Source organism: Arachidicoccus terrestris, from assembly GCF_020042345.1.
GTDB classification, from domain to species: Bacteria; Bacteroidota; Bacteroidia; order Chitinophagales; family Chitinophagaceae; genus Arachidicoccus; species Arachidicoccus terrestris.
In genome coordinates, this window is sequence record NZ_CP083387.1 from 3,229,604 (window position 1) to 3,287,274 (window position 57,671).

The window sequence follows — 57,671 nt, forward strand, 5'->3', positions numbered from 1 at the left end:
ATTGTGACCAATGGAAAAGTAACGACCTACCGCAAAGGCGAAATCAATAAGAAAAATATTAAAAACCTGAGAGCCGGGTTTTCCTCTACCTATAACCAGTTTCTCGAATCAATTGGCAAGGAAGCTAATCAAATGAAAATAGGGGCGGCGGAAATGTTGCTTACACGGGCGGGAAATGATCCTGGCATCCAGCGAATGGTCGCTGAACAGGTTTGTAAACATACCTATGAGCAGGTAACGCGTTTTGCCAAAGCCTCCCATGTGCTGTTGCATTATCAATGGACGACAGACCCGGTAACCAACACTAAAAAACTGGAGCCCTGCCAGATATCCAATCAGATTTTATCCATACATTTTGAACTGGTCCGACAGGAAAATAAGTTTTATGCCATCCCTTACATTAAACGTAACGGCCGGACCGCCCCGCTTTCACAGGACAGCAGATTTGAATTTATGGTCCGTGGCGGTAATGACTGGCAATTTTTGACACTAAAGGATTATAAGATCCTTAAGTGGCTGGAAGAAATGGAGGCGGAATCAGAAAATTTAACCGCGGAAAAGTTTCCCGAGAAAATTCTTCGCCGCCTGGAACTCGATTATACGGTCATTAAGAATGGGTTTTTTGAGATCCGGGAGATCCGGGAGCGGCCGCAGTGCAGCATTCAGCTCTCTGAGCTCAATGATGCTTTTTTGGTCTTTATGCCGCGTTGGAGCTACGATCATCTGATGGTGGACGGTACTTATGTGCCGTCACAGGAATTGATGCATAAGGGCATCGGCTACCGTATCTACAGAGACAAAGAACGGGAAGAGGCATTCCTGACCTATGTAAAGGGATTGCATACGGCTTTTCCGGCTCAGGCTAAAAGAGGCTTTTTTTATCTTTCATTTTCTGAAGCCAGAAAAAAACAATGGTTTGTCAAGGCCTATAAAAACCTGCTGGAAGAAAATGTGCAGATCTTAGGTCTGGATAAACTCTCTCACTTTAAGTATAGTCCACATGAACCGGCCACCAGTATGAAGCTGATCTCCAATAATGGAGCAAGCATATTGATTGAGCTGAAAGTCTGTTTCGATAAAGAGCAGGTGCCGGCAACAACGATACAGAAAATGCTGCTCGCCGGACAGAATAATGTACTGTTGAAAGACGACAGTATTGCTGTTTTTCCGGAGGAGTGGCAACTGCAGTATGGGGTGTATATAAAACATGCCCAGATAGAGAAGCATACACTCTTATTGCCTTCCTGGCTATTTTGGGAAGTACAGAATAAACAGCAGGACGCTAAACAGATCGCAGAAAACATCTTACCCGATAGCTGGCGGGCTGCCTGGAGGAAATGGCAGGAAAATAAGGAGATCGTCTACGAAGTACCGGCCGCAGTACAGGCGACTTTGAGGCCCTATCAGCAAAAAGGCTATGAGTGGATGGTGCTGTTATCGGAGATGCAAGCCGGCGCCTGCCTGGCTGATGATATGGGCCTGGGGAAAACCCTTCAGACCATCTGTTTTCTGGCCAGGCAGTGGGAACTCACTCCCGATGGCAGAAGTATTGTTATATGCCCCGCTTCGCTCTTGCACAACTGGCAGCAGGAGATGGAAAAATACCTGCCGGGTAAATCCACTTATCTCTATACGGGCCCTTCAAGGAGTTGGACCGGATTTCTGGAAGGCGATTATGACCTGCTGATCGCCAGTTATGGCACCGTCAGACAGGATATTGATAAACTCTGTTCACTTGTCTGGCAGGTGGCTGTCATCGATGAAAGTCATAATATTAAAAATACGACGGCCAGTATCACGCGCTCGGTAAGCATGATCCGGGCGGTGAGCAGGATCGCGCTCAGCGGTACGCCTGTCATGAATAATACATTTGATCTTTTTGCCCAGCTGAATTTTGTATTGCCGGGCCTGTTGGGATCTAAAAGCTTTTTTAACAATGAGTATGTCATCCCTATCGACCGGGAAGGGGATCTGGATAAGATGGAGTCATTAAGGAATCTGACCAGTCCTTTTATCCTGAGACGCACCAAGGCTCAGGTGGCTAAAGATCTGCCCGAGCGGACAGAATCAACGCTCTGGTGCGAGATGGGTGAAGGGCAACGGTTGTATTATGAGGAAGCCAAAACCCAGATACGCGACAGCCTTTTTCTGGATATCAAAAACGAGGGTTTAAATAAAGCCAGATTTAATATCATCCAGGGCCTGCAACGGCTCCGGCAGATCTGCAATGCGCCGCAGTTAATCAAAGATGCGGGAAACGCTGTCTGCACCGACTCTATTAAAATTGAATACCTTCTTGAGCGACTGAGCGATATTAAAGATGAAGGGGCTAAAGCACTGGTCTTCTCTCAGTTTACCGGAATGCTGAACCTGATCGCAGAGGCCTGCCAGGGGCGGGGAATTGACTTTTATCATTTTGACGGCAGCACACCTACGGCCCAGCGCCATGAAATGGTTCGCAATTTTCAGTCAGAAGGGGATGATAAGACGGCGTTTTTAATCAGTCTTAAAGCCGGTAATGCTGGTTTAAACCTGACGGCAGCACAATATGTTTTTCTGGTCGATCCCTGGTGGAACAGTGCGGTGGAGCAGCAGGCCATTGACCGGACCCACCGTATCGGCCAGCACTCACACGTATTTGCTTACCGGATGATCTGTAAGGATACGGTAGAGGAGAAGATCCTGGCTATTCAGCAGAAAAAGAAGAGGCTTTCTGATGAGTTGATCAGTGCTGAGGAAGGATTTGTCAAACAGATCACTGAAGACGAGCTACAGTATTTATTTAGTTAGTTTGCCCGTTCTGCAATGATTATAGGGCCTAGGAGTTTCTTCTTTTACCGCGGTTATGCCGGCTAATAGGATTGAAATCACTGCCTGCGTTATCATGGTCTTTACCACCTAGGTGCAAATTTCGCAGATTGTAGGAAAATGTCAACAGAAAATATCTTTTAAAGACATCTGTCTGGGACTGCTGGATATAATTATCGGAGCGCGTAAAAGACAGGCCATTACTCTGGTTAAGCAGATCCGTAACGGATAAGGTCAATTTAGCCGCTTTATCGAAAAAGAATTTAGCCACCGCCAGGTTTAAAATGGTGCTGTTATTTTGTTGTTCCTCAGGAAGGCCCGCATACAATGTATAATCGAATCCAGCTGAAGACTCCCATCCCGACTCGGTGTACCAGGTGCCGTCAAATGAAAATTTCTGGTCAAAATAGTTGCCATTGGTACGGTCGCTTACAGAATAATGAATGATGTTATAAGTCGGCCTGGTGGAGAAATTAATATCAAAAGCTTTTTCCAGATTGGTCCGCCATCTGAAGGTTTCTGAAAGCTCAATTTTCGTCGTATAATTTTTAACCTGATCGATCAGGCTGACTTGGTGCCGATGATTGATCCTTGTCTGAAGATCCAGATTGGATGGGATAAACCGGATAGGAATACCAAACCCCAGATAAGCGTTGATCTGATAGTTACCGTTGATATTAACCGGTTTGGAAAATTGTCCGCCATTGTCCAGCCTTTTAATTGAATTGACGACGCTATTTGTGGCAACCTCCATATTGACCCTGGCATTGACTGACCTGCTGGTCACACTGTCTCTGTTTCTATATTCGAGAGAAACCTGGTGATTAAAGCGCTGCTTCAGGTCCGGGTTGCCGGCCCTGATATATAAAGGGTTCGAATTATCCACAATGGGCTGCATCTGGCTCACCTCCGGCTGACTGGTGCGCCCGCGATATCTGAACCTCAGACGCCGCCATTTGCTGAACCGGTAGGTCAGACTCGCAGTGGGATACAGGTTTACATAGTTCTGATGAATATCTGTGTGTTTGGTATAATTGAGGCTGTTGACTTTTCCCCATTGAACACCAGAGCCCACACTTAACCGGATATAATCCGTATGATATCGATAGCTGAGGGTTGAGCGTGTCGATTGATAGGTATTTCCATAAAAATTGGTCAGTGTTGTATCGATCGTGGTATAGTCTCCCGTCAGCTCATCGTAATTATAGGTCCGCTGATCTGACTTGCTTTTAGAATAGGCCGCATTTAACTCGAGCTGAACCATATGGTGTACGCCAAAAGGTTCTGTGTAATCTAAATTCGCACGGTATGACTGGTTATCAGACGTGTTGAGAAATTGCCGCCTGGTCAGATCCAGACTATCCGCGATAAAGTCATATAGATCTGTCTGGCTAAGGCGGGTACGGTCATTATTGTTTTGGTGGATATTCACGTCCAGGGAAATGGAACGCCCCCTCTTTTTAAACCGGTGATTATACGTTGTTGATAGCGAAAAATTCTCCTGGTGACTATCGGAGCTGGAGGTATTGGTCGTTTTGTTCTTATGGACAACGTTATCCAGATAGGCGCTGTCGATACTGGTATTGGATGCATTTGTGCTTTCACTGTGGCCCAGGCTATATCGGGGCCGTATGTATAGCTCGTTTGTCGAATCAAATTTTGTTTCCCAGTCGAGAGAAAAATTATGTTTGATTTCGCTGCTCCAGGCAGACCTGGTGGTATGTTTATTGAAAACAGTATCATTGGTGTATAAATCCTGCCGCCAGGATTCAGATGCCTGATTGTTGGTGTTTTTGTCATAGGTATAGCTTCCGGAAACCTTTGTTTTCTGGCCGATCATATTGCGATAATTGCCGCCCAGTTTGGTGCGGTGGTTTTTTCCGACTTGCGCCCCACTGACATTGTCCGTTTTAGCAATAAAGGATAGTTGTTTTTCCGGGCCATAGAGGAACGCTTTCCCATCTATGCGGTATAGTGGCGTCTTAAGGTTTAGCCCCCTGCTACCGCCAGCGATAGAGGGCTTGCCGAAAAGTCCTTTAAATTTACGACGGGTCACGATATTGATGGTCCGGATTCGTTCACCGTCATCAAAACCGGTAAACTTGCTTTGATCAGTCTGGGCATCGTAAACCTGAATTTTTTTGATCGCATCAGCCGGCAGGTTTTTAATGGCCATGGCCGGGTTGTCCCCGAAAAAGGGTTTACCATTTACATAAATCTTAGGAACCGCCTCTCCGTCAGATTGGACATTTCCATCTTTATCAACTTCCAGACCGTCCATTTTATTTATGAGATCCCCGGCGGTGGCGTCAGGTTTCAGGGAATAGGCGTCGGCGTTGAATTCCGTCGTGTCACCGTTCATGGTAACAGGCCGAACGGCGGTGACAGAGACTGTTTCCATATCGTTGACATGATCGGCCAGCAAAATGGTGCCTATATCCAGGGTGTCTTTGGCGGGATCGATGGATAGGTATTTGAGTACGGATGAGAAGCCCTGGCACTGGATATCTATTACATAGGTGTCGGGTGTCAGCCTGGTAAATTGAAAACGCCCTATGCTATCCGAGATCAGATATTTTGCCTGAGCGGTGTCACTTGCCTTCATAAGCTTGAGGGTCGCATTGGGGATTGGTTTCAGGTTGGAGTCCTTAAGGCGGCCCATCAATACCGTTGGAGATGCGGTTTTTTTTTGTTGTGCTTTCAGTTTTCCAAAAGAACATATCAGAACAAGACAAATTAAAGCAGAATAATGGTGCATAAACAACAAGATGTTTTCGAGATTTCACTTTATGGAATACAGCACTTTTACTATCTGTACCTCATGCAACGCTGGTTGGGCAGCCTGGCTGTATTCAACTTGATAATCATTTTTTATTTTGAATAATTTATTTACTGTAGCAGGATGATCCATCTGCGCTTGAACATTCTTTCTCCGGTATTCGAAATGCACTTTTCAGTTGCCCGGTGTCTTCACTTTCTGCCTGCTGACCCGCGAACCTGTCTAAGCGGGCATACCCCTATAGCCGGGAAATACGCAGTAATGCGCTTTATTACAATCTGAAAATATTTTGGAACTTGTTATGAATGCGACAACGCCTTTCAAGCCGGATGTTAGATGATTAAAGCCGGGAAAAGTTTAAAAGCAGGCTTTATTTGGATAGTTTGCTGCCAGACATATATCCGCCACCAGAAGAATGCCCGCTACAGCGGGCATTAGAGAGGATAGACCGCAAATAGGCGGGAGGCTATTATAGGAGAATAGGGAGTCTCATATATTAGCGTAATTATGTCCGATATTATCCTATTCAAGCATTTCAGCGGATAGCACTTATTGTTTATCTAGTTTCCAGACACAGAAGGGCTGTAATGCATTTGTACATTACAGCCCTTCTGTGCTGATGCGGATAGGTCGTAGTTTTGGTTGGGCACGCGAAAGTTGATAACGGACCTTAAAGTCAGAATATGCGCGCTGCCGGAACCTTTGCGATATTGCCTGTAAGCGCCTATTTAGAGATCAGTATTTTGTTGGCGGATGCTGATCAGGTTTAGGCATTTTTCATCTTCTCCAGGTCCAGTTTTACCATCTGCATCATCGCCTTCATGACACGGTCTGGCTTACCGGGTTCTTTACTGTGCAACCACTGGCTAAACGCAGCCGGCACTATTTGCCAGGAGATCCCAAATCTATCGGTCAGCCAGCCGCATTCCATTTCCTGGCCGCCTTCGGACAAGTGTGACCAGTAATAGTCAATTTCTTCCTGCGTATCACAATTGACCATAATGGAAGTAGCCGGAGAGAATTTAAATGAAGGTCCGCCATTCAGGGCCATATACCTGATTCCGGCCATTTCAAACTCGATGGTCAGCGGGGTTTCCTTTCCCTGCCTGGGCGGCGCAATATCTGTGTAGAACTTGCTATGAACCTTGCCATCCTTGAATATCTCCATATAGTAGTTGATCGCCTCTTCGGCATTGCCGTCAAACCAAAGGCAGATAACAGACTGTTGCATGATTGTGAATTTTTATTGATGAATTATTTGATCTATTCATTTGGAGTGCCTTCCTTTTTTTCTAAGGCGCTGTTGATCATCCACTGGACGCCAAACTGATCGGCGAGTTGCCCAAACAGGTCTCCCCAGAATGTTGGTTGCATATCGACCTGGATGGTTGCGCCCTGAGACAACTTTTCAAAAAGCCGCCGCGCCTCAGCTTCATTATCGGCTCTGATGTTGATAAACTGATTATTGCCCTGGATCATCGCCTGGGCGTCACCAGAACAAACGGAATGGATCATGTCAGATGCCATTAACATTTGGCCGTTGGCCAGCGGGAGACAAATGTGCATTAATTTATCAGCTTCTGCAGGGTCCAGTTTTTTACCCTCCTCAGGCGGTGTATCTGAAGCTTTCATTTTAAAACTGAACTCGCCGCCAAAAACGGATTTGTAAAAGTCAAAGGCGGCCGCGGCGTTGCCATCAAAAATTAAATAAGGACTAAGCGTTTGCATAAAGAATTATTTTAGAAATGAGTAAATGCGTGTATCAAGATTCTCCCTCAAAGTTAGTGCCTTGAATTGTGTTCTCTGCTATCATAAAACGGCAAAGCAAGGGGGTAATTGCGTCAGTTTTCGTATCTTTAATATATGAAACACATTTCCATCATCGTCCCGGAGCGGGCCATTCTCGCCAGTCTCGAAGGGTCCAGGCAGCTGTTTACTCAGGTAAATAGCTTTTGCCTGCAAAACGGGCAACCGCCATTATTTGATGTTCAATTGGTTGGACTTCAGCGGGATACCAAGGCTAGTGGCGGCTTGTTTACCATTAATGCCTCTCAGTTGATAGGTGAAGTGGTCCGAACCGACCTTATCATTATTCCCGCTATTGATGGTGATCTACAGCAGACCGTTCAGGCAAATGCGGCATTTGTTCCCTGGATCAAAAAGCATTATGCAGCAGGAGCAGAGGTGGCGAGCCTATGTCTGGGGGCTTTTCTGCTTGCTGAAACCGGACTGTTAGCCGGCAGGAAATGCGCCACTCATTGGCTCGCGACAGATGAATTTAAACAGCTATATCCCAATGCAGATTTAGTGACAGAGAAGATCATTACGGAAGACAAAGGGATTTATTGCAGTGGCGGTGCTTTCTCTTATCTGAATCTTATTTTGTATCTGATTGAGAAATATGCCGGCAGACAAATGGCGCTCTTATGTGCGAAAGTGTTCGCTATCGAGATAGATCGCCGTACCCAGTTACCCTTTACGATGTTTCGGGGACAAAAAGCCCATGAAGACCAGCCTATCAAGGAAGCTCAGGACTATATTGAAGAAAATTTCCGCGATAAGATATCTATTGATCAATTATGCGATCTGGTCGCACTGGGCCGCCGGAGCTTTGAGCGTCGTTTTAAGAAAGCAACCCATAATACGGTTTTGGAATACATCCAACGCGTAAAAATCGAAGCCGCCAAACAGCAATTGGAATTGGAAGAAAAAAATGTAAGCGAGGTCATGTTTGACGTGGGGTATATTGACCAGAAGACCTTCCGGCAGATGTTTAAGAAAGTGACCGGCCTCTCGCCCGCTGCCTATAAAAATAAGTTTCGAAATTTTAATCTGTTAGCAGCGGTCAACTGACTTAGGCTGATTTTAAAGCAAAAAAAAATCCCACTAAGCTGGAAAGCTGTGGGATGTTCTTCTCATTGGTTGTTTTAAGAAGCATTAAACAAAGTTTATTTTTGTCTCAATTACGGATAATTAGAGAATCTCAATGGATTTAGGCGTGATCTTCACTTCTTCTTTCTTGGGAAGCGTTACACTAAGAATACCATTTTCATATTTGGCGACAATTTTATCTGCATCGATTTTTTCATCCAGTGTGAATGTTCTCTTGAAGCTTCTGTTGGTGAATTCCTGGCGATGGATCTTGGTGTCTTCACCGCTCTGTTCTTTAGAAGCTTGCTTGTCATAAGAGATGGTTAGTAAATTGTCGTCCACATTTAATTTGAAGTCTTGTTTCTGAAGGCCGGGAGCTGCTACTTCCAGTTCAAAGGCTTCTTTTGTTTCTTTAATATTAACCGCAGGCACATGCAGTTCCTTTGCGAAGTTGCCGGCAGGAAAACCGCCAAATACTTCTTCAAACAGATTGTTCAGGGTGCCATAATTTCTCTTTACTAAAGTTGACATATTGTATAAGTTTTAAAGTGAATAATTGAATTTGACTTAATCAGTTTTTAATTTTCAATTTCACATAACAGGTTTCAAATGCCGTACCATCTCGATAAACAGGTTTTTTAAGGCCAAACAGACAGTTTATTTTTAATTAAAGTGACATAATGGCATTATATTGGCAAGGTAGGTGTCATAATGGCGCTATCTGTGCTGAATAATCCATGCTGCTCCTTTACCCACGGAAACGGGGCCGTTTTTACAGGCTGATAGATAATTTGTATCTTTGTGGTTCATAAAAACAAAAATATTTACTATGTATCCTGAAGAAATAGTAATGCCGATGAAGGCGGAGTTGACTGATTACGGTTTTGAAGATTTAATCACTCCGCAGTCTGTGGACGCAGCTATACAGCGCCCCGGTACTACATTGATCGTCATTAATTCTGTATGTGGCTGCTCCGCAGGAAGTGCACGCCCGGGCGTATTGATGGCAGTACAGAATTCTGAAAAGAAGCCCGATTATCTGGCGACGTCGTTTGCCGGTTTTGACGGGGCTGCAGTCAGCAGATTAAGAGAATTCCTTTTACCTTATCCTCCATCGTCACCTTCTATTGCCCTGTTTAAAGATGGCAAACTGGTGAATTTTATTGAAAGACATATGATCGAAGGCAGATCTGCACAGTTGATTGCAGGTGCTTTAATGCAGGCATTTGAAGAATTCTGCTAGACAGGCATAAACTTAGTTAGTGAGCTAAACAGGAAAACGGGCCGACGGAATGTATCCTTTGTCGACCCGTTTTTGATTTCAGGTATTTCAGTTTTGAAAACTAGTTATAATGTGGATTGGCTCCTAACGCGTCCAGGTCTTCATTGCTGTAATCTTTGATCGTATTATATAGCGTGTCTCTTTCTATGGGATGACGTCCGGCCTGACGGATGAGTGCGACCAGTTCCGTGGTTGAAAGCGCAGGCTTTTGTTCTTCGCTACCTGCCATTGTATAGATTTTGGTGGTGTCATCTATTGTGCCATCCAGGTCATCTACGCCAAAACTTAATGTTAACTGAGCATTCTGTCTGCCCAGCATCGGCCAATAAGCTTTCATATGTGGAAAATTGTCCAGATAAAGCCTCGAGATCGCATAAAGGCGCATATCTTCCACTACAGAACTTTCCGGTACGTCGGACATATCATTATTCTTATTTCGGAATTTCAACGGAATAAACGTGTTGAAACCTCCGGTCTCATCCTGAAGCGTCCTGAGTTTATCCATATGATCGATACGATGTTCATAATTCTCTATATGGCCAAACAGCATGGTTGCATTGGAGTGCATGCCAAGGTTATGAGCTGCCTTATGAATACGTAACCAGCCCTCTGTGTCCACCTTATCATGACATATTTTGCTCCGCACTTCCGGATGGAAAATTTCCGCACCACCACCAGGCAATGATTGCAGACCAGCCTCTTTGAGCAGCTGCATACCTTCTTCCGGGCTTACTTTGGCCTTACGGAACATATAGTCCAGCTCTACAGCCGTATAACCTTTGATATGCAGGTCCGGACGGTGTTCCTTAATGCGTTTCATGACATCTATAAAAAACTGCATCGTTAACTTAGGGTGAACCCCCCCCACAATGTGTACTTCTGTTACCGGTTTGCCATCATAGCTTTTTACGATATGCATCATTTGATCAGCGGATAATTCCCAGCCTTCTTCCCTGTTTTTATAAAGTCTGGAATACGAACAGAAAGCGCAGGTAAATACACAGACGTTTGTGGGCTCAATATGAAAATTGCGGTTGAAGTAGGTTTTGTTGCCATGTCTTTTCTCTCTTACATAATTGGCCAGACCGCCCGCGAAGCCCAGAGAAGCCTTCTCAAATAAGGTGATTCCTTCCTGAAAGCTCAACCTTTTTTCTGCTAATACCTTTTCACCGATTTTTCTTAGTTCTGTATCTTGTTCACTGGAAATCAATTGCTCGACTCCGGTAGCCAATTCCACCATAATCACAAATTTTGATCACAAATTTAAGGGTTATTAGCTAAAGAGAATCACAATGTATGAGGGGGTGCTTCTTTAAAGCATAAACCGTTGTTATAAAAAGAGGTGTTGTATTGAAGTTCGGAATGAGTTGAATCTTTTATAAAACAATGCAATATAAGTTAATAAATTTAACTATTTGTATGTCTTTATGCGTAGTTGTGTAGACGTTTAAAAAGACAGGTTATATGAATTCTGTAATCAACAACTTCGGTTTTGTAAAATGAAACGCTCTAATTTTGTAAAGTGATTGTCTCTAATTTTGTAAAATGATCTATAAATGTAATATATATTACATTTATAGACTATCAGATACGATTAGCGGATAATGAATTGGAGAGAAAACTTCATGCCGCGGGAGCAGTCTTATTCGTGGAATGAAAGCTTTATGAGCAAGGTTTCTGATACCAACCGCGATCCAATAAAAGTAAGGAGTTTACTTCGCTCTCTTGCCAGAAATACAGCGACTCTTGTGGAAGTCTCCACATTGGAAAGAGATATACGCCAGATCGAGAATGGCAGTATATCGCGGCCGACTATTTACGATTATCTTGGTGCATTATATCAATTGATGATTCTGGAGAATCAGCCCGCATGGAATACCTATATACGCTCCTCTGCCCTCTTAAGAAATTCACCTAAAAGGCATTTTACAGATGTCTGTCTTGCCGTATCTGCGTTAGGCTTAGACAAAGAGGCTTTGTTGAAGGATTTGAACTTTCTAGGGTTTCTGTTTGAGTCGTTAGTTACACATGATTTCCGGGTGTATGGACAGGTAGATGATGCTAAAGTCTATCATTATCGGGGTTCGAGCGGACTAGAGGTAGATGCCATTGTACAAAAACATAATGGAGATGGGTATGCATTTGAAATAAAGTTGGGAGTCGGCCAGATTGAAGACGCTGCTGCGAGCCTTAATAAATTTGTTTCAGTTCTGGATGGAAAAAAATACAGCCTCCAAAATCACTTAACATAATTACGGGTACGGGAATCAGTTATACCAGGAAAGACGGGATAAATGTGATTTCGCTTGCATCATTAGGTGCATAGATGTAAAAGTGCGGGAATTCCGCAACTTAATGTACTGTTTTCATTGTCAAATTAAACAGACCAGAGGATATCGCAGTTGAGCATTATCTTAGCTGCCAAGTGGCCCAACCCCCGACGAGATTTTCTCTTAATCCAACAGGTGCTGCTCTATGGCCAGCCTGATTAATCCGGCAGTATTATGTACATCCAGTTTTGTCAACAGGTTCTTTCGATGGCTGTCTACCGTCAGTGGGCTGATAAACAGTTCCTGTGCGATCTGGGCATTGGTTTTGCCGTCGGCAATTAACTGCAAGACTTCTTTTTCTCTTCTGGTCAGCGCGGGCAATGCTCCAACCTGTAAACCGGTTGACGGCTTAAGCATGTGCTCCATGGAAAGGCTGAGATACAGGTTGCCATCCAATACAGTTCTTAATGCTTTTTCTATTTCTTCCACAGATGCGCTTTTAATCAAATAACCCGAAGCGCCATTATCTATCATACGGAGAATATAACTCCGTTCACTGAAAGTGCTCAGGCCGACAATTTTAATGTCAGGGAAAGTTGTTTTTATTTTTTTACACAGGTCGATGCCATTAATGTCCGGTAGATTGATGTCCAGCAGTACAATATCAGTAGGTATGGCTTTTAATTGAGCCATGGCGTCAATGGCACTCGTAGCAGTCGCCGTTACAGTAACAAAATCGATACCGGATAACAACTGTTGCAGACCGGCGATTACCATGGGGTGATCGTCTACAATTAAAAGTGAAGCGATGGTGTCTGCGCTCATAATTTGTGCATTTAAAGAGTTTGCTATACGAAACTCGGTCTCGCAAGCGCTTGCTACGCTAAATTTCCATATTTTTTTTGAGCTGACCAAGCGCCGTTACCAGAATCCCCTGTTTCAGGGAGGAGAAGGAAATACCGTTTTGAGGGGTATTGCTTTTATCTTACCAGACCAAGCAGTTTTACTGCCAGGCATCACTTCCGCTTCAATCCGATTGATGGCTAAAATTGAAAAACGGTAATCTATGGTGCCACTGATCGCTTCTGTGACCAGTCCTTGATTCCAGTAGGGAGGCCTGAGGTCATAACCGATATTGACGCGATATTTTTTTTGTGTAAGTATTGAATCCTGCTGATCCGATAAGCCGGGTTTCACCTTTTAGTGGAATGCCCCAACGAATCCCCAATCCGTTCATATAGTGTACACGCAATTTTTCTATGATGGCAGCAGCCTGGGCTTTCTCAGGGAACGCTGTAAGATTATAATAGGTCAACAACCTTCGGATCGGAGAACAGGTCAAAGATATCGCGGTCATATTCCATTGTAATGTCAATAGGCTCAAGCCGTTTCGTTAACAGTACAGGAAAAGCTGTGAGTGCCATTTTATAAAATGCTGGTATCTATTGGTTAAATATGCGTTCGTTATGTAATATGGGCACAATGGATTTCTTCTCATTACTGCGAAGCTTGACCGGTATACTTTCAAGGACCGCGTGTTTGATCGCTCCGACTAATTTTCGCTTAACAAAATCCCGGTGCGTGACAATACCAACTTCTCTGACAGGTGCCGGTGATTTAAAAAGGCGTAGTCTCTCTTTTTGATCCGAGCTCAGGCCATAGGTCGCCAGCTCGGGAAGGATGGTGATCCCTTCCCCGGCATCCACCATTCTTCTGAGGGTTTCCAGACTGCCTGCTTCATATTCAAAATGCGGGCCGCCGTTGCTACGTTTTCTGAGTTCACATAGATTTATAATCTGTGACCGAAAACAATGTCCTTCTTCTAACAGCAGGAGATCATTGGGATCGATATCACCGGAGAGGATAAAATGTTTACGCAGTAATTTATTTTTCCCGGACGAATAGACCATAAGTTCTTCGTAGAAAAGAGGATCTTCCTTAATGCCCTTTTCATGCAAAGGTGTGACCAGGATGCCCATGTCGATCTGTCCTTCCCGCAGTTTTTTGATCAGATGATCAGTAGTCAATTCAATAATAGTGAGCTTTACCTGTGGATATTTCTTTGTAAATACCGGAACGAAAAGTGGTAGGAGATAGGGCGCGAGTGTAGGGATGACGGCCACTTTAATCTCACCGGTGACCAGGTCTTTTTTCTCCTGGATCATTTCTGTCAGCACTGATTTCTCGGCCAGGATCCTTCTTGCCTGCTCTATGATTTCTTCACCGGCCGCCGTTGGCACTACAGGTTGTTTGCTGCGGTCAAAGATCTTGACCGCGAGTTCTTCCTCCAGTTTCTGAATCTGCATACTGAGTGTCGGCTGTGTAATATGACAACTCTGGGCGGCATCTGCAAAATGCCGGTAAGCATTGACGGCGACTATATACTCCAATTGCGTAAATGTCATGATTGTTAATATCTATTAGGTGAACAAAGTTATTCAATTTTATTGATACATGATCTACTGAAGCCTGCTCTGTGCATCTTCGCTGGAGCTCTCTATCTTTTTGGTTTTAAATGATTTACCTTTTCTGAAGTTATAAGTTAACGATACTTTGAACATTCTGGATTGACGTTCCTGCGTAATATGAATCAGGCGGTCGTCATACTTGATATCGGCCGAAATCTTTCTGCCGAGAAACAGGTCGGTAACGCCGGCCCTGATTTTCAGGTTGCCGTCCATCAGTTTCTTTTCTATTCCGATATCTACTTTAGAGATGCTGCTGACAAAAATATTTCCCTCAATTGCATGGTTAAGATAGAAGGCGCTGAGGTTCGCCGACCAGGTCTTTCCCAACTTAAAATCCTGTGCTGTCTGTAAATAATATAGAGGTTGCTTGATGGCAAATCCGGCGGTTTGTAGGTTTTCATAACGCCATTGCAGTGTGTTATTGGTATTCCACCATTTGGTAATCTTGACCGGTATGCTAAGTGTTGCAGAATACCGCTTGGTGGATCCTGTATTGCCTCGCGTAATCTCTACCAGTGCGGTGTCCGCATTAATATGAGTGATCTGTGTGATCTCGTCTCTGAACTGGCTATATCCGACAGAAAAATTATATTTATTGGCCAGGGTAAAGCCGATCTCATAGTTATCTGCAAACTGAGGCTTCAGATAGGGGTTCCCCGTTTCGATCGTGTAGTTATCCAGATAGGATACATAAGGATTCAGATCATTATAATAGGGGCGCTCGATCCTTTTATTATAAGACAGACTAAAATAATTGCTGCCGTTTTCGTTGAGATCTCTTTTAACGAAAACTGTAGGGAAGAGGTTAAAATAGTCATTTTCATTGACGCTGCTGGTAACGGCATCTAAGCTGCCTTTGGTCTTTGTGTATTCCCCCCTTAATCCGAGCTGAATTTCTGTATTAAGAACTTTACCTTCCAGTGTCATAAAGCCTGCCAGTATATGTTCTCTATAATGAAACTGATAGTACATCGCCGGATCTTCTGTCCAGTTATTATCCACTATACGTGAAAACTGATTGACATGGTCTATACGCGTGCCGGTGTACTTGCCACCGAAATGCAATTTCGTAGTCGGAGAAAACACCTGCATGTATTTAATATCCGCTGTCAGTATCCTGGCCTTATTGGGCATACCATACCGGAAACTTGTATCTCTGAGGGGCATCCCTTCCGCATCCAGGTCCTGACTGACAGACAGGTTGGTACTGTTGTTGTTGGTCTGGGTATAATCGGCTTTGATTTCCAGGTTGGATCCTGAAGTGTCGGTATCCAGATGATAATTAAAAGTAAAGTTGTTCAGGTTTCGGGCATTATGATCAGTAAAGTGCCCGTCTGAACTAAAATTATTTTGTGGCAGTGCCGGGTAATGGATATTACTGATCGAATGTGTCACACTGCCTGAATGGTTATAGGAGCCATTATAGCCAAGGGCCAGGTATTGGCCCTGAGAGATGTCATAGGTCATGCCCAGTCGCGCGCTATGTCCGTTATAACGATTAATAATGCTATTAGTGGCATCATATATACCGTCTTCCGGAAAGTCCCGTTGCTGGGTGATATCATTATACCCTTTATTTTGGTAATGACTGTAGTTGCCTGTAAACGTGAGCTTGTTTTGGTGGTAATTGAGCTGAAGTCCCTGATCATTGCCCGGATATCTGCCAATCGAATAACCTGCACTTATATTCCCGGTAAGTCCGGCCGTTCTTTTTTTCTTTAAAATAATATTAATGATGCCGCCGGTACCCTGGGCATCATATTCGGCAGAAGGGTGGGCGATAATCTCTATGGATTTAATGTCAGACGCCCTCAGGTTATTCAGGTAGGCAGTCAGGTCATCACCGCTTAACTGTAACATAACACCATTGACCATGACCCGTACACCGGCATTTCCATTGATGGAGATCCCGCCATTACGATCCACAAACATACCGGGAGCCATTTCCATAATCTCCATGGAATTCTTACCGGCAACAAGCGCGTTGTCATCTACATTCATGACCACGCGGTCTATTTTTCTGCTGATCAACGGTACGGTACTTTTAACGGTGACCGCTTCCAGGTCATTTGTTTTTTTGATCAGCACGATATGCATGGCGGAATCGCCGATCTCTATCCACTTTTTTGTCGGATTATAACTGGTACCGGTAGCGATCAGAAAATACCGGTTGCCGACCGGTAAGTCGATAATAAAAGAGCCATCTTCCCCGGCTATTTTTTCGGCGACCGCTTTAGCTGAGGTATCAGATACCATAAAACGAAGGGTGGCAAAAGCAATGCCCTGCCCATTTTCATCTTCCACATGTCCCATAAGTACGGCGGCAGATTTTTGGGCGAATCCGCTAATCACGGTTACAGTCATTATCAGAAGGATCAAAAACTTTTTCATTGTAGTTTATTTAGTACTATTAATACCACAAAACTATGCATATATTGGTACTATGTAATACATAGTATTGGGTGTATGTTTATAATTTTTAAATATATATTTGTATTCTTCTAATTATTAATTTTTTGTATTAAATTAATAAAATGTTAAATCAAATAAGGAAAATTGGTTTGATAGATTTTTTAAATACTGAAATAAAAAAAGGCCAACTGAGATGCATCCCTTTCGATTTTAATAGGATAGCAGGCCTCTATAGATTTCGTCTATATGACATCGAAGCTATCAATGGTTAGTATAGGGCAAAGGCGGTATATTTGCTTTATAAATCGTTGAAGAACAGATATTTTCACTTTTCAAACAGAACAACCATGAGCGAGAAGAAATTAACCAGTGCTTCCGGCATCCCCTATGTAGACCATGAGGATACCAAAGGGGTTGGACCACGGGGCCCTTTATTATTAGAAGATTTTATTTTACACGAAAAATTAGCGCATTTTAACCGGGAGCGCATACCTGAAAGGATTGTACATGCAAAGGGATCGGGCGCTTTCGGCACTTTTACGGTGACAGGTGATATTACCCGGTACACCAAAGCAAAAATTTTCAGTGAAATCGGTAAGAAAACCAGGATACTGTTCCGGTTCTCTACAGTAGCCGGTGAGCGCGGCAGCGCTGATACGGAAAGAGATCCCAGGGGATTTGCCATGAAGTATTATACAGAGGACGGGAATTGGGACCTGGTAGGTAACAATACCCCCATTTTCTTTATTAAGGATGCCAAGAAATTCCCTGATTTTATCCATACCCAGAAGCGAGATCCCTATACAAATTGTAAGAGTGCCACAGCTGTTTGGGATTTCTGGAGTCTTTGCCCGGAGAGTCTCCATCAGGTATTGTTTGTGATGTCCGACAGAGGGACACCTTATGGCTATCGCCATATGCACGGATACGGGAGTCATACATTTAGTATGATCAATAAAGAGAATAAAAGGGTATGGGTGAAGTTTCATATGCGTTGTGAGCAGGGTATCAAGAATTTTACCAGCGATCAGGCCGCTGAAATGAAAAGCATAGATGCGGATTTTGCACAAAGAGACCTGTTGGAGTCCATTGACAAGGGTGCATTTCCCCGATGGAAAATGTGTATTCAGGTAATGACAGAAGCGCAGGCAAAAACACACAAGTTTAATCCTTTCGATGTCACCAAGACCTGGTCGCAGCAGGAGTTTCCGTTGATTGAAGTAGGTATTGCTGAGCTGAATGAGAATGCGCAGAATTATTTTGCTGAGATCGAACAGGCCGCTTTTGCTCCGGCACATATTGTGGATGGCATTGGCTTCTCTCCTGATAAAATGCTGCAGGGGCGCATCCTTGGATACACGGATGCGCAACGCTACCGGCTGGGTGCGAACTATGAGCAGATCCCGGTTAACCGTTGCCCTTTTGCGGTTAATAATTATCAGCGGGACGGCTATATGCGTGTAGATGGCAATGGGGGTAAAGAGGTTAATTATTATCCGAATAGTTTTAGTGATGTTCGTCCGGATATGTCCTACAGCCGGCCGGCGGAGCCATTAGAGGACAATGTAGCGGACTGGTTTGACCGCAACGGGCCGGGAGAGGATGATCATTACACCCAACCCGGTATCTTTTTCAGGGAGGTGCTGGACGAGGCCGGCAGACAAAACCTCATTGAAAATATCGTAGGCGCGATGACCGGTATCAGTGGCCCCAAAAGAGAAGAAATCATCAACAGACAACTCTGTCATTTCTTCAGAGCCGATACGGGCCTGGGGATGGGTATTGCTCAGGGACTCGGCGTAGATCTGTCCCGGGTCATGGATAAAATGCCCAGAACAGAGATCTGATGCCGGTTCTTTATTTTCAGGCTTTTAGACCTGCTGTTCATATCCTGCTTTACCTCGGTAGAAGAAAAGCAGGATATTTTTGGCTGCAGCGGCAGGTAATTTCCACTTTTTATACACAATTTTTGAAGGCAATTTTAATTTCCTTTGGTGACGCCTATCTTTGTCCCTATGGCAAAATCAAAAGGTGAAACACCGCTGATGCAGCAACATCGGGAAATCAAGCAGAGATATCCCGATGCGATCCTGCTTTTCAGGGTGGGGGATTTTTATGAAACCTTCGGGCAGGACGCGGTGGATGCCGCAAGGGTGCTGGGTATTACACTGACCAAGCGTAATAGCGGTAATCCGGATGCCATGGAACTGGCCGGATTCCCGCATCATGCATTGGATGCTTATTTGCATAAACTGGTTAAAGGCGGATATCGGGTGGCGGTCGTAGACCAGCTGGAAGATCCAAAAGCGGCAAAAGGAATTGTAAAAAGAGGCGTTACGGAGCTTGTCACCCCTGGACTGGCGATAGATGATAAACTGCTGGAAAACGGGAGTAACAATTTCCTGGCTGCCATTCATTATACGGATCAGCAAATGGGTGCCGCTTTCCTGGATATCTCTACCGGCGAATTTTTTGTGGCTGAGGGTACAGGTGAATATATTGAAAAACTGGTACAGTCCCTGCGCCCGGCCGAAATCATTTATCAACGCAGTCACCAGAAAAAATTAAAAGAACATTTTGGCTCCGATATATTTACCTATACACTGGAGGCCTGGATCTTTGATCTGGCTTTCGCGACAGAGGCATTACTGAAGCATTTTCAGGTACATAGCCTCAAAGGCTTTGGTATTGATCAGCTTCAGATGGGGATTATCGCTGCCGGTGCGGTATTGCATTACCTGAAAGAGACCCAGCATCCGGACCTGGACCATATTACGCAGATCCAGCGGATTGAGAAAGACGATTTCCTCTGGATGGACCGGTTTACTATCCGCAATCTTGAATTGCTACCTACCGGTCGCCAGGCCGGAGAACAGAGCTTATTGCAAGTGCTGGATACCACGCGTACGGCCATGGGAGCCAGGCTGTTGAAAAGATGGCTCATCATGCCACTGATTGATGAAGTAAAAATACAGCAGCGGTTGACGAGCGTGGAGTCCCTGGTGCTCAGCCCTGAAACGCTTCAGTCGCTGCAAGGGTTCCTGGCCCAGTCCGGTGATCTGGAACGGCTGGCCAGTAAGGTGGCGATGAAAAGAGTGGGGCCCAGGGAGGTTGTCCAGCTGGCAGACAGTCTTGGTGTTTGTCAGGACGTTAAAGTGCTGATGGAAAACCAAAACGAAGCCTATCTGGGCAGTCTGGGCGCAAAATTAGAACCCTGCACAGAGATCAGGGAAAAGATCACCAGAGAGCTGGTGACGGAACCGCCGGCGCAGGCTTCTAAAGGGGGCATCATCGCCGCCGGTGTATCTACAGAGCTGGATGAGTTAAGAGAGATTTCTGCCAATGGTAAAAGCTACCTGGAAGCTCTGCAGAAAAGAGAAGCAGAAATCACGGGCATCTCATCTTTAAAGGTGGGTTTTAATAATGTATTCGGATATTATCTGGAAGTGACCAACCTGCATAAGGACAAAGTTCCCGAGAGCTGGATACGCAAGCAGACACTGGCCTCTGCTGAAAGGTACATCACAGAGGAACTGAAGATCTATGAAGAAAAGATCACCGGCGCGCAGGATAAGATAGCTGTTCTGGAGAGCCGCATTTACAACCAGCTGTTGGATAGCCTGGCTACCTTTACCCGAAGTCTGCAGCGTAATGCTCAGCTACTGGCCACGCTGGACCTGTTGGGCAGCTTTGCCGCGAATGCCCTGAAATATAATTATCATAAACCGGCATTGCATCGGGGAACTGCATTATCGTTAAAAGAAAGCCGTCATCCGGTGATAGAGCGATACCTTCCACCTGGTGAACCCTATGTAGCTAATGACATAGAACTAGACAGTGAAAATCAGCAGATCATTATCCTGACCGGTCCTAACATGAGCGGTAAAAGTGCCTTGCTCCGGCAGACGGCACTCATCACGCTGATGGCACATATGGGTAGCTTCGTGCCGGCTAAAGAGGCACAGGTGCCTTTAACAGATAAAATATTTACCCGGGTCGGCGCCAGTGACAATCTCAGCGGGGGAGAAAGTACATTTATGGTGGAGATGAATGAGACGGCCAGCATTATCAATAATATCTCGCCCCGAAGCCTGATCCTGCTCGATGAGATCGGAAGAGGCACCTCTACTTATGACGGTATTTCCATAGCCTGGAGTATCGTTGAGTTCCTGCATGGATCCGCCGGCAGACCTAAGACGCTATTTGCGACCCATTATCATGAACTCAATGATCTGGAATCCTATCTTTCACGGGTAAAGAATTATCATATTACTAATAAGGAAATCGGCCATAAGATCATATTCTTGCGCAAACTGGCGCCGGGAGGCAGTACCCATAGCTTCGGTATTCATGTGGCGAAAATGGCGGGCATGCCTCCCTCCCTGACAGACAGGGCAACGCAGATATTAGAACAGTTGGAGCTGAAAAGGGACGAAGAGGGGCTGGGAGCCGGTGCACCGGAAGAGGCCCCCGCTGCAATACCCAAGGTGGATTCGGCCGGCCAGGGGCTCAAAAAGGCCAATGCACCCCATTTGCAGCTTAGCATCTTTGATACCCATACGGAGGTGTTCGACCAGATCCGCAGTGCCCTCAATGAGATCAATATTAATGAGCTGACGCCCGTTGAAGCGCTATTAAAACTCAACCAGATCAAGGGTCTGCTCAAATAAATTAATTGGAATATATTCACGTAAACAAGCGAAGATGATAAAATATACCACGGGTTTTGTTGATAAATTGGAAGATATATTACAGGAATCCAAATATACGGTTCGCTATGAAAGAGGAAATTTTCAGAGTGGATGGTGTCTGTTGGATCATAAAAGAGTGGTTGTCTTAAACAAATTCCTGAATACAGAAGGCCGTGTCAACACGTTGGTTGATCTTATTCCGCAACTGAAGATTGATTACGATAAACTGACGCTGAGCTCGCAGAAACTCTATGAATTTCTGACGGAAAACAGACTGGAACAGTCAGGCGGGGAAAGCCAGATCAACGATGAGCCGGCAGTGGTAGAGGGGAGTGAAAATGAGAATCCGGAAATAGTGACGGATGCCCCAGATGATGCGCAAAAGCAGCTGGATGATCAGGTACAGGAACAGGATATTGATCATGAAGCGGATGAACAGAGCAATAATGAACCGACAGAGAATTAATGAATTTTTTTTAATAGATAAACCGGCACCATATGAATTTAATAGGAAATATTATCTGGCTGATCTTCGGCGGTCTGATCGTTGCGTTGGAGTATATGATCGGTGGAATTATTCTATGCCTGACTGTGATCGGGATCCCTTTTGGTATCCAGAATTTTAAAATCGGTATGGCGACACTCGCCCCATTTGGTCTGAAGATTGTAGACCGGGCTGCACAAAAAGGCCAGGCCCCCGGTTGTCTGACCACTGCCCTGAATATTCTCTGGATTTTCTGTGGAGGTATCTGGATCGCGTTAACGCATCTGGTTTTTGGGTTGGTCCTGTGTATAACAATTATTGGCATACCCTTTGGTAAACAGCATTTTAAGTTAATGGGACTATGTCTGATGCCTTTTGGAAAGGCGCTTGTCTAGTTACGCTGCCTGCTCTGCTCATACAATTGTCAACCTTACTTTTTTTATGAAGCGAACACCTCCCGGTACGCTTTATTAGTTTATTTGCTATTTTTGAAGGGGTAAAGGCCGCTGATGCATTGCGCCCGGCCCAATCAATATTCACCACAGATCCCTCTGCAAAAAACAACGGTCTATCCTGAATAGCTGTTGATGATACGCCAGAGGTATCTGAACTAATGACAAGATTTAAGATTATATATCCATGAAAAAAAGTCTACAGATGCTATCCGGCATCGGCCTTCTGCTGGCAACTGCCATCACGTCCCAGGCTCAAAGTACACGTGTCTCTTTTGACAATGATTGGCAGATTCAGCTGGATACAGCGAATGTCTATGATCCGGTTAAACTTGCCGGACAACCCTGGAAGACGGTACAGTTACCTCATGACTGGAGCATCGAACAACCCTTTGACCCGTATAGCCCCAGCGGAAACGGCGGTGCGGCGCTAAGAGGAGGTACCGCTATGTATAAGAAAGAATTTACTGTGCCTGCTTCAGATAAAGGGAAACATCTTTTTATTGATTTTGATGGCGTCTATATGAATAGCACCGTTTGGATCAATGGCCATGAGCTGGGTACGCGCCCCAACGGCTATATATCATTTCAGTATGAGCTCACACCCTATCTGAAATTTGGGGCCAAAAATGAAATAAAGGTGTTGGTCCATAACCACCAGCCCAACTCCCGGTGGTACAGCGGGAGTGGCATATACCGGAATGTGTGGCTGGAGAAAAAGGGTAATGTCTATGTAGATCAATACGGGACCTATATTACGACACCACAGGTCTCTGCAAGGCAGGCCACGCTGAATGTACAGGTCAAAGTGAAGAATACTTTGAATAGAACCGTTCCGGTGGAAGTCAAGACTGTGATATTCGATGATGAGAAAAGAGTGGTGAAAATACTGACAGATCAGTTTTCGCTAAAGGCGGATCAGATGCTGGAGAGGAGCAAAGAGACGGCCATCGCTGCTCCAAAATTATGGAACCTGGCATTTCCGCATCTCTATAAAGCGGTGACCGAGATATATCTGAAGGGCAGGAAGGAAGATACTTATACTACTACTTTTGGTATCAGAAGTTTCCATTTTGACAGGGAGAAAGGTTTTTATCTGAATGGCAAATCTGTTAAGATCATAGGTGTTTGCATGCACCATGATCTGGGTGCTTTGGGAACCGCGGTGAATTACCGCGCCATGGAGCGACAGTTGCAGATTCTGAAAGATATGGGGATAAACGGGATCAGGACCTCTCATAATCCGCCTGCTCCGGAATGGCTGGAACTTTGTGATAAGATGGGATTCATTGTGATGGATGAGGCCTTTGACATGTGGAAGTGGAAAAAGAATGTCTATGACTACCATTTATATTGGGATCAATGGCATCACAAAGATCTGGTAGATCAGGTACTCCGGGACCGTAATCATCCCAGCGTTTTTATGTGGAGCATCGGTAATGAAATTCCCGAACAGGGAGGAGGAGACAAAGACACTTTGGGCCGGGCCATTACCAGGGAACTGACGGCTATTGTGGACAGCCTGGATCATCACCCCACGACCTCGGCGATGAATGATCCTCGCCATGATAATAATATAGCGGGTACGGGCGCTTTAGGGCTGATTGGGGTTAACTACCATCATCAGGGCTGGGCTAAATTGCCTGAGGAGTTCCCCGGACAGAAATTTATTCTAACGGAAACCGTGTCTTCCCTGCAATCCAGGGGAGAGTATCTGATGCCCTCTGATTCTATCAGGCGTTGGTCCGGCTTTAGCAAAGAAAAAAATGGTGGAACACCTGAGTATACTTGCTCCGCCTATGATAACAGCTCGGCGCCCTGGGGCTCGACTCATGAAGAAACTTTGAAACCCTTGCTTAAATATCCTTATTTAAGCGGCATGTATATCTGGACAGGATTTGACTATCTGGGAGAACCAACACCTTATCCTTTCCCGGCCAGAAGCTCCTATTTTGGAATCGTGGATCTGGCCGGATTCCCGAAAGATGTTTACTATCTGTACCAGAGTCTTTTTACGGATAAAGATGTATTACATATCTTCCCACACTGGAACTGGCAACCGGGGCAGAAGATTGATATCTGGGCGTACTATAATCATGCTGATGAAGTTGAATTATTGCTCAATGGAAAATCCCTGGGTACTCGTAAAAAGACGGGAGATGCGCTACATGTTCAGTGGGATAGCATTGCCTATGTGCCCGGTACATTAAAGGCGATTTCCAGAAAGAACGGTAAGGTTGTAAAAGTAACAGAGGTCCATACTGCGGGTGCCGCGTATAAGCTGATCGCAACTGCGGACCGGTCCCGTATCGATGCAGATGGTCATGACCTGTCTTTTGTAAAAATACAGGTCGTCGATCAGAAGGGTAATCTGGTGCCCGATGCGGATCATCTGCTGCATTTCACCTTAAACGGTGACGGTGAGATTGCCGCTTTGGATAATGGCAATGAAACCGATCTGACACCCTTCTCCGATAAAGAAGCCCGTAAAGCCTATAACGGCCTTGCCCTTGCTATCGTTAAGGCACATACCCATAAAAGCAAATTAACACTTACGGTTACTGGGGAAGGGTTACAGCCGGCTACCGTTGAAATAGATGTACAATAATAGATACGCTTTGGAATAAACAGCGATAAAGACGCCCTTTGGAAAAATGCATGTGTCACTGCAAATTTTTAAAGGGTGTCTTTATTTATCGATATGGCATCTATATTTATTGAATAGATCAGTGCAGCTAAATAATTGTTCTAATCCAACCGATATATGAATTCCTGTATTTCAGCTTGCCGGGCATTGGCATATCCCGTGTCACTCCCTATCTGTTTGAAGCCGTTATGCTGTAATACTTTCTGTGAACCGATATTGTCAAAAGCGGTTCTGCCATAGATGGGGCGTATTTTTTCAAGCGCCAAAAACCGTTCGAGTGCCCGGGTCGCGATACCTTTGCCCCAATATTTTCTATCGATCCAGTAAGTGATTTCTGCATGGCCTTCCATTTCAAATTTGGAGATGCTGCCAATAATATTGTCGTCAATAAAGATCGTCTGCATATTAATGGTTGGGTCAATCAATAATTTTGTATACTTTTCCATATAAGCAGCCTTATCCGTATGGTCTTTGGGCATAAATGCCGCCATTTTGCCGGCCGCGTCATCTAACTGGAAAACAAAAAAGCGGTTCAGGTCTTCCTGCCTGGAAGGGTGTAATTGTATAGAAGGGATTATCATAGCCGCTTAATTTGAATAGGTTAATCTGGATAGCCAGATTCAAATGTAATCTTTTTACCGGATCTTTTCAAGCAGAGGGATTCAAAGGCAAAGCCGATCCATGACAGGAATGTGGAGGATTGGTGCAGCCGCTGCCAGGTTTCCAATCCTAAATCTTTATTTGGGAGATGAATTCGAGATAAAATTTTGTGTATTCACCAGACAGCCTATACGTTTTTTATTGTTCTCATAATAGCGATAGGAACTGACAAAGCCTGATTCTGTTTCGTGATATCTTCCCATCATTTTAGCCGTATTTCTGTTTTATAATTCGCTAAAACTGTATAAAAAAATGAATTTTGGCGGGATTATTAGGAGGGTCGCTTTCTATTGAAATTTGGGCTGTTATGCAAAAGGTTAGACCGTACTGGCTACAGTCTTCTTTTCCAGTGCCTGGTCCAAAAATGCGGGTAATATTATTTTTTGCGTCAGCAGGATTTTATCCGGATCGTCGAGTTTATCCAGCATGTCCCAGTATTTTGCTTCTCCGTGTTCTTCAATAACACGGGCTTTATTGATGTCTTTCAGTAAATGATCCCGCATACTGATGGCATCGGCTTCCGGATGGAATTGGGTGCCGATCATTTCAGGAGAGAAACGCACGGCCATGATGGCTCTTTCCAGAGGTATATGCGGTCTTTCCTTTTCTAGGGCGAGCACTGTAGCGCCCATGGAGTTTAACTGGTTAAAATCGGGTTGTATTACCTGATAGTCTCTACTGTCAACCGCGTAAAAAGGTTCGGGTAACAGCTCGAAGAGGGGCTCATGTAAACCACCCCAGATTTTGTGCATCGGAAAGACGCCGAAAGAGGTGGATTTCCTTTTGCAGACTTTGCCAATCTTGAAGAAGCGACAGGCCAGCTGGAATGAATGGCAAATAAAAAAGACATGTTTTTTCTGCTCCTCTGCCGCCTGGGTATTAAAATAATAGAGCTGGTTGATCAGGTCAAAGTATTTATGCTCCCACTGCCAGCCTTCTTCGTCAAAAGGAGATCCCGGACCGCCACTGGAGATGTAAATATCAAAGGAGCTATCTGGCACCTCATCTTTTTGACGAACATCAAATACCGTTATATCAAAGGGTAGCTGATGTTCATTCTGGTATTGCTGCAGGATATTTAATATACAGCGAAGTCCCTGGTTGGGGACGCCGTTATTTAAATCCAGCACTGCAATATTGATTTTAGTGGTCTGAGTTGCCTGCATTAACATCCCGCAAAGGTACGAAAATTAAATTTTTCAGGTGTTCAGCTGCGCCAGTTGAGCAAACGTTGTTTTACAACTTTCTTTTTACCAGTAGGGTATAAATTATTTCAAAAACTCATCCGTTACAAATTTAACGACATCTTCTAAGCGGCCGGTCTGTTGAAAAATGTTGAGTTGTTTATCGGCTCCGGTTCCTTCTCTCAGTATTTTTTCCACGTCTGCTATGGCCTTGCGGCTGCCCAGTTCATCTACTACATCGTCAATGAATTCCAGGAGCTCGCCGATCAGCAGTCTTACAGGGACTTCTACTTCCTTTCCAAAATCGATTAAGAGACCGTCCAATCCGTACCTGGAGGCACGCCATTTATTCTCATTGATCAAAAAGCGTTTATAGATCATGTAATTCATGTTCTGGGTACGCAACTTATAGAGCTTGGCACAAACGGCCTGAAACAGTGCGGCCAGAGATATGCACTCATCAGTGGTCAGTGCGACATCACATACCCTGAACTCAATGGTATTGTAGACAGGGTGTACCCTCAAATCCCACCAGATCTTTTTGGCATTATCAATACAATTGGTTTTGACCAACACTTTGATATAATTGTCGTACTCCTCAATGGACTCAAAGAAATCCGGGATCCCTGTTCTGGGAAACTTATCAAAGACTTTCGACCGGTAAGATTTGAAACCGGTATTTCTGCCTTCCCAGAATGGTGAGTTGGTTGAAAGAGCATAGATATGTGGTAAAAAATAACGTACGGAGTTAGCGATATGGATCGCCATTTCCCGGGATTCTATACCGATATGTACATGCATCCCGAAAATGAGATTAGATCTGGCGGCGTCCTGCATCTCATTGACGATTTCGTGGTAGCGTGGATTCTCTGTAATAGACTGTTTGTGCCATAAAGAGAAGGGGTGGGTGCCGGATGCGCCGGCCAGCAGCTGCTCTGAGGCTGCGATGCCTGCAATAGTGGTTCTTAGCTGGCGGATATCCTGTCTGGCTTCTTCAACATTTTTACAGATAGAGGTGCCGACCTCGACCACGGCCTGGTGCATCTCAGCTTTTACTTTGCCTTCCAGTGCCAGTTCTGTCTTTTCAACAATCCTGTTCTGATGACTTTTGAGTTCAAAAGTCTGAGGGTCTATGATCATATACTCCTCTTCAATCCCGATGGTAAATTGCGCTAAGTTCATGTTTGGGTTGATTGAAAAACGGCTTTTAAGATATCAAAGGTTCTTTGCTGATAACCCGACGAAGGTACTTACCCCAGGTGAGATTATCTATACCCTCTTTAAAGTCTTCGGCTTTTTCAATGGCAAAGCGTGCCATGTGCGCGACGACCCATTCAAAATTTTCTTCCCCTACTGAGTTTTTATCGGCGTCTGGTGCGGGGTTACAGAAGTCAATCGCATAGGGTATGCCGTCCCTTACTGCAAATTCTACAGTATTAAAATCATAGCCTAAATACTGATTGATCTTGAGGACATCGTTTTCCATTCGCCGCAGTAATTCCGGGCTGGGGTCAAAATCCGCCTGATAGCGCAAGTGGGCCGGATTTCTAGGATCGTAGCCCATGGTCTTTACATACTTGCCGCCAACGCAGTAGCAACGATAATACTCTTCAAATAAGATCTCTTCCTGTAGAAGCATGACCAGCCGGCTGGTATCTTTATGTACTTCAAAAAAGTGATCCGTATTTTCTACACGATAGACGGACTTCCAGCCGCCACCGGCAAAGGGCTTCATATAGGCCGGAAAGCCTACATAACCGAATATACTGTCCCAATCCAGCGGGTAGGCCAGATTCCGGAAAGATTCTTTTGTGGTATCCTCCGGCAACTCAAAGGAGGGAAGTATGGCCGTTCTGGGCAGGGCAATGTCAATTTTCTCTGCCAGACAGTTATTAAAGAACTTCTCGTCAGCGCTCCACCAGAACGGATTATTGATCACTGCAGTTCCCTGTAAGGCTGCATTCTTGACAAATGCCCGGTAGAAGGGGACATCATGAGAGATCCGGTCCACAATAACATGATAGGTTGTGGGCATTCCCTGGAATACTTTGTCGATCAGTACCGCTTCCGCCTGATAGGCTCCTTGTCCGATATCATTGATCCGCTGAATAAAGGCCTGGGGAAAGCTATTCTCCTGACCAAAGAGGATACCGATTTTTTTTGTGTCATTCATGTAGTCGTTTTTAGGATAGAAGAGCGGTTAAAGTGTTATGGATATATAATGGGGAAACATCTGCTTCCAAACAGGCCAGTCATGTGGTTGATCACCCCGGATATCCAGCCAGTGAAGCATTTTTTTGTTTTCTAATATACCGGCCATTCGCTGGTTTTGTTCCAGACAGATATCTGACCAGGTGGTTCCCAGAATCACCCGCTGTGCCCATAATTCGGGCCGGTTGTCATCCCTTAAGAAGGCCATGGGATTATTATAATAGATCGTGTCATTTTCAAATCCATCGGTATGACTGGCGATGTCGAAAATACCGCTCATGCTGATCACGGTGTCGGTGATATCAGGATGCCTGAACCCGAAGTTGGCAGCATGATAACCACCAAAGCTGCATCCTGCGGTGATCACCTGTTTTCTGCCTGTCTCTGCTGTTGCTCTGCTGTAGACTTCCTCCAGGATAAATTGATCGTATTTTTGTTGTTCTATTGCTCTGTCTGCCGGGTGAAGGTCCTTGTCATACCATGATCGGTGATCGATATTACCAGGACAATACACAGTTATGTCGCCATTATCGATAAACCACTGAACGCTTCCGATCAGACCCCGGTCCTTGGCCTCATAATACCTGCCCATGGAAGTGGCAAATAATATCACAGGCCGCCCTGCGTAGCCAAATACAAGCAGTTCAGCCTCCTCCTGCAAGTTGGGAGAGTACCATTTATGATAGGCTTCTTTCACGTTTTTGTTTTTCTGACGGGCTTGTTTTTGATGCGCCAAGTCCTCCCTACTAAGATACGAAAAGTTCAAACCCAACAATCAAAAGTGGTACGTCTAAGCCAATATTTTCCCGATACAAATAAAATAGGACAACTGGTACAGATCTCTGTCAGGTGTCCTTTTTTATTTGTATCGGGATGTAACAACCCGCTTAATGTGGCTGCTACTTTCCTTTTTCGTCACTATTTTCTTTGTCGTACTCGGTATTTAAGGCAGACAGCAATTCCCCTGTGATATCCAGGGTAGAATCCTTATAGTAAAAATTATCATTTTCATTGGTACCTACAATATAACTATAACCTTTTTCCTGGGCAAATTGCTTCAGGTATTGCTGAATCTTATTTCTGACCTTTTGTAGTTGGACGTCTCTTTCCATACTTAGGGATTGTCCCAGCCGTTGGATCTTATCTCTGTTTTTTCTGGAAAGCTCATCTATTTCTTTAGAGTAAGATATTTGCTCCGCCTGAGACATAGATGGGCCTTTTTGATTCGCTTCCTGGATTTTGGCATTCACTTCTTTTTGCAGGTCGTTGATCTGATCTTCTACTTGCTTGTTCTTTTTGATCAATGCCTCTTTGGCATCTTTCATATACTTGTAACTGTCATCAATAGAATCCATTTCGAAATAAGCGATGCGTTGTGCCTGTTGTGCGCCCCTTGCGGAATCTCTATGAGAGGCAGGACGGTCGCCGGCCGCCTTCGACTTTTTGCCAAAGTGCAGGAAAAACAAAATAATGACGGCAACGATCAGGACAATGTTAGATACAATAAAAAATTTCTTCATGCTGTTCAAATTTCTATGCTGATTTTCGGGCTTTGAGGTTTTCAAAACTTTCAGGTGTGAAAATACCAATTTCTGTATTAAAAAATGTTAAGCTGCCCCTTTTATTCTGGGAATGTTTACCCAAAATTAGATTTTCTCAGACGTGCATAAAATAAAAAAGCAGGAAACCGGCGAACCAGGGCTTCCTGCTTTTTAAAATTTATGAAGTGATTTATTCTTCTTCGTCGAAACTCATGGCTTCCCTGGCGGTAGCCAGTAGCTCATATTCTTCCTTGCTGCCAACGATCAGGTTCTCAAATTCATGTAAACCAGTACCGGCGGAAATCAAATGGCCGGTAATGACATTTTCTTTCAGACCGATCATCTCGTCAGATTTACCCTGAATGGCAGCAGAACTCAACACTTTGGTGGTTTCCTGGAAGGAGGCCGCTGAAATCCAGCTAGGCACACCCAGGGAAGCTTTTGTGATACCCAGCAGCACCGGATGAGCGGTGGCAGGCTGTGCATCTCTTACTTCTACCAGTTTCTTGTCTTCTCTGCGCAATAAAGAGTTTTCCTCTCTGAGTTCACGGACTCCCACGATCTGACCCGCTCTGAAGTTTTGGCTGTCACCGGCTTCAGTGACCACTTTTTTATCGAAGATCTTATCGTTTTCGTCATTGAATTCGAAGCGGTCCACCAGGTCATTATCCAGGAAGCGGGTATCTCCGGCATCCACAATTTCTACTTTTTTCATCATCTGCCGAACGATCACTTCAATGTGTTTATCGTTGATTTTAACCCCCTGCAGGCGATATACCTCCTGAATCTCGTTTACAACGTATTCCTGGACAGCATATGGTCCCTTGATAGACAGGATGTCAATCGGAGCAGTCTGGCCATCAGAAAGCGGCGTACCGGCTTTCACGAAATCACCATCCTGCACCAGGATCTGGCGGGTCAGCGGAACCAGGTATTTTTTCACGATACCGTCTTTAGCTTCAACCACGATCTCTCTGTTACCACGTTTGATATTACCGAAGGCTACCACACCGTCAATGGCAGAAACCACTGCCGGGTTACTTGGGTTACGTGCTTCGAAGAGCTCGGTAACACGGGGAAGACCCCCGGTGATATCCCCGCCCTTACGCATCGTACGTGGGATTTTAACGATAACCTGGCCGGCTCTGACTGTATCGCCTTCTTCTGCGGCCAGACGGCTGCCGGTAGGTAAGTTATATTCTTTCTGATCCTTTCCGTCGATGATGATGGAAGGCAGTTTTGTCTTATCCTTAGATTCGATGATGACTTTTTCACGGTGGCCGGTCTGGTCATCCGCTTCTTCACGGTAGGTGATACCGTCAATGATATTCTCAAACCCGATAGTACCTGCCTGTTCAGCAATGATTACGTTGTTGAATGGATCCCATGTACAAATTACATCACCTTTTTTAATCTTCTGGCCGTTTTTCACGTTCAGGGTAGAACCATAAGGGATATTATGTGTATTGAGCAGACGGTCATTTTCGACGTCAGAGATACGGATTTCACCGGTACGGCCGATAACGATCTCTACCTTGTCACCTTCATTGTTTTCTGTATGTACGGTACGCAGACCATCAAACTGCACGGTACCATCAAACTTCGCTAACAAAGAAGATTCAACGGAAGAAGATCCCGCGATACCACCCACGTGGAAGGTACGCAGTGTTAACTGGGTACCGGGCTCACCGATGGACTGTGCGGCGATAATACCAACGGCATCACCTTTTTGCGCCATATAGCCGGTGGCCAGGTTCTTTCCATAACATTTAACACAAACGCCGCGTTTAGCCTCGCAAGTCAGTACGGAACGGATCTCAACCGTGTCAACTCCGACTTCTTCGATCTCAATCGCCTTATTATGTGTAATCTCTTCACCAGCTTTAATGATCAACTCTCCTGTCAGCGGGTTATAGATATCATGCAAAGAGGTTCTGCCTTCAATTCTGTCAGACAGCGGTGAAATGATCTCTTCATTGTCTTTCAGGGCAGAAGTTGCAATGCCACGTAATGTACCGCAATCTTCTTCTGTAATAACCACATCCTGGGACACGTCTACCAGACGGCGGGTCAGATAACCGGCATCCGCTGTTTTCAGGGCCGTATCCGCCAGACCTTTACGGGCACCGTGCGTAGAGATGAAGTAATCCAATACATTCAGGCCTCCTTTAAAGTTAGACAGGATCGGATTTTCAATGATCTCAGAACCAGTGCTGCCGGATTTTCTGGGCTTGGCCATCAATCCACGGATACCCGCCAGCTGTTTAACCTGCTGTTTACTACCACGGGCACCGGAATCCAGCATCATGTATACAGAGTTGAAACCTTGTTTATCAGTTCTCATTTCATGGATCAGGGTTTCTGTCAGACGTGTATCCACACGGCTCCAGATGTCGATCACCTGATTGTATCTTTCATTGTTCGTGATCAGCCCCATGTTATAGTTGTCCCATACTTCTTCTACTTCCTGCTTCGCATTGTTCAGCAGTTCATCTCTGGTATCAGGAACGATCAGGTCATTGATGGAGAAGGACAATCCGCCTTCAAAGGCCATACGGAAGCCTAATTGTTTGATATCATCCAGGAATTTAGCGGTTGCGGGAACGTCAGTGATCTTGATGATGTCACCCACGATCTCACGAAGGCTCTTTTTGGTCAACAGCGCATTAACGTAACCCACTTCCTTGGGAACGAACTGATTGAACAGTACGCGGCCTACAGAGGTCTCGATGAGCTTAGTAACCAGATCACCGTTCTTTTCACGTACAGTGGCACGCAGTTTAATAACCGCATGCAGGTCTACGCGTTCTTCGTTACGGGCGATCAGAACTTCTTCTGCACTGTAGAAAATCTTGCCTTCACCTCTTACAGGTTCTTCAGGCGTGCTTTTCTTTTGTTTGGTAATATAGTAAAGTCCCAGTACCATGTCCTGAGAAGGAAGGGTAATAGGGGTACCGTTTTGCGGATTCAGGATATTGTGGGAAGACAGCATCAGCAGCTGCGCTTCAAGGATCGCTGCATTGCTGAGTGGTACGTGTACCGCCATCTGGTCCCCATCAAAGTCGGCGTTGAAGGACGCCGTTACAAGCGGGTGCAACTGAATCGCCTTACCTTCTACCATCTTCGGCTGGAAGGCCTGGATAGAAAGCCGGTGCAGCGTAGGGGCACGGTTAAGGAGTACAGGGTGTCCCTTCATAATGTTTTCCAGGATATCCCAGACGATTGCTTCTTTCTTATCAACCAGTTTCTTGGCAGATTTAACGGTCTTTACAATACCTCTTTCGATCAGTTTTCTGATGATAAATGGCTTAAAGAGCTCAGCGGCCATATCTTTTGGCAAGCCACACTCGTGCATTTTCATTTCGGGGCCGACCACAATAACGGAACGACCAGAGTAATCCACACGTTTACCGAGCAGGTTCTGACGGAAACGGCCTTGTTTACCCTTTAAGACGTCGCTTAAGGATTTTAAGGCCCGTCCACCCTCTGCTTTAACAGCGTTGGACTTACGGGAGTTATCGAACAGGCTATCCACCGCTTCCTGCAACATACGTTTTTCATTACGCAGGATCACCTCAGGGGCTTTGATCTCCATCAGTCTTTTCAGACGGTTATTACGGATGATCACTCTGCGGTACAGGTCATTAAGGTCAGAGGACGCGAAGCGGCCACCGTCTAATGGAACCAGAGGACGAAGTTCCGGTGGAATAACAGGGATATATTGCATTACCATCCACTCGGGGCGGTTGGTGATACGGGTAGACGCGTCACGGAAAGATTCCACGACACTCAGTCTTTTTAGTGCATCAGCTCTACGCTGTTGGCTGGTTTCATTGGCGGCTGCATTGCGCAGGTCAAAGCTCAACTGATCCAGATCCAGCAGGTTCAATAAATCGGCAACAGCCTCAGCGCCCATTTTGGCGATAAACTTCTGCGGATCATCGTTTGGCAGGAACTGATTGTCTTTTGGAAGAGTTTCCAACAAATCCAGATATTCTTCTTCAGTCAACAGATCTCCGACCTTCATGCCCTTTTCTTCCAGGACACCAGGCTGAATAACTGCATATCTTTCATAATACACGATGGTTTCCAGCTTCTTAGAGCTAGTACCCAGTAAATAACCGATCTTATTGGGAAGGGATTTAAAATACCAGATATGTACAATGGGAACTACCAGTTTAATATGGCCCATACGCTCGCGACGGACCTTTTTTTCAGTTACTTCCACACCGCAACGGTCGCAGACAATACCCTTATAGCGAATACGCTTGTATTTTCCGCAGGCACATTCATAATCTTTAACCGGCCCAAATATTCTTTCGCAGAACAGACCATCACGTTCTGGTTTGTAAGTACGGTAGTTGATGGTCTCAGGCTTTAAAACTTCACCAAAACTGCGTTCTAAGATTGTGTCCGGGGAAGCCAGACCAATCGTAATCTTAGAAAAGGTGGATCTTGGGCGATTGTCTTTCTTGATTGCCATATATGATTTCAAATTTGAAAATGAAAATTTCTGCTGTTTTCCGGCCTTTGGAAGGGTACAAATAAAAAACTGTAACTACATTTTTAATCAATGTGTTACAGACTATTTGACACAGGTTACCCTGTAGTATACCCTACTAAAAACCGAGAAAAACGCAAAAAGTCAATGTACATAGACCCGCAAAGGTAATATTAATCCCGCAAAACAAAAATTAAAATTTACCCTAAATCTGACCGGTCAAAGCCTGATTATCCTTGAAGCTTTACTAATAAGCAACTGTGAACCTTTTTCGGATAAACGCGGGATTTTCCAGTTCATCTACAATAGCCATGGAAAGGTCCTCTACCGAAATCGCTGACCTGCCTTTTTCATCCAATACCGGCGTATCCAGACCGGTTCTGTAATGGCCACGGCGGACACCGGCGGTAGTTTTATTCATTTCAATGGCCGGACTGATAAATGTCCAGTCCAGCGTTTTATTTTGCCGGATAATGTTCAGGTAATCCCTGGCTGCGGCAGCGCCGGCAAAAAAGGCTTTTGGAAAATCAGGGCTATCAACGAATTGCTGGCCTTTATTATCCAATAAGCTCCCTGCACCGCCTATGATAATCAATCTCTTAATTCCGGCAGCCTCAACTGCGTTCTGAATATTGATCGCTCCTTCCATAAAGGTCTCATAAAGATCAGGGTTCATCCATCCTCCATTAAAGGCACTGATGACCGCATCCTGATGAGACAGCAAGGGGGCCAGTTGTCCCGGAACAGTGGCATCCGCCTGCTGAATATGTACTTGGGAATTGGACCGGACTGTTTGCGCGACGGCATCCGGATGACGGGCAATGGACGTGACCTTATGGCCCCTGGACAAGAGTTCCTGCAGTACATGACTTCCGACGAAACCGCTGGCTCCGATCAGCGCTACATCCATTCCTGTGTTTTAAGGCTATTGGGTAAAATAATAAAGCTCTACCTAGAATAAGCTTATTACAACGCTATAAAGTTAGCGGCTTTGCCTGGTTGTAAAAGCTAGCAATGATCAAATTTTATCGCTACCGGCGTCAAATTGTATTTCTTTTAACAATTTAGGGAAGGCCAACTGGTTAATCTGTTTTTTGGACAGCCAATGTGTCTTTGGCAGGTTGGCTGGCCTTGGAGCTACTTTTACCTGGTAAAAGTAGCCATAGATTTTCTGGTGGGTCAATTGCTGGCTGGCGTCAGGAAGCTTTTGAATACGGAGAGCTTTTACACCAAGTTGATTTAAGATCAGCTCCTGCAAAACTTCGACGGTCCATTCTGGCTTAGCGGGTGTTTCAACGGGGTAGTATTCATGAAGATTTTCCCAGATATCACCGGCTTTTCTTTTTTGCACGTAAAAAAGGCTTTCTGTTTTCAGTTCCAGTATCAGCCAACTGATATGCCGGGTTTTCTTCTGAAGGATTTTCTCTTTTTTAGGTAAACTATTAACCTGCGCTGTGCGGCTGGCTACACAAATATCCACCATTGGGCAGGTACTGCAAAGGGGTGCTGCCGGTTTACAGACAGTCGCGCCGAAATCCATGATAGCCTGGTTATAGGCGGCAGGATGTGTTTTACTGAGTGCTGCTTCTGCCAGGGCCCGGAACTGTTCTTTCCCCTTTGTGCTGTCAATAGGCGTCTCTACACCATAGATACGGGCCAGTACCCTGAAGACATTTCCGTCGAGTACGGCATAGGGCTGGTTAAAGGCAAAGGCACAGATAGCGGCGGCGGTATAGGGTCCAATCCCTTTCAGACTAAGGATGATATCGTGACTGTCCGGAAATATGCCGTTAAATTCCCGGGCAATTACTTCAGCGGTATGCAGCAGGTTTTTACATCTGCTGTAATATCCCAGACCTTCCCAGTCTTTAAATACCCGGTCTGAAGGAGCGGCAGCCAGATCCGCAATGCTGGGATAATGCCGGACGAATTTTTCGTAATAAGCCAGGCCTTGTTCGACCCGCGTTTGTTGAAGAATGATTTCGCTGAGCCAGATTTTATAAGGGTCCTTTTCACCCTTCCAGGGCATTTCTCTTTTGTTGATATGATGATGCCAGTGAAGCAGCCTGTCTGTAAAAGAGGTTGTCTTTGTCTGTTTTGTCTTTTTGGGTGCTGTTGCCATAATGATGGCAACAAAGCTACTATTTTTGTTGCTTCAATTTGAACTGCCACCATTTTGGTAATGGCGCAGTAGCTGTGGCCGGCCGCTTTTTAGCGAGCGACATGGTTTGCAGAAATACGGCAAACAGGATGAACAGAAACCCGATATAGAAGGTATTAGAAAGGTCTTTGTTTTCATGGTAGATCACAAAGGCCAACACTATGCCATAGACGGGTTCCAGGGTGAGCGTCAGGTTCATGGTAAAGGCACTGAGTTTTTTCAAAGACTGTGTATAGAGAATAAAAGTAAATATAGTACAGAGCCAGGCCAATACGATAAGCCAGACCCATTCCATTTTTGCGGGTATCCATGTTATAGCTGGAAATGCATGATTGTAAAAAAGCATAAGGGCGCTCAGGCCGATAAAGCCTCCCGTTAACTGATAGAGGGTAAAGGACTCGGGCTGATAACGGTCAACGATCTTTTTATTCAGGATGGATACGGTAACGGTTAACAGACAGGCCAGGATGCCTATATAAAAACCGGTTGAAAAGTGCAGATTGGTCTGATAGATCATAAAGATCCCGACGATGGTCAGCAGCCCAAAAAAGAGTTCTTTTATATTAATGCGCCGGCCGAAAAAAAGCGGCTCCAGAATGGCGGAGACAAACCCCGACCCGGAAAGACAGATGAGCGCGATAGAGACATTGGCATATTTTATACTACCGTAAAAGCAGAGCCAGTGCATGGCCAGCAGTACACCAATACCGCCGATCGTCAAAAATTCTTTGAGAGAGACCTTTTTGATCTTACCGGTACTGCCAAACAGAATCCACATAGTGACGACGGTCAGCAGCATACGCCACCAGACAAGCCACCCTTCATTCAGGCTGATGCTTCTGCCCAGCACGCCGGTAAAACCCCAGAGAAAAACTGCAATGTGCAGCTTGATAAGCGCCTGTTTCATGCCTGATAATTGACTTTAATGTTCGTAATGCCTGGTTGCCATCGATATGGCCAGTCTGAAAACAGGTGCAAAATTACCATATTAGAATGGAGTTCATTGATTTTTTTGGAATTTAGGGATTCCTCAACGAACGAAGGTTTGTAAAAACCTTCTAACCTGTGTTTTAGCCGAATTTTATCTATCTTTGAATCAATTGAAATTTTGAAAATCTATGGACTTTATAGATTTGACCCCTGCGGCGAAAGAGAAGATTGAGATGTTAAGGTCCGCAGCTGCTAAACAGGGTAATCCTTATCTTCGGTTAGGGGCCAGAGGCGGGGGATGCGGTATAGCGGTAACCTATTTTTTAGGATTTGATAAGGCTGAAAAGTCGGATCAGTTATTTACTATAGGCGGCATTGACTGTATTGTCAATAAGGGGCAACTCATGCAACTCCAGGGAATTAAACTGGATTATCTGGAAACGGAAACAGAACAAGGCTTCCGTTTTTTGTCCGCAGCTGATTAGGTTTGGCGGCAGATAGCTTGCAAAAGAGATAATTCTCCATAAAATGGTTGGCTTATGTATCAGTATTGGTTTTTACAGTTCGTCATCATAATGGGCGTGGTGAGTAAAGTCCGCTCAAAGACTAAAGCAGAGGTGCCGAGGCAAAAGAGACTTAAAGACAGGGCCATACTCTTTATGATAGAAGGGGTGCTGCTATTGATAATTGCCTGGATATGGAAGAATGAGCCAGAACTCGGACCGGCGTATTATCTGGTGGGAGGCATTACATGGTTGCTGGCAGGTATAGTCACTTTTTGGTATGTTGCCAGACAGTACAAACATCCTGTATGGGGCCATGAAACCGGGGATACATAAGTAATCCGTTGATGGCATTTTGGAAGAGGTCGGCTAACACTAGCTCTTTTTCTCTGCTACCGGCTCGTGGTCCAGATCGGTGATACTGGACTTGGAGGCGAGGCTGGACATCACTTCTTTTTTAGCCGTGCCGATCGGATTTTTGACGGCATTGATAGGCTTTTTGATATTATCCATTTCTTCCATCACAGAGTTCTTGCTGTCATTAAAAGTCTTTACACCCTTGCCGAGCCCACGCATGAGCTCAGGTAGTTTTTTGGTGCCAAATAATAACAATATTACGATAGCGATCAGTAAGAGCTCTTTTATGCCGATTTCACCCATGACTTTTTAATTTTACCGCTGCTGTTTTGCTGATAAAGTGAACAGAAAGCCAGACAAAGATAGGAGAATAAAAACGGTATTTATTCATCGCCCCTTAATTTATCCTCTGTTTAAAGCCGGGGTAGTTTATTTGCGGCGTCTTTTGCCGCTTTCGGGAAGTGTTTCAGAGATCATATGATATTTGTCTTTGCCATAGCTATCAATGAGTTCCCAGATTTTACCGGCCGTTGCTCTTTGTTCATCCAGATCAGGTATCAGCGTATTCCAAGATATTTCTCCCGGATTCTGATAGTCGGATTTGACCATTTTGCCATCGAACTGCCGAAGGTCAAAAAGCTCATTAAAAGGGATTTTCGTTCCGGTCGCTCCATTATCATATGCCTTGTATTTGGTCAGAATGGAACGCAGGTCGGGGAAGTATAACCAGAATAGGGCGTGTTCGCTATTGGGGATTGTCTCACCGGTGGATAATTTATACGGGACAATGGGGGCGATGCCCAGCACCCGAACCATCATTTTTCCATAACCTTTGTCATAGAACCAGTCTTCTTTCAAACAATACGTGAATACCGAATCCAGGTCGATGGTTTTAGATCTTACCTGGTAGCCGGTAATATTGCCGTCCAGGTCATAAACAGCGGAGGTATCCAGACCGTTACCCATCGATTCTTTAACCTGCTGAGGAGTCATAGGGGTGGTAAATCTGTCATCTTCGGCGCTGAATGCCGTAATCTTGCCTTCATTGATCGCAGAAAGCATGAGGGTGATCAGTTGATGGGCCCCGAAATCGTCCAGCGCATACATTAGATGTCGGTTGCCAGGTTTGCGGGTATCAATATTTTCCCAGATACGGACGTTGAAGGTGATATTCTCCTGACGCACACTGGGGTAGGGCAGGGCACTACTTTGCTGATAAGGAGCCTGTTGGTAAGGAAAATCATTGCGCAGCGGCATTTTGCCCTGAGGCAATGCCGGGCCATTATTGATAATTTGTACCGGTAAGCTGTCGCCTGCTCCCTGGGAAAAGAAATTCGGTGGCGTTGCGGCAGTATCGATGTTGCGAGCGTCATACCCGCTATTATTGGAAGGCTGCGCTATGAGCGGACCTGTGGCGAGCAGCAGACAGCTGAAGATTCCTAGATAAATGTCCTTATTTGTTGAAAATCGTTTCATGTGCTTTGATTGATCATAAGTGGCAGGCTCACTGCCATCAAATACGACAATTATTTTTATTTTTTGGGTGTGCCTGGAGGGATATCGATAACACATCTAAAACCGATGTAAGATCTGCTGGAGTCCATATATTCGTAACTTCTGGAGCTGACCCGGATACCTACGGCAGGATCCTTCCAGCTGCCCCCCCTGACGGTCTTTCTTTTTTTATCCTGACTGTCACTGTCCGTTGCATTGATATAAATATTAGGGTTAAAGTCATTATCGTAGGCCTGATAGCCGTTTATATAACTGGTGGCTGTCCATTCCGCTACATTCCCGGCGATATTAAACAAGCCAAAATCATTGGGTAGGTAGGAATCTACGCGGGCCGGATAGAGCGCCCCGTCGTCGGTATAATTTCCTTTGCCGTTTTTAAAATTTGCCATCATGCACCCTTCAGCGTTTTTCAGGTAATTGCCCCAGGGATATAAAAAATTATTGTGGCCACCCCGGGCAGCATATTCCCATTCTGCTTCTGTCGGCAGCCGATAGGCATTTTGTACCGCCAGTTTCTTTCTGCCTAAGTACTGGTTCAAATAATAAGTCCGCCAGTGAGCAAATGCGGTCGCCTGGCGCCAATTGACGCCTACAACGGGGTATTGGGCATAGGCGGGATTCTCAAAATAGTCCCTTGCCATAGAAACGTTATATGAGTAGTCAAAATCTTTGATCCATGCCAGTGTGTCCGGATAAATAGGCACATCATAACTATAAATAAAATTCTTTCTGGGCTGGTCTGGATGATGGGCTGCCGCATTAAAATCATACCCTTTAGCTCTGTAGATTAATTTGGAAGGGTCCAGTTCAGGTTGGTTATTCAATAAATCCTGGGAAGGCAGCATCAGTCTGCTGAGCCTTTCCTGGATATCTTCATCGGCGTAATTGATCTTTTTAGCTTTGGACCAATCTACAGATGTATCACCTTCCTGAGAAACATGGACATAGCCCAGTATGGTAGCAGCAGTAGAATCCCTCACCCAATTTACGAATTGGTGGTATTGTGCGTTGGTGACCTCGTACTTATCCATCCAGAAACCATTGACGGATACGCTTGCTGTTCCTGCTCCTGCTGTTTCATTACTTCCAAGCGTAAATGAACCAGTGGGTACATAGACCATATTAGAAGGAAGATCCATCCCTTTTGGGCCTTTTTCATATTTAATGCCATGCACGACGCCGTCATCAGAAGCAGAGGCCCCGATGTTTTTTGTTTTACAGCTCCCCAAGCCAATCAGTATCAATAGGAAAGGTAATAATAAATGCGTTTTATGTCCAGTCATATAAGAGGGTCTACTGCATTGAAGCAGCTGTGATTTTGTTTAATTGTTGAATGCTGCAATACCTTATTTGCCCAGAAATACCGCCATTCAGTGGTATTTGTTGTTTAAAAACGCTTATTGTAATTTGTTTATTGTGTTGGACAGACGTGAAGATCCCGAAGAAAAATAGAATAGAACGAGACGGACGGGCCGGGACAATTTCTCGATCGGCAAGATAGAAAAAGGGCTGTCCTTAAATTTCTTCAGAACAGCCCTTCGATATTAGTGTTTTTTGAAATTAGTAGCCCATACCCATGGATGGATCAGGCATAGCCGGTGCCGCGGCTTTAGGCTCTGGCTTGTCGGCAATAACACATTCTGTGGTCAGGAGCATACCGGCAATAGATGCGGCATTTTCCAGAGCGATGCGTGTTACTTTGGTCGGATCGATCACCCCTGCCTTCAGTAAAGGCTCGAATACTTCAGTACGCGCGTTAAAACCGAAATCGGCTTTGCCTTCTTTAATGGTCTGTACGACGATAGATCCTTCTACGCCGGAGTTCTTAACAATCTGGCGGATAGGTTCTTCGATGGCACGTTTAATGATGGCGATACCGGTTGTTTCGTCAGCGTTGAGGCCTTTGAATTTTTCCAGAGCGGCAGTAGCACGGATATAGGCGACACCACCACCGGGTACGATACCTTCTTCCACAGCCGCACGGGTTGCGTGCAGGGCATCGTCAACGCGGTCTTTCTTTTCTTTCATTTCTACTTCAGTAGCAGCGCCTACATAAAGAACAGCTACACCACCGGCCAATTTAGCCAGGCGTTCCTGTAATTTTTCCTTATCATAGTCAGAAGTAGAGCTAGCCAGCTGAGATTTGATCTGAGCCACTCTGGCCTGGATATCTGCTTTTTTGCCTTTACCGTTAACGATAGTGGTATTATCTTTATTTATGGTAACGGAAGCAGCGCGGCCCATAGCAGGCAGGTCAGCGTTTTCCAGCGTGAAGCCCTGTTCTTCGCTGATTACGGTACCGCCGGTTAATACAGCGATATCCTGCAACATTTCTTTTCTGCGGTCACCGAATCCCGGAGCTTTTACAGCAGCCACTTTCAGCTGACCCCGTAATTTATTTACCACCAGTGTAGAAAGCGCTTCACCTTCCAGATCTTCTGCGATGATCAGCAGAGAAGCGGAAGACTGAACGATTTTTTCCAGCAAAGGCAGGATCTCTTTCAGATTAGAGATTTTCTTGTCAAAGATCAGGATGTAAGGGTTTTCTAACTCTACTTCCATTTTCTCTGTATTGGTCACAAAATAAGCAGAGATATAACCACGGTCAAACTGCATACCTTCTACCACATCTACAGTGGTCTCTGTACCTTTTGCTTCTTCAACAGTGATCACACCTTCTTTTCCTACTTTAGAAAAGGCCTGAGCGATCAGTTTGCCGATTTCATTGTCATTATTGGCAGAAATAGCCGCAACCTGTTCTATTTTTTTACTGTCGTTGCCTACTGTCTGGGATTGAGAACGCAGGTTTTCTACGATTTTACCTACGGCTTTGTCAATACCGCGTTTCAGGTCCATTGGGTTAGCGCCGGCAGCAACGTTTTTGAGGCCTTCTCCAATAATGGCTTGTGCCAGAACGGTAGCGGTAGTCGTACCATCACCTGCGATATCCGCAGTTTTGGAAGCTACTTCTTTTACCATCTGTGCACCCATATTTTCGATAGCGTCTTCTAATTCCACTTCTTTTGCAACGGTAACACCGTCTTTAGTAACGGAAGGAGCACCGAATTTCTTTTCAATAACCACGTTACGGCCTTTGGGGCCCAGGGTTACTTTTACTGCGTTGGCCAGGGTATCAACGCCTTTTTTCATCTTATTTCTGGCGTCTATATCAAAAAAGATCTGTTTTGCCATAATACTATATTAAACTTTATTGTTTACGAATTATTTTTAAAGAAGATTAAACGATCGCAACGATATCGCTCTCACGCATGATCAGGTACTGCTTGCCTTCGAATTCAATTTCCTGGCCAGCATATTTGCCATATAAAACTGCATCGCCGGCTTTAACTGTCAAAGGCTCATCTTTTTTGCCTGTTCCGACAGCGACTACTGTTCCACGCTGAGGTTTTTCTTTTGCTGTATCAGGAATAATGATTCCGCCGGCACTTTTGGTTTCGGCCGCTGCTGGCTGAATGATAACCCTGTCATGCAGTGGGGTTATGTTTAATTTTTTTGCCATAGAAAAAGTATTTAATGGTTTATGGTTAGAATATTTTTTCAAACAACTACTGGTTAGCAATTTTATTGCCATGGCAGGAGAATGGGTCAAAATTTCATTTAATGGCGGTCAAAAACTGACAAGAGGCTCATTTTGACGGGTAAAACTTGTCACTTTGCAAGTTTCAGGGCGAGAAGTGTGACAAAATTGCATATTTGGCATATCGATGAACAGGCCCGCTGTCCCATAATTGGGGGAAGCGTATATAGACATCGGCATTTTCGACCAGCAAAAAGGCTTGATTATAAAGATTATTCTATTGTGACCGGATGGCCATAATAAGACCGGAGGCTGTCTTTCAGGCGGATAGTATCTGTCGGTTTTACATTTTCCATAGCAACATAGAGCCGGTAGTGTTTTGCCCCGGCCACGTCACTGGAATCCAGTAAAACGATATTACCGTAGCTTTTTAACTGGTCCATGCGTTTTTGTGCCTGCGTAATCGACGTGTATGTCTGGAAGATAAAATGATAACTGCCTTCTTTACGTACCGGGTTAGAGGCGGCAGGCGTAGATGTGACGGCAGCCTTTGCGACAGTATCGGCGACAGCGGCCGTATCTGGTGTACTGTCTTTTAGAAAATTAAAAGAGGATTTTGGGATATAGTAAGCGCCATAGACGATGATACCGATAATGAGCAAGATCAGTATCCAGCGACCAATGACTCTTTTATTGGCTCGACGGTTGGCATAATTTGTAGCAGAGGTTAACGGTGAATTGCTGTAGCTGTCCTCAAAATGTTTTTTCTCTTTCTCTTTTGTGTCTTCTAACTTTTCTGTGCTGAGCTGATAGGTGCCACTCTTATCGGCATATATATACCCAATGCCATCAATAATGAAAGGATTGGATCCGATATTCATCAGCTGCCGGGTCTGATCGAGAAAGTATTCCAGGTCAGAGGCCGCGATTGTACGAGATTTTTGAATCGCTTCTGACAGATAATCAATGAATTCCGGGGAGGTTACCGCTTTTTTGTCATAGATAAACTGGGGACTGCTGATAATATTACCTTCTTCGTCTTTCGTAATGGCATCGGGCAGGGTTAGCGTGCCGATTTTCTCGAGGGTAACAGTTTTGTTCAGTTCCAGAAATTCTCTGATATAGCGGGTAGATAAGCTCAAAATTTGCCTATTTTTAGTTTCCTGTAATTCAAATGGATAATAGTGGTCTGCAAGTTTAGTTCATTTTTCAGTAGAAAAGTAAATTTCTACTAAATTTTTTTGCGTAATATTTTAATAACATTCCGACATCCGCAACAAAACTTTGGATAACTTTGCGGCATGTTAACGGCAGAACAGGAGAAATTTTTGCGTTATTGGGCGGCCAACAGGGAAAAAGAAAGCAAGCTTTTGCGCCAGGCCAGGGCGGGCTTACCAATTGGTCTTTCTGTAGGAGCCGGAATCCTGATCTGTGTATTCAGCGGCTGGTATAAAAGGGCCATGATGGAGTTGTCAACGGATGTAAATCCGATACTCCTTATTATTGCCGTTCTGATTATAGCCATGATGTTTGCTGTTTTTTCCCAGAAACAGAAGTGGGAAATGAATGAGCAGAGCTATAAAGAATTACTGGCCAAGCTTAAAAAGGAACAGCAAGAGACGGCGCAGATGGATACTGACACAGAGGCGGTTAAGGGTGCTTAAGCTTTCTTCAAAAATTTTATACATTTCTGCATGAATATTGTAGCGTTTATTTAACAGTACACGTTTTACGTGTTAAATTCAAAAATATCTTCAATGAAAAAATTCCTAATGTCGGTCAGCATGGTGGCCGCGATGTGTGTGGTAATGAGTTCTTGTCTGAAAAGTGACACACCTGATTATATTCCGCCGGTAGACCCTGCTGATGAAGCTCCTTCTTTACAGGCATTTATAGACTCTACAGGCTATAATTTGGAAACACAATCCAGCGATTATTCCTATTTTTCTTATAATCGATCAACAGGAGAAATAAAGGAATCTACGATTGCTGCTCCTTATTTATATTACGAGATTGTGGATCCAGGTGATATGTCTGCCGGGAGTGTTCAAGTACCGATTACAGATTTGGGTGGTACAGGTGACAAGGATGTAACTGTCCATAATACATATTCTGATTCTACATTAGGGGTATGGGCCACCTATAAAGGGACTTTATTAGACGGTACAACTTTTGATGAAACTGAATCTGGAAAATCAGCCACGTTCTTCCTGCCGGTTACTATTGCTGCTTGGCAATTGCTAATAGGTAAGGTCGGAAAAGGTGGACATATCAGGATACTGACCCCGTCAGCCTATGGCTACGCTAATCAGAAAATGCAAGGAATACCTGCAAATTCTCCACTTTATTTTGATATTACTGTTAAAGGTTTTATTGAAAACAAAGAATTTGGGGTAAATAACTAATTACACCGATGTAAATTTAAATATTGATTAAAGATGGCCGGCTCAGCAATCTGAACCGGCCATTTTATGTCTGGTCCCGGTCCTTAATACAATTATATTTTCGATATTTTGTGGATTTAACCCAATCCTTTGACGTAAAACCCTTAGCTTAGCATCCGGAAAAAACTAACCGCTGAAAGCATCTTTCGGACTTCCTGCGGTTAAGTGGTTGAGTGTTCAGGGTAAGGGACTGATGCTAAAAGCCTCTAAACAAGGCATTTTCCTGCTAAAAACGGCTTATAATTTTTATTTAACACAATTCAATCGCAAACCCTATCTTTGCGCAAATTTAGTAAAACAAATTACCCTACGAATTTTATGCAATTAAAAGGATTAGTACGTTTCTTTACCGTGGCTCTGGTGCTGATTTGTATCTATCAGCTCTCCTTCACCTGGATGGTGCACAGCCATGAAAACAAAATGGAAAAGAAGGCAAGTGCCTGGGTAAAAGCAAATTATGCCACACCTGAACAAAAATATGCCGGCAATCTGGAGCAGCAGAAGTTGTATGCAGATTCTCTGGAGGTGATTCAAAAAGCGCAGACAAGGCACCTGCTGGACAGCACCCGCAACGCTAAGATCGGTCCGTTTGGCATGACTACCTACCAAAAGGCGAAAAACAGTGAGCTCATGCTGGGACTGGACTTGCAGGGTGGTATGAGTGTGACTATGGAGGTCGGGCTTGACGGACTTGTGCATGCATTGTCCAATTATTCTAAAGACCCCTCCATCAATAAAGCCATTGATCAGGCAAAGGCAATCAAAGCCAATGATAATACAGATTACATTTCACTTTTCGCCGAACAGTGGAAAAAAGTAAGTAACGGTAAGAAACTGGCCCCTTTCTTTGCACAGAAAAGTAATAAAGAACTGACCTATGAGTCAACCGACGATCAGGTCATCCTTTATCTGCGTAAACAAGCGAAAGCAGCCTTTACCAATACCTATAAAATTTTAAGAACCCGTATTGACCGTTTTGGACTGTCCTCTCCAACCATTAACCCGGATGAGGCAAAAGGTATTATTACGATTGAACTGGCAGGTGTCAATGATGCAGAGCGTGTTCGTCATTACTTGCAATCTACTGCCAACTTACAGTTCTTTGAAGTCTATAATATTCAGGATATCGGTGCCGACTTCCAGAAAGTGGATGGCTTACTGGCAAAAGCCGGTGCCGGCGAAAAAACGGAAAGTGGTGATACTGCGTCAGCTGCACCTGCGGCTTCTGCTACCACAGCTCCCGCTGCGGCGAAAGCTGATACAGCGAAAGGTGGCAATACATCGCTGTCCGCGCTGGAAAAGACCAATACGGATACCAATGCCACATTTGCAGATTCAGATAAAACAGCCAGCGGAGCAGTTGACAGTGCAAAGCTGATCCGTCAGAAATATCCATTCAGTTCTTTATTCCTGGATATAGCCCGTCCTTATCAGGACGAGCAGGGGCATGTCGGTTACCCTTCCTATATCGGTATGGTGAGCAAATCGGACACCGCTAAGCTGAACAAATTGCTCAACAGTGAGATCGTTAAATCCGCATTTCCTTCTAATCTGGTCTTTATGTATGGAAAACCAGATGAGAAAAATGAGCAGATGCGTGGCGTATTGCAGTTATATGCTATCAAAACCCTGGATAATGGACAGGCAAGACTGGAAGGGGATCATATTACAGATGCCAGCCAGGGCAATAACCAAATGGGTCAGGTAACTGTAAATATGAAGATGGATGAATCCGGTTCGCGCATTTGGGCAGATATGACCAAAAAGAACGTCGGTAAACCCATTGCCATCGTGTTGGACAACATTGTTTACAGTGCACCCAATGTTAGTAATGAAATCACCGGTGGTAATTCAGAGATCACCGGTAGCTATACGGTCGCTGAGGCACAGGATATGGCCAACATTCTGGAATCCGGTAAACTGCCCGCACCCGCGAAAATCGTTCAGGAGCAAATCGTTGGACCCACTTTGGGGCAGGCAGCAGTCACGGGTGGTATGATTTCCTTTGGTTTATCCTTTGTCGTGATCTTTGCCTTGATGTTATTGTATTTTAATACAGCTGGCTGGATCGCTAATATTGCCCTTACGCTGAATCTACTCTTTACAATCGGCGTGCTTTGTTCGTTAGGGTTTACGCTGACGGCGCCGGGTATTGCGGCCTTAGTATTAACTGTAGGTATGGCCGTGGATACAAACGTAATTATTTTTGAACGTATTAAAGAGGAGTTGGTTCGAGGGAAAGGATATTTACATGCGGTGGAAGATGGATACAAACGTTCCTATGCACCGGTACTGGATGCTCACGTAACTACTTTGCTGACAGCTATTATCCTGTTTTATTTCGGGCTTGGCCCAGTACTGGGATTTGCAACCACGCAGATCATCGGTATTCTGCTGTCGTTATTCTGCGGAATCCTGGTATCCCGTCTGGTATCCGATATCTATACCAATAAACAGAGACACTTCGAATATTTCACCAAAATATCCAAAAAAGTATTTGCACACCGTGCGATTCCTTTTGTAAAGTATCGTAAGGTAGCCTACGTTATCTCTGTGTTTGTGGTGGTTTTAGGGGCAGCTTCATTCTATAATGGTTTCAACGAGGGGGTAGAGTTCTCCGGCGGCCGTAGCTATACCGTTAAGTTTGAAAAAGCGCCGGATCAGGATAAGGTAAGAGATGACCTGAAAGCGATCTTCAAGGATGCCCCGATCATTAAAACAGTTAATGTTCCTGAGCAGTTAAATATCACGACTTCCTACCTGATCCATGAGACGGGTAAAGATGTGGATGCCAAGGTAGAACAAGAGTTGTATAAGGGCCTTCAGCCTTACCTGCCTCAGGCAACTACTTTTAATAGCTTTAAGAATAATTATATCCAGAGTTCGCAAACCGTATTGCCTACGATCTCCAAAGATCTGAAGGCGGGGGCGACAAAGGCAACGATATTTGCCATCATTGCCATCTGTGCCTATATCTTCATCAGATTCAGGGACTGGCGGTTCTCTCTGGGTACTATTGTGTCCCTGTTACATGACGTACTCGTAACACTGATCGTCTTTAGTTTCTTCAGAAACATCGTACCGTTCCCGCTGGAAATCGACCAGCACTTTATCGCTGCGGTATTGACGGTTATTGGTTTCTCCATGAATGATACCGTGATTGTATATGACCGTATCCGTGAAGACGCAGGTATCCTTCATACGCTCGATAAAGAGACCATCATTAATAAGGCGATCAATGAGACCCTGAGCCGTACGATCATGACGTCTCTAACAGTATTTTTAACGATTTTGATCCTGTTTATCTTTGGCGGGGAAGTCGTTAGAGGCTTTTCTTTTGCGATGCTGATCGGTGTGATCACCGGTACCTATTCCTCAATCTTTGTTGCGGCACCGATTTTGATTGATTTTGCTAAGGGCAAACCTTTAGGAAAAGTGAAGGATCACTCGGTAATGGAGCGTAAACATCACGAAAAGTTACATCCTTCTAAATAGGAATTAGTCTAATAAATACTAAAATCCCGTTCAGTCCGTCTAAACTGAACGGGATTTTAATTTGGTACCTACATGGAAAAACTGAAAAAGTGATGCAGGGCATCCAGGCCCTTTTTGGCCTGTTTGATTTATGTAAGCATGTAAGCTGGCGTATTTCTTAGGGTAGCATTTACCGTAAAATAAAATCCGGTGCAAAAATGGTATAAGGGCCATTTGCACCGGATTTTATTTAATTATAACTGATATAAAATTAGAGTTCAAGCAATGCTTTGACCGGATTTTTACTGTAGAGTAAGAGCTCCGGATTTTCCAGTAACTCTTTCACCCTTACCAAAAAGCTTACTGATTCCTTTCCGTCTATGATGCGATGGTCATAGCTTAGTGCAACATACATCATCGGACGGATAACCACCTGTCCGGCAATAGCCATTGGCCTTTCCTGGATTTTATGCATACCCAGGATCGCGCTCTGGGGTAAGTTGATGATAGGGGTACTTAGCAGGCTACCAAAAGTACCACCGTTGGTGATGGTAAAGGTACCACCTGTCAATTCGTCCATGCCCAGTTTCCCGTTACGCGCTTTGGTTGCCAGGTCAACAACAGACTTTTCAATCTCTGCCATACTCATGGATTCTACATTGCGCATAACCGGTACGGTGAGTCCTTTGGGAGTGCTTACCGCAATGCTGATGTCAGCGTAATCATGGTAGACCAGTTCATTGCCGTCGATATAAGCATTAACGGCAGGCCATTCACTAAGCGCAATGGCACAGGCCTTACTAAAGAAGCTCATGAAGCCAAGGCCTACACCGTGCTGTTCTTTAAACTTATCTTTATATTGTTTGCGGATCTCCATGATACGCGTCATGTCCACTTCATTGAAAGTGGTGAGCATCGCGGTTGTGTTTTTGGATTCCACGAGTCTGCGACTAATGGTTTTACGCAGGTTACTCATTTTTTCCCTGCGCTCGTTACGGGCGTTCAACGGCTGTCCGGGGAAGGTTTGTCTGCCTGGACTGGCCAGCGCAGCCAGGACGTCACCTTTCATGATTCTACCGCCGCTACCGGTGGCTGTAATTGTCGTCGGATCAATTTTTTTATCGGCAATCATGGCAGAGGCCACGGGACTTGCCTTAAGGTCATTGGGTATGGTGGTAACGGGCGCTTCTGCAGCAGGCTGAGCCTGAGCTGGAGTACTGGTATTTTGGGCTGCCGGTGCGCTGGCCGCAGGTGCTTCATTCGGGACCGCAACATCCGTATCGATTTTAGCCACCAGATCTCCGATCTGTAACACATCATCTATTTTGGCTACCAGGGACAGTTTCCCCGATTCCTCTGCGTTAAGTTCAAAGGTGGCCTTTTCACTTTCGAGCTCAGCGATAGGCTCATCTCTTTTAACTAAATCCCCTTCTTGCTTGAGATAATTTACCAGCGTTACTTCCGTAATGGATTCCCCGATGGTAGGGACGGTCATTTCGATAACACCTTTGCCGACAGCTACGGCTTCGGCCAGAGCTGCTGACGGAGCGGTGCTATCAGCAGGTGCAGCAGCAGCGGGCTGCTCTGACTGGGTGGGTGCCTGACTTGCAGCTGCCGGAGCTGTGGCTGTTTCATCGATTTTGGCAAGCACGTCACCAATCTGAAGTGTTTGCTCTTCTTCTGCTACAGTTTCCAGGATACCTGCCTGTTCGGCATTGACTTCAAAGGTTGCTTTTTCACTTTCCAGTTCAGCAATAACTTCATCACGGTTAACGTAATCTCCGGTCTTTCTGACCCATTTGATTAAGGTCACCTCACTAATGGATTCCCCCACTGTGGGGACTTTGATATCTATCATACTCTTATAAAATTTGCAGGGCACTTAAAGGTAAACCGTTTGTTAGATTTTACCATCTAAATGGCCTTTCTGTTTTTTTATTTCTTCTGTGTAATCAGACGTTAAAAGCCGTATCGAGAATCTCCTCCTGCTCCACCTTATGAACTTTGGCATAACCGGTCGCAGTAGAGGCGCTGGCATTTCTGCTGATAATACCATAAGGGAATGCTTTGAAGTTGGTCTGCAGGAAGGTCGCTGCTCCCATGTTCTGAGGTTCTTCCTGTACCCAGAACCAGACTGCATTGCTATATTTTTCATGCAGGGCAATAAGTTGTTCTTCGGGTGTAGGATAGATCTGTTCCAGGCGTATCAACGCAATGTCGGTTCTGTTTTCTTTTTGTCTTTTTTCTTCCAGATCAAAATACAGTTTACCGGAACAAAGCAATACTTTTTTAATCTGTGCCGGATCTGCCTGGTAGTCATCGATCACTTCCTGGAAACGGTGTTCACCGGCAAAGTCTGCGGCTTTGCTATACGAGCCCGGGTGTCTGAGGTTGGCCTTTGGCGACATATTGATCAGCGGCTTTCTGAAAGGCCATTTCATCTGACGCCTTAAAGCATGGAAGAAATTCGCGGCAGTCGTAATATTGGTGACAACGATATTCTGTTCTGCACAACTCTGTAAGAATCTTTCCAGCCGGGCACTGGAGTGGTCTGGCCCGCTGCCTTCATATCCGTGGGGTAGTAATAAAACAACACCGCTCATTAAGCCCCATTTGGATTCGGCACTGGTAATATATTGGTCGATGACCATTTGGGCACCGTTGACAAAATCGCCATATTGCGCTTCCCACACCGCCAGGTTATTTGGATTGGCTAGTGCATATCCATATTCAAAGCCTAGTACGGCGTATTCGCTCAGCAGGGAGTTATATACCCTGAATTTTGTATTGGAATTATTGGATAAGTGATCCAGCCGGTTATATTCCTGATTGGTATGCTCATCGAATAAGACGGCATGACGTTGGGCAAAGGTGCCGCGTTTAACGTCTTCTCCGCTGAGGCGGACCGTCTGTTCTTCAACCAACAGGCTGGCGTAAGCTAAAAGCTCGGCTGTGCCCCAGTCGATCAGGCCATCCTTGTCAAAGAGTGCCTTTTTGTCCAGCAAAAGTTTTTTAATCTTGCGCAGTGGCTGAAAGTCCTCCGGCCAGGTCAGAATCTTGTCCATTAGATCAGCTACGCTTGTCTGGTCAATACCTGTAACCGGTGAATCTTTAAAGTCCCCCGATTCTGAATAGCGCAGCTTTTGCCACCACTCTTCCGGCGCCTGTAATTTGTAGGGGAGAGGCTTTTGATGGACTTCATCAAAACGCTCCTGCAAATCGTTCCAGAATTTGGTCTCCATTTCCTTGGCCAGTAACTGTGCGTCCTTTTCACCGTTTTTGGTGAGAAATTCCATATACACTTCCCTGGGATTGGGGTGTTTATCAATCAGGGAATACAGATGTGGCTGCGTAAATTTAGGCTCATCGCCTTCGTTATGCCCATGACGGCGATAACAGAGAATGTCAATGTAGATATCCTGATGGAATTTCTGTCTGAATGTGGTCGCAATCTCGGCGGCTTTTACAACAGCTTCGATATCATCTCCGTTCACATGAAATACGGGAGATTTAGTAATGCCGGCAATAGCCGTACAGTAATCAGAGCTGCGGGCGTCTTTGTAGTCGGTGGTGAAACCAATCTGATTATTGATGACCAGATGTACGGTCCCTCCAACATTATAGCCCTCCAGCTCGCTCATCTGAGCGACTTCGTAGATCACGCCCTGCCCGGCAAGGGCAGCGTCTCCATGGATGAGAATGGGGAGGATCTTATTGTATTCAAAATTATAGAGCACATTGGCCTTCGCCCGGGCAAACCCAAGGGCCACCGGGTCGACTACTTCCAGATGGGAGGGATTAGGACAGAGCTGTAGATTGATCTTTTTACCACTGGCGGTAATAAAATCACTTCTGAACCCTAAATGGTATTTTACATCACCGCTGCCCTGCGTCTTATCAGCTGGTATAACACCTTCAAACTCACTGAAAATTTGTTCATAGGTCTTACCCAGTGTATTGGCCAGGACGTTCAGGCGGCCACGGTGCGCCATGCCGATGACAGCCTCTTCCACTTCATTACCGGCTGCCTCATGGATAATTGCATCCAGCGCCGGAATTAACGCCTCGCCACCCTCTAATGAAAACCTTTTCTGACCTATGTATTTGGTATGTAGGAACTTCTCGAAAATGACCCCCTGGTTGATCTTTTCCAGGTTTCTTTTACGCTTTTCCAGGGAAGGTACTTCCAGGAATTTCTTTTCGACCGCGTCTATGATCCAGTTATATGTATCAGGATCAGTTACATAGGTGCATTCTACGCCTACCGATCCGCAATAGAGCTTATTTAGTTTGTCAATGATTTGTTGCAAGGTGCCACCAGGAAGGCCGATAAACTGCCCGGCCTGGAATTTTTCGTTTAAGTCTTTGTCTGTCAGGCCAAAGTATTTGATGTCCAGGTTCGCATGCCGGTCTTTACGTGAACGGATCGGATTGGTCTGCGCGATTAAATGGCCTTTCTGACGGTAATCATGAATCAGTTTATATACGGAGAACTCTTTGGAAAGCTGGTTGGTATTTACGCTTCCAGTCCCTGCACTGGGTATGTCACCGGCTACGGCGTAGTCAAATCCTTCGAAAAATTTTCTAAAATCAGGGTCTACTTTTTGTGGGTCTTCTGTAAAGTCTTTGTACAATCCTTCAATAAATGAAGGGTGGGAATTGGTTATATACGAGAAATCTTTCATATCTCCCCAGGGGTATTTGTGAGATGAGTTATAATTGAATGCAAATATCAAATATTCCCTTCTAATAAAAGCCTAATGTTAGGTTTTTTTTTCAATAAGCGGCTCGCCGTATAACGGCAGTATCAGCGGCCTTTTTAAAAAAAATTTTTCCTTTCAGAAATTTGCTCTACATTTGCAGTCCGAAAAAACAGTTACTCAAAAAAGAAATTTTTAATGGCAAATCATAAAGCTACCAAAAAAGACGTACGTCAAGCAGCTAAGCGCAGGGACAGAAACCGTTACTACGGTAAAACAACCCGTAACAATATCCGTAACCTTAAAGCGTCTGCCGATGATGCAGCTTATGATGCTGCATTGCCTTTAACTTTCTCTATGATCGATAAATTGGCAAAACGCGGTGTTATTCATAAAAATAAAGCTAATAACCTGAAAAGCAAATTAGCCAGAAAAACTGAATTTAAAAAACCCGCCTAAGGAGGGTGATTTGAGTTAGTTTTTTCATATATCTTATTTAAAGCCAGATAGTTGAGTTGAAAAACAAGACATCTGGTTTTTTTTGTGCCTATCCCTTTCCAAAGGTGTGCCTGTTTTACGTAGTATTGCTTAGCCGTGGTGCCATTTTTGTACTAAAGTTCAATGTTCCTGCAACACTGTAGCGTTTTTTATTATATATCGTTTTAGATAAGAACGCCCCTTCATTGATTATATCCAACTGAAGGAGCGATTAATGTAATATTAAAAATATATCCATATGAACCATTTTTTTGCTTATTCGCTTTTTCTGGGGGTTTTGACCCTTACCGGCTGCAGCAAAGGCTTACATTCCGGTGGATCAGAAAAGCAGGCTCCGGTTAAACAGATCAGTATCAGCCCCATGGTTGCCACACATGTCAATGACTTTTCATTTAACCTGCTGCATCATGTTCAGGCCGATCAGCCCAAGGATGACAATTTCTTCATTTCCCCGCTCAGCCTGCATATGGATTTAGGTATGGTATTGAACGGCGCATCGGGTACGACCTACGATGAAATGCTCCAGGTGCTGAATTTGAATGGCCAAAGCCTGGATGAGGTAAATCAGGCTTATAAAACGCTGCTGAACGAGTTACCGGAGGCGGATCCAAAGGTTCAGTTAGGCCTGTATAATTCTGTCTGGTACAGAAAAACGTTTCCTTTTGATACAGAATACACAAAAGGTCTTGAGAAGCACTTCGACGCTACCGTGACACCATTGGATTTTAAACCGACCGATGTGTCTTTTATTAATGATTGGGCCAGCAAGAAAACCAATGGCAAAATAACCAGAGTATTGGATTCGATTCGAAGTGAAGACGTTATGTTTTTACTGAACGCTTTGTATTTTAAGGGTGACTGGGCTTCTAAATTTGATAAGGCCATGACAGCTCCGGCAGATTTTCATCTGGAGGATGGCAGTTCCAAACAGGTACAGATGATGCATCAGCAGGAAACGTTTGAGAATTATACTGCTGACGATTATATGGCCGTCAGGCTTCCCTATGGCAATGGACAGTTTGCGATGACGGTCATATTGCCTAGAGCGGGTAAAAAGCTGGATGAGGTACTCTCTGGTATAGATGGTGCCCAGTGGGAAACACTTAAAGCCAATATGGCAAAAAGGGAAGTCAATGTCGGCCTGCCCCGTTTTACCATTCCTGCCTTTTCGATCAAGTTGAATGATGTGTTACAGTCGATGGGTATGAAATCGGCTTTTAATAGTACTTTAGCAGATTTGTCTAAAATGGCAGCCCCCAGGAACGGAAATCTCTTTGTTAGCTTTGTGAAACAGGATACTTACTTGAAAGTGGATGAAGAGGGGACTGAGGCTGCAGCCGTTACGACTACCGGAATAGGCGTAACTTCGGTCCCGATAGTATCGCAGTTTATCTGTGATCATCCCTTTGGTATCATAATCAGTGAGAAAACCTCCAATACGATTTTATTTATGGGTAAGATCATGAACCCAGACGCTGAATAAGCACACGGGTTAATTTTAAATATTCAAAAAGCCGGTTTTAATAAGACCGGCTTTTTGTTTAGCTTTGCGGCAAATTCCCGGTAACCATTTCCTAATATTCAAATTTTATGACTGAAAAGATTATCATTTTAGATTTTGGCAGCCAATACACTCAATTGATTGCCAGAGCGGTAAGAGAAGCGAATGTGTATTGCGACATTGTTCCTTTCCATAGTACGCTGGATTTTAATGAGAATATTAAAGGAGTGATACTGAGTGGCTCGCCTTGCAGTGTGAATGAACAGGATGCGCCGATGATAGATATTCAGGCTATTTTGGACAGCGTGCCGGTTCTGGGTGTTTGTTACGGGGCACAGCTGGCGGCCAAGGTGTTTGGCGGCCGGGTGGAAAAATCTGATAAACGTGAGTATGGCCGGGCGCAGATGCTTCGTCAGTTAGATGATGTGTTATTGCAAGGATTATCTGCTAAAAGTCAGGTTTGGATGAGCCACAGTGACACGATCAAACAATTGCCTGAAGGTTTTGAAGTTTTAGCGACCACCGAAAGCATACCGGTAGCGGCATTTAAGAAAACATCTGCTGAACCCCATTCGTTATATGGCTTGCAGTTTCATCCGGAGGTATATCATTCAACTGAAGGTAAAAAGATTCTGTTCAATTTTCTGGTGGGTATCTGCGGGTGCGCGCAAGACTGGACGCCGGCGTCTTTCGTAGAGGAAACCGTAGCTTCTCTGAAGGAGAAGATCGGAGATAAACATGTTATTATGGCTCTTAGTGGCGGCGTCGACAGCACGGTTGCCGCTACCC

At 44.8% G+C, this 57,671-nt stretch carries 44 protein-coding genes (2 of these 44 running past the window's edge); 17 read left to right on the forward strand and 27 right to left on the reverse strand.

Annotated features, from left to right (window positions below; translation table 11 throughout):
• Positions 1 to 2,790, forward strand: partial view of a DEAD/DEAH box helicase gene (locus tag K9M52_RS12585; RefSeq protein WP_224068778.1) — the 3' portion only. 81 nt of this gene lie to the left of the window's left edge; the window shows 2,790 of its 2,871 coding nt (coding positions 82-2,871); its start codon lies beyond the left edge, outside the window; it ends in the stop codon at positions 2,788 to 2,790.
• A gap of 28 nt (positions 2,791 to 2,818) precedes the next feature.
• Here the strand turns inward: K9M52_RS12585 and K9M52_RS12590 are convergent, their stop codons facing one another.
• The 3 genes from K9M52_RS12590 to K9M52_RS12600 all read right to left on the reverse strand — a co-directional run bounded on the left by K9M52_RS12590 (position 2,819) and on the right by K9M52_RS12600 (position 7,315).
• The gene (locus K9M52_RS12590; RefSeq protein WP_224068779.1) at positions 2,819 to 5,470 is read right to left on the reverse strand and encodes a TonB-dependent receptor; all 2,652 of its coding nucleotides are present in this window, start codon (positions 5,468 to 5,470) and stop codon (positions 2,819 to 2,821) included.
• An 883-nt stretch (positions 5,471 to 6,353) separates the two neighbouring features.
• Positions 6,354 to 6,818, reverse strand: a complete 465-nt coding sequence (locus tag K9M52_RS12595; RefSeq protein ID WP_224068780.1) for a VOC family protein — start codon at positions 6,816 to 6,818, stop codon at positions 6,354 to 6,356.
• A 32-nt stretch (positions 6,819 to 6,850) separates the two neighbouring features.
• Positions 6,851 to 7,315, reverse strand: a complete 465-nt coding sequence (locus K9M52_RS12600) for a VOC family protein (protein ID WP_224068781.1) — start codon at positions 7,313 to 7,315, stop codon at positions 6,851 to 6,853.
• Positions 7,316 to 7,450: 135 nt separating this feature from the next.
• On the opposite strand from K9M52_RS12600, the gene K9M52_RS12605 reads away from it, so the two are divergent.
• Positions 7,451 to 8,440 (forward strand): GlxA family transcriptional regulator, encoded by a 990-nt coding sequence (locus K9M52_RS12605; protein WP_224068782.1) that lies wholly within the window; start codon positions 7,451 to 7,453, stop codon positions 8,438 to 8,440.
• Positions 8,441 to 8,560: 120 nt separating this feature from the next.
• Here K9M52_RS12605 and K9M52_RS12610 read toward each other — a convergent pair whose 3' ends face one another.
• Positions 8,561 to 8,989 carry an Hsp20/alpha crystallin family protein gene (locus K9M52_RS12610; protein ID WP_224068783.1) on the reverse strand — a complete coding sequence of 143 codons (429 nt, stop codon included), beginning with the start codon at positions 8,987 to 8,989 and terminating at the stop codon, positions 8,561 to 8,563.
• A 298-nt stretch (positions 8,990 to 9,287) separates the two neighbouring features.
• On the opposite strand from K9M52_RS12610, the gene K9M52_RS12615 reads away from it, so the two are divergent.
• Positions 9,288 to 9,701, forward strand: a complete 414-nt coding sequence (locus tag K9M52_RS12615; protein ID WP_224068784.1) for a BrxA/BrxB family bacilliredoxin — start codon at positions 9,288 to 9,290, stop codon at positions 9,699 to 9,701.
• Positions 9,702 to 9,801: 100 nt separating this feature from the next.
• On the opposite strand, the gene mqnE is transcribed toward K9M52_RS12615, so the two are convergent.
• Positions 9,802 to 10,980: an aminofutalosine synthase MqnE gene (gene mqnE, locus K9M52_RS12620; protein ID WP_224068785.1), complete on the reverse strand. Its 1,179-nt coding sequence runs from the start codon at positions 10,978 to 10,980 to the stop codon at positions 9,802 to 9,804.
• 424 nt (positions 10,981 to 11,404) lie between these two features.
• On the opposite strand from mqnE, the gene K9M52_RS12625 reads away from it, so the two are divergent.
• On the forward strand, positions 11,405 to 11,992 hold the full coding sequence (locus K9M52_RS12625; protein ID WP_224068786.1) for a DUF4143 domain-containing protein: 588 nt from the start codon (positions 11,405 to 11,407) through the stop codon (positions 11,990 to 11,992).
• 201 nt (positions 11,993 to 12,193) lie between these two features.
• Here the strand turns inward: K9M52_RS12625 and K9M52_RS12630 are convergent, their stop codons facing one another.
• The 4 genes from K9M52_RS12630 to K9M52_RS12645 form a co-directional block, all read right to left on the reverse strand.
• Positions 12,194 to 12,835, reverse strand: a complete 642-nt coding sequence (locus K9M52_RS12630) for a response regulator (protein ID WP_224068787.1) — start codon at positions 12,833 to 12,835, stop codon at positions 12,194 to 12,196.
• 114 nt (positions 12,836 to 12,949) lie between these two features.
• Positions 12,950 to 13,207: a GNAT family N-acetyltransferase gene (locus K9M52_RS12635; RefSeq protein WP_224068788.1), complete on the reverse strand. Its 258-nt coding sequence runs from the start codon at positions 13,205 to 13,207 to the stop codon at positions 12,950 to 12,952.
• Positions 13,208 to 13,452: 245 nt separating this feature from the next.
• Positions 13,453 to 14,415, reverse strand: coding sequence for a hydrogen peroxide-inducible genes activator (locus tag K9M52_RS12640; protein WP_224068789.1), 963 nt, complete (start codon positions 14,413 to 14,415; stop codon positions 13,453 to 13,455).
• Between the two features lie 54 nt (positions 14,416 to 14,469).
• On the reverse strand, positions 14,470 to 16,869 hold the full coding sequence (locus K9M52_RS12645) for a TonB-dependent receptor domain-containing protein (protein WP_224068790.1): 2,400 nt from the start codon (positions 16,867 to 16,869) through the stop codon (positions 14,470 to 14,472).
• A gap of 368 nt (positions 16,870 to 17,237) precedes the next feature.
• Between K9M52_RS12645 and K9M52_RS12650 the strand changes: the two genes are divergently transcribed.
• The 5 genes from K9M52_RS12650 (at position 17,238) to K9M52_RS12670 (ending at position 25,125) form a co-directional block, all read left to right on the forward strand.
• Complete coding sequence (locus K9M52_RS12650; protein ID WP_224068791.1) at positions 17,238 to 18,737, forward strand: catalase; 1,500 nt, start codon at positions 17,238 to 17,240, stop codon at positions 18,735 to 18,737.
• A gap of 168 nt (positions 18,738 to 18,905) precedes the next feature.
• Complete coding sequence (gene mutS, locus K9M52_RS12655) at positions 18,906 to 21,560, forward strand: DNA mismatch repair protein MutS (RefSeq protein ID WP_224068792.1); 2,655 nt, start codon at positions 18,906 to 18,908, stop codon at positions 21,558 to 21,560.
• Between the two features lie 34 nt (positions 21,561 to 21,594).
• Positions 21,595 to 22,047 carry a hypothetical protein gene (locus K9M52_RS12660; RefSeq protein ID WP_224068793.1) on the forward strand — a complete coding sequence of 151 codons (453 nt, stop codon included), beginning with the start codon at positions 21,595 to 21,597 and terminating at the stop codon, positions 22,045 to 22,047.
• 32 nt (positions 22,048 to 22,079) lie between these two features.
• Positions 22,080 to 22,460, forward strand: a complete 381-nt coding sequence (locus K9M52_RS12665; protein ID WP_224068794.1) for a YccF domain-containing protein — start codon at positions 22,080 to 22,082, stop codon at positions 22,458 to 22,460.
• A gap of 244 nt (positions 22,461 to 22,704) precedes the next feature.
• A complete protein-coding gene (locus K9M52_RS12670; RefSeq protein ID WP_224068795.1) occupies positions 22,705 to 25,125 on the forward strand; it encodes a glycoside hydrolase family 2 TIM barrel-domain containing protein in 2,421 nt (806 codons plus the stop codon).
• A 140-nt stretch (positions 25,126 to 25,265) separates the two neighbouring features.
• Here the strand turns inward: K9M52_RS12670 and K9M52_RS12675 are convergent, their stop codons facing one another.
• The 10 genes from K9M52_RS12675 to K9M52_RS12720 all read right to left on the reverse strand — a co-directional run bounded on the left by K9M52_RS12675 (position 25,266) and on the right by K9M52_RS12720 (position 38,329).
• A complete protein-coding gene (locus K9M52_RS12675) occupies positions 25,266 to 25,745 on the reverse strand; it encodes a GNAT family N-acetyltransferase (RefSeq protein ID WP_224068796.1) in 480 nt (159 codons plus the stop codon).
• Between the two features lie 396 nt (positions 25,746 to 26,141).
• Positions 26,142 to 26,996, reverse strand: coding sequence for a type 1 glutamine amidotransferase (locus tag K9M52_RS12680; protein ID WP_224068797.1), 855 nt, complete (start codon positions 26,994 to 26,996; stop codon positions 26,142 to 26,144).
• Positions 26,997 to 27,092: 96 nt separating this feature from the next.
• Positions 27,093 to 28,190, reverse strand: a complete 1,098-nt coding sequence (locus K9M52_RS12685) for a carboxylate-amine ligase (protein WP_224068798.1) — start codon at positions 28,188 to 28,190, stop codon at positions 27,093 to 27,095.
• 25 nt (positions 28,191 to 28,215) lie between these two features.
• Entirely contained in the window at positions 28,216 to 29,181 is a 966-nt protein-coding gene (locus K9M52_RS12690) for an ATP-grasp domain-containing protein (protein WP_224068799.1), read from the reverse strand.
• A 27-nt stretch (positions 29,182 to 29,208) separates the two neighbouring features.
• Positions 29,209 to 29,955: an esterase family protein gene (locus tag K9M52_RS12695; RefSeq protein ID WP_224068800.1), complete on the reverse strand. Its 747-nt coding sequence runs from the start codon at positions 29,953 to 29,955 to the stop codon at positions 29,209 to 29,211.
• Between the two features lie 163 nt (positions 29,956 to 30,118).
• The gene (locus K9M52_RS12700) at positions 30,119 to 30,739 is read right to left on the reverse strand and encodes an OmpH family outer membrane protein (protein WP_224068801.1); all 621 of its coding nucleotides are present in this window, start codon (positions 30,737 to 30,739) and stop codon (positions 30,119 to 30,121) included.
• A gap of 211 nt (positions 30,740 to 30,950) precedes the next feature.
• Entirely contained in the window at positions 30,951 to 35,243 is a 4,293-nt protein-coding gene (gene rpoC, locus K9M52_RS12705) for a DNA-directed RNA polymerase subunit beta' (protein WP_224068802.1), read from the reverse strand.
• Positions 35,244 to 35,508: 265 nt separating this feature from the next.
• The gene (locus K9M52_RS12710; protein WP_224068803.1) at positions 35,509 to 36,171 is read right to left on the reverse strand and encodes an NAD(P)-dependent oxidoreductase; all 663 of its coding nucleotides are present in this window, start codon (positions 36,169 to 36,171) and stop codon (positions 35,509 to 35,511) included.
• Between the two features lie 108 nt (positions 36,172 to 36,279).
• Complete coding sequence (mutY, locus tag K9M52_RS12715) at positions 36,280 to 37,383, reverse strand: A/G-specific adenine glycosylase (protein ID WP_224068804.1); 1,104 nt, start codon at positions 37,381 to 37,383, stop codon at positions 36,280 to 36,282.
• A gap of 19 nt (positions 37,384 to 37,402) precedes the next feature.
• The gene (locus K9M52_RS12720; RefSeq protein WP_224068805.1) at positions 37,403 to 38,329 is read right to left on the reverse strand and encodes a DMT family transporter; all 927 of its coding nucleotides are present in this window, start codon (positions 38,327 to 38,329) and stop codon (positions 37,403 to 37,405) included.
• Positions 38,330 to 38,540: 211 nt separating this feature from the next.
• Here K9M52_RS12720 and K9M52_RS12725 point away from each other — a divergent pair, with 211 nt between their 5' ends.
• Positions 38,541 to 38,837: a HesB/IscA family protein gene (locus tag K9M52_RS12725; RefSeq protein WP_224068806.1), complete on the forward strand. Its 297-nt coding sequence runs from the start codon at positions 38,541 to 38,543 to the stop codon at positions 38,835 to 38,837.
• 54 nt (positions 38,838 to 38,891) lie between these two features.
• Positions 38,892 to 39,191 (forward strand): hypothetical protein, encoded by a 300-nt coding sequence (locus tag K9M52_RS12730; RefSeq protein ID WP_224068807.1) that lies wholly within the window; start codon positions 38,892 to 38,894, stop codon positions 39,189 to 39,191.
• 39 nt (positions 39,192 to 39,230) lie between these two features.
• On the opposite strand, the gene K9M52_RS12735 is transcribed toward K9M52_RS12730, so the two are convergent.
• The 6 genes from K9M52_RS12735 to K9M52_RS12760 all read right to left on the reverse strand — a co-directional run bounded on the left by K9M52_RS12735 (position 39,231) and on the right by K9M52_RS12760 (position 45,407).
• Positions 39,231 to 39,515, reverse strand: coding sequence for a Sec-independent protein translocase subunit TatA/TatB (locus K9M52_RS12735; protein WP_224068808.1), 285 nt, complete (start codon positions 39,513 to 39,515; stop codon positions 39,231 to 39,233).
• 126 nt (positions 39,516 to 39,641) lie between these two features.
• The gene (gene porN, locus K9M52_RS12740; RefSeq protein ID WP_224068809.1) at positions 39,642 to 40,688 is read right to left on the reverse strand and encodes a type IX secretion system ring subunit PorN/GldN; all 1,047 of its coding nucleotides are present in this window, start codon (positions 40,686 to 40,688) and stop codon (positions 39,642 to 39,644) included.
• A gap of 56 nt (positions 40,689 to 40,744) precedes the next feature.
• Positions 40,745 to 42,010 (reverse strand): T9SS ring complex lipoprotein PorK/GldK, encoded by a 1,266-nt coding sequence (gene porK / locus K9M52_RS12745; protein ID WP_224068810.1) that lies wholly within the window; start codon positions 42,008 to 42,010, stop codon positions 40,745 to 40,747.
• Between the two features lie 277 nt (positions 42,011 to 42,287).
• Positions 42,288 to 43,919 carry a chaperonin GroEL gene (gene groL, locus K9M52_RS12750; RefSeq protein ID WP_224068811.1) on the reverse strand — a complete coding sequence of 544 codons (1,632 nt, stop codon included), beginning with the start codon at positions 43,917 to 43,919 and terminating at the stop codon, positions 42,288 to 42,290.
• A 46-nt stretch (positions 43,920 to 43,965) separates the two neighbouring features.
• Positions 43,966 to 44,247, reverse strand: coding sequence for a co-chaperone GroES (locus K9M52_RS12755; protein WP_224068812.1), 282 nt, complete (start codon positions 44,245 to 44,247; stop codon positions 43,966 to 43,968).
• Between the two features lie 290 nt (positions 44,248 to 44,537).
• Entirely contained in the window at positions 44,538 to 45,407 is an 870-nt protein-coding gene (locus K9M52_RS12760; protein ID WP_224068813.1) for a hypothetical protein, read from the reverse strand.
• Between the two features lie 159 nt (positions 45,408 to 45,566).
• Between K9M52_RS12760 and K9M52_RS12765 the strand changes: the two genes are divergently transcribed.
• From K9M52_RS12765 to secDF, 3 genes are all read left to right on the forward strand, one after another.
• Entirely contained in the window at positions 45,567 to 45,929 is a 363-nt protein-coding gene (locus K9M52_RS12765) for a hypothetical protein (protein WP_224068814.1), read from the forward strand.
• A 93-nt stretch (positions 45,930 to 46,022) separates the two neighbouring features.
• Positions 46,023 to 46,670: an FKBP-type peptidyl-prolyl cis-trans isomerase gene (locus K9M52_RS12770; protein ID WP_224068815.1), complete on the forward strand. Its 648-nt coding sequence runs from the start codon at positions 46,023 to 46,025 to the stop codon at positions 46,668 to 46,670.
• A 357-nt stretch (positions 46,671 to 47,027) separates the two neighbouring features.
• On the forward strand, positions 47,028 to 50,204 hold the full coding sequence (gene secDF / locus K9M52_RS12775; protein WP_224068816.1) for a protein translocase subunit SecDF: 3,177 nt from the start codon (positions 47,028 to 47,030) through the stop codon (positions 50,202 to 50,204).
• A gap of 250 nt (positions 50,205 to 50,454) precedes the next feature.
• Here secDF and odhB read toward each other — a convergent pair whose 3' ends face one another.
• Both odhB and K9M52_RS12785 read right to left on the reverse strand, forming a co-directional pair.
• Positions 50,455 to 52,041 carry a 2-oxoglutarate dehydrogenase complex dihydrolipoyllysine-residue succinyltransferase gene (odhB, locus tag K9M52_RS12780; protein ID WP_224068817.1) on the reverse strand — a complete coding sequence of 529 codons (1,587 nt, stop codon included), beginning with the start codon at positions 52,039 to 52,041 and terminating at the stop codon, positions 50,455 to 50,457.
• A 94-nt stretch (positions 52,042 to 52,135) separates the two neighbouring features.
• A complete protein-coding gene (locus tag K9M52_RS12785) occupies positions 52,136 to 54,868 on the reverse strand; it encodes a 2-oxoglutarate dehydrogenase E1 component (RefSeq protein WP_224068818.1) in 2,733 nt (910 codons plus the stop codon).
• A gap of 213 nt (positions 54,869 to 55,081) precedes the next feature.
• Here K9M52_RS12785 and rpsT point away from each other — a divergent pair, with 213 nt between their 5' ends.
• The 3 genes from rpsT to guaA all read left to right on the forward strand — a co-directional run.
• Positions 55,082 to 55,342, forward strand: coding sequence for a 30S ribosomal protein S20 (gene rpsT / locus K9M52_RS12790; protein ID WP_091399826.1), 261 nt, complete (start codon positions 55,082 to 55,084; stop codon positions 55,340 to 55,342).
• Between the two features lie 277 nt (positions 55,343 to 55,619).
• Complete coding sequence (locus tag K9M52_RS12795; protein ID WP_224068819.1) at positions 55,620 to 56,864, forward strand: serpin family protein; 1,245 nt, start codon at positions 55,620 to 55,622, stop codon at positions 56,862 to 56,864.
• Between the two features lie 107 nt (positions 56,865 to 56,971).
• Positions 56,972 to 57,671 carry the beginning of a glutamine-hydrolyzing GMP synthase gene (gene guaA, locus K9M52_RS12800; protein ID WP_224068820.1) on the forward strand. Its footprint extends 836 nt past the window's final position, so 700 of the gene's 1,536 nt are visible here — the first part of the coding sequence; its start codon is at positions 56,972 to 56,974; its stop codon lies off the right edge, out of view.

What these genes read in the sequence shown, in the direction of transcription:
- groL (WP_224068811.1), bottom strand. Translation starts at nt 43,919, where the DNA reads ATGGCAAAACAGATCTTTTTTGATATAGACGCCAGAAATAAGATGAAA.
- mutY (WP_224068804.1), bottom strand. Translation starts at nt 37,383, where the DNA reads ATGGCAACAGCACCCAAAAAGACAAAACAGACAAAGACAACCTCTTTT.
- rpsT (WP_091399826.1), top strand. Translation starts at nt 55,082, where the DNA reads ATGGCAAATCATAAAGCTACCAAAAAAGACGTACGTCAAGCAGCTAAG.
- odhB (WP_224068817.1), bottom strand. Translation starts at nt 52,041, where the DNA reads ATGATAGATATCAAAGTCCCCACAGTGGGGGAATCCATTAGTGAGGTG.
- K9M52_RS12720 (WP_224068805.1), bottom strand. Translation starts at nt 38,329, where the DNA reads ATGAAACAGGCGCTTATCAAGCTGCACATTGCAGTTTTTCTCTGGGGT.
- K9M52_RS12645 (WP_224068790.1), bottom strand. Translation starts at nt 16,869, where the DNA reads ATGAAAAAGTTTTTGATCCTTCTGATAATGACTGTAACCGTGATTAGC.
- K9M52_RS12670 (WP_224068795.1), top strand. Translation starts at nt 22,705, where the DNA reads ATGAAAAAAAGTCTACAGATGCTATCCGGCATCGGCCTTCTGCTGGCA.
- K9M52_RS12665 (WP_224068794.1), top strand. Translation starts at nt 22,080, where the DNA reads ATGAATTTAATAGGAAATATTATCTGGCTGATCTTCGGCGGTCTGATC.
- porK (WP_224068810.1), bottom strand. Translation starts at nt 42,010, where the DNA reads ATGACTGGACATAAAACGCATTTATTATTACCTTTCCTATTGATACTG.
- K9M52_RS12710 (WP_224068803.1), bottom strand. Translation starts at nt 36,171, where the DNA reads ATGGATGTAGCGCTGATCGGAGCCAGCGGTTTCGTCGGAAGTCATGTA.
- K9M52_RS12605 (WP_224068782.1), top strand. Translation starts at nt 7,451, where the DNA reads ATGAAACACATTTCCATCATCGTCCCGGAGCGGGCCATTCTCGCCAGT.
- K9M52_RS12675 (WP_224068796.1), bottom strand. Translation starts at nt 25,745, where the DNA reads ATGATAATCCCTTCTATACAATTACACCCTTCCAGGCAGGAAGACCTG.
- K9M52_RS12615 (WP_224068784.1), top strand. Translation starts at nt 9,288, where the DNA reads ATGTATCCTGAAGAAATAGTAATGCCGATGAAGGCGGAGTTGACTGAT.
- rpoC (WP_224068802.1), bottom strand. Translation starts at nt 35,243, where the DNA reads ATGGCAATCAAGAAAGACAATCGCCCAAGATCCACCTTTTCTAAGATT.
- K9M52_RS12770 (WP_224068815.1), top strand. Translation starts at nt 46,023, where the DNA reads ATGAAAAAATTCCTAATGTCGGTCAGCATGGTGGCCGCGATGTGTGTG.
- K9M52_RS12785 (WP_224068818.1), bottom strand. Translation starts at nt 54,868, where the DNA reads ATGAAAGATTTCTCGTATATAACCAATTCCCACCCTTCATTTATTGAA.
- K9M52_RS12735 (WP_224068808.1), bottom strand. Translation starts at nt 39,515, where the DNA reads ATGGGTGAAATCGGCATAAAAGAGCTCTTACTGATCGCTATCGTAATA.
- K9M52_RS12600 (WP_224068781.1), bottom strand. Translation starts at nt 7,315, where the DNA reads ATGCAAACGCTTAGTCCTTATTTAATTTTTGATGGCAACGCCGCGGCC.
- porN (WP_224068809.1), bottom strand. Translation starts at nt 40,688, where the DNA reads ATGAAACGATTTTCAACAAATAAGGACATTTATCTAGGAATCTTCAGC.
- K9M52_RS12650 (WP_224068791.1), top strand. Translation starts at nt 17,238, where the DNA reads ATGAGCGAGAAGAAATTAACCAGTGCTTCCGGCATCCCCTATGTAGAC.
- K9M52_RS12700 (WP_224068801.1), bottom strand. Translation starts at nt 30,739, where the DNA reads ATGAAGAAATTTTTTATTGTATCTAACATTGTCCTGATCGTTGCCGTC.
- K9M52_RS12730 (WP_224068807.1), top strand. Translation starts at nt 38,892, where the DNA reads ATGTATCAGTATTGGTTTTTACAGTTCGTCATCATAATGGGCGTGGTG.
- K9M52_RS12765 (WP_224068814.1), top strand. Translation starts at nt 45,567, where the DNA reads ATGTTAACGGCAGAACAGGAGAAATTTTTGCGTTATTGGGCGGCCAAC.
- K9M52_RS12590 (WP_224068779.1), bottom strand. Translation starts at nt 5,470, where the DNA reads ATGGGCCGCCTTAAGGACTCCAACCTGAAACCAATCCCCAATGCGACC.
- K9M52_RS12660 (WP_224068793.1), top strand. Translation starts at nt 21,595, where the DNA reads ATGATAAAATATACCACGGGTTTTGTTGATAAATTGGAAGATATATTA.
- K9M52_RS12630 (WP_224068787.1), bottom strand. Translation starts at nt 12,835, where the DNA reads ATGAGCGCAGACACCATCGCTTCACTTTTAATTGTAGACGATCACCCC.
- K9M52_RS12595 (WP_224068780.1), bottom strand. Translation starts at nt 6,818, where the DNA reads ATGCAACAGTCTGTTATCTGCCTTTGGTTTGACGGCAATGCCGAAGAG.
- K9M52_RS12795 (WP_224068819.1), top strand. Translation starts at nt 55,620, where the DNA reads ATGAACCATTTTTTTGCTTATTCGCTTTTTCTGGGGGTTTTGACCCTT.
- mutS (WP_224068792.1), top strand. Translation starts at nt 18,906, where the DNA reads ATGGCAAAATCAAAAGGTGAAACACCGCTGATGCAGCAACATCGGGAA.
- K9M52_RS12690 (WP_224068799.1), bottom strand. Translation starts at nt 29,181, where the DNA reads ATGAATGACACAAAAAAAATCGGTATCCTCTTTGGTCAGGAGAATAGC.
- K9M52_RS12625 (WP_224068786.1), top strand. Translation starts at nt 11,405, where the DNA reads ATGAGCAAGGTTTCTGATACCAACCGCGATCCAATAAAAGTAAGGAGT.
- secDF (WP_224068816.1), top strand. Translation starts at nt 47,028, where the DNA reads ATGCAATTAAAAGGATTAGTACGTTTCTTTACCGTGGCTCTGGTGCTG.
- K9M52_RS12640 (WP_224068789.1), bottom strand. Translation starts at nt 14,415, where the DNA reads ATGACATTTACGCAATTGGAGTATATAGTCGCCGTCAATGCTTACCGG.
- K9M52_RS12755 (WP_224068812.1), bottom strand. Translation starts at nt 44,247, where the DNA reads ATGGCAAAAAAATTAAACATAACCCCACTGCATGACAGGGTTATCATT.
- mqnE (WP_224068785.1), bottom strand. Translation starts at nt 10,980, where the DNA reads ATGGTGGAATTGGCTACCGGAGTCGAGCAATTGATTTCCAGTGAACAA.
- K9M52_RS12685 (WP_224068798.1), bottom strand. Translation starts at nt 28,190, where the DNA reads ATGAACTTAGCGCAATTTACCATCGGGATTGAAGAGGAGTATATGATC.
- K9M52_RS12725 (WP_224068806.1), top strand. Translation starts at nt 38,541, where the DNA reads ATGGACTTTATAGATTTGACCCCTGCGGCGAAAGAGAAGATTGAGATG.
- K9M52_RS12610 (WP_224068783.1), bottom strand. Translation starts at nt 8,989, where the DNA reads ATGTCAACTTTAGTAAAGAGAAATTATGGCACCCTGAACAATCTGTTT.
- K9M52_RS12680 (WP_224068797.1), bottom strand. Translation starts at nt 26,996, where the DNA reads ATGTTAATGCAGGCAACTCAGACCACTAAAATCAATATTGCAGTGCTG.